This window comes from Paenibacillus sp. J22R232 (genome assembly GCF_056269165.1).
Genome location: NZ_JBWDNK010000018.1, coordinates 57672 through 111794, shown reverse-complemented (window position 1 = coordinate 111794; position 54123 = coordinate 57672). Strand labels below are relative to the sequence as shown.

The following is a 54123-nucleotide window of genomic DNA, read 5'->3' as shown; positions in this document are numbered from 1 at the left end:
TTCTGCTACCGTTGCTGTTTCAAGCACGGTGCCGCCTGTTGCTACGCCGTATACGTTCACAACGTCGCCTTCTGCTAGGCCCGTTACTTTTACCGTATCTGCCGTGCCTGTCGCATTATTCGTTACGGTAATGGTCGCTACTGCTGGTGCTGCAGTGATTTCAGCATCATACGCTTTTACCGTTCTTACGCTTTCTAGCTGACCTTCTTTTGTCACGGTCACATACACGCTGCTTGCTGTTGCGCCCAGCTGTTCAATCGTTACCGTTGCTGATGTTGCTCCTTCAGCTACTGTTGCCGTTCCGATTGCTGCTCCGCCTGTTGCCGCTTTGTACACATTCACTACATCGCCTTCAGCAAGACCTGTAACAACCACTGTATCGCTTACGCCTACTTTGTTGTTCGTTGCTGTGATCGTAGCTGCTGCCGGAGCTGCCGATACGGGCTCAGTTACATACGTTTTGGATGTACGCGTACTCTCCAGCTTGTTCGCTTTCGTTACCGTCACGTATGCTGTTCCGCCTGTTGCAGTAAGCAGATCCGTTTTGGAAACTGTTACTTCCGTTGCGCCTTCTGCTACCGTTGCTGTTTCAAGCACGGTGCCGCCTGTTGCTACGCCGTATACGTTCACGATGTCGCCTTCTGCTAGGCCCGTTACTTTTACTGTATCTGCCGTGCTTGTCGCATTATTTGTTACGGTAATGGCCGCTGCTGCTGGTGCTGCAGTGATTTCAGCATCGTACGCTTTTACCGTTCTTAGGCTCTCTAGCTGACCTTCTTTTGTCACGCTCACGTAAACGCTGCTTGCTGTTGCGCCTAGCTGTTCAATCGTTACCGTTGCTGATGTTGCTCCTTCAGCTACTGTTGCCGTTCCGATTGCTGCTCCGCCTGTTGCTGCTTTGTACACATTCACTACATCGCCTTCAGCAAGGCCTGTAACAACCACTGTATCGCTCACGCCTACTTTGTTGTTCGTTGCCGTGATTGTTGCTGCTGCCGGTGCTGCCGATACAGGCTCTGTTACGTATTTTGCAGCCGTACGTGTACTTTCCAGCTTGTTCGCTTTCGTTACCGTTACATATGCTGTTCCGCCTGTTGCCGTAAGCAAGTCGGTTTTCGAGATCGTTACTTCCGTTGCGCCTTCTGCCACCGTTGCTGTTTCAAGCACGGTGCCGCCTGTTGCTACGCCGTATACGTTCACGATGTCGCCTTCTGCTAGGCCCGTTACTTTTACCGTATCTGCCGTGCTTGTCGCATTATTCGTTACGGTAATGGTCGCTACTGCTGGTGCTGCAGTGATTTCAGCATCATACGCTTTTACCGTTCTTACGCTTTCTAGCTGACCTTCTTTTGTCACGGTCACATACACGCTGCTTGCTGTTGCGCCCAGCTGTTCAATCGTTACCGTTGCTGATGTTGCTCCTTCAGCTACTGTTGCCGTTCCGATTGCTGCTCCGCCTGTTGCCGCTTTGTACACATTCACTACATCGCCTTCAGCAAGACCTGTAACAACCACTGTATCGCTTACGCCTACTTTGTTGTTCGTTGCTGTGATCGTAGCTGCTGCCGGTGCTGCCGATACAGGCTCTGTTACGTATTTTGCAGCCGTACGTGTACTTTCCAGCTTGTTCGCTTTCGTTACCGTTACATATGCTGTTCCGCCTGTTGCCGTAAGCAAGTCGGTTTTCGAGATCGTTACTTCCGTTGCGCCTTCTGCCACCGTTGCTGTTTCAAGCACGGTGCCGCCTGTTGCTACGCCGTATACGTTCACGATGTCGCCTTCTGCTAGGCCTGTTACTTTCACTGTATCTGCCGTGCTTGTCGCATTATTCGTTACGGTAATGGTCGCTACTGCTGGTGCTGCAGTGATTTCAGCATCATACGCTTTTACCGTTCTTACGCTTTCTAGCTGACCTTCTTTTGTGACGGTCACATACACGCTGCTTGCTGTTGCGCCCAGCTGTTCAATCGTTACCGTTGCTGATGTTGCTCCTTCAGCTACTGTTGCCGTTCCGATTGCTGCTCCGCCTGTTGCCGCTTTGTACACATTCACTACATCGCCTTCAGCAAGACCTGTAACAACCACTGTATCGCTTACGCCTACTTTGTTGTTCGTTGCTGTGATCGTAGCTGCTGCCGGAGCTGCCGATACGGGCTCAGTCACATACGTTTTGGATGTACGTGTACTTTCCAGCTTGTTCGCTTTCGTTACCGTTACATACGCTGTTCCGCCTGTTGCTGTCAGCAAGTCGGTTTTCGAGATCGTTACTTCCGTTGCGCCTTCTGCTACCGTTGCTGTTTCAAGCACGGTGCCGCCTGTTGCTACGCCGTATACGTTCACGATGTCGCCTTCTGCTAGGCCCGTTACTTTTACTGTATCTGCCGTGCTTGTCGCATTATTCGTTACGGTAATGGCCGCTGCTGCTGGCGCTGCAGTAATTTCAGCATCGTACGCTTTTACCGTTCTTACGCTTTCTAGTTGATCTTCTTTTGTCACGGTCACATACACGCTGCTTGCTGTTGCGCCCAGCTGTTCAATCGTTACCGTTGCTGATGTTGCTCCTTCAGCTACTGTTGCCGTTCCGATTGCTGCTCCGCCTGTTGCCGCTTTGTACACATTCACTACATCGCCTTCAGCAAGACCTGTAACAACCACTGTATCGCTTACGCCTACTTTGTTGTTCGTTGCTGTGATCGTTGCTGCTGCCGGTGCTGCCGATACGGGCTCAGTCACATACGTTTTGGATGTACGTGTACTTTCCAGCTTGTTCGCTTTCGTTACCGTTACATAAGCTGTTCCGCCTGTTGCAGTAAGCAGATCCGTTTTGGAAACTGTTACTTCCGTTGCGCCTTCTGCTACCGTTGCAGTCTCAAGTACCGTGCCGCCTGTTGCTACGCCGTATACATTCACGATGTCGCCTTCTAATAATCCGGTTACTTTTACCGTGTCCGCACCGCCTGTTGGGCTGTTTGTTATGGTAATCGTCGCTGCTGCTGGTGCTGCAGTGATCTCAGCATCGTACGCTTTTACCGTTCTTACGCTTTCTAGCTGATCTTCTTTTGTCACGGTCACATACACGCTGCTTGCTGTTGCGCCCAGCTGTTCAATCGTTACCGTTGCTGATGTTGCTCCTTCAGCTACTGTTGCCGTTCCGATTGCTGCTCCGCCTGTTGCCGCTTTGTACACATTCACTACATCGCCTTCTGCTAGGCCTGTAACAACCACTGTATCGCTTACGCCTACTTTGTTGTTCGTTGCCGTGATCGTTGCTGCTGCCGGTGCTGCCGATACGGGCTCAGTTACATACGTTTTGGATGTACGCGTACTCTCCAGCTTGTTCGCTTTCGTTACCGTCACATATGCTGTTCCGCCTGTTGCTGTCAGCAAGTCGGTTTTCGAGATCGTTACTTCCGTTGCGCCTTCTGCCACTGTTGCTGTTTCAAGCACGGTACCGCCTGTTGCTACACCGTATACGTTCACGATGTCGCCTTCTAATAATCCGGTTACTTTTACCGTGTCCGCACCGCCTGTTGGGCTGTTTGTTATGGTAATCGTCGTTGCTGCTGGCGCTACGCTAATCTCAGCGTCATGCGCTTTTGTTGTTCTCGTGCTAACTAGCTTGTCCACGCTCTTCACACTGACATATACGCTGCTTGCTGTTGCGCCTAGCTGTTCAATCGTTACCGTTGCTGATGTTGCTCCTTCAGCTACTGTTGCCGTTCCGATTGCCGCTCCGCCTGTCGCTGCTTTATACACGCTCACAACGTCGCCTTCGATAAGGCCTGTAACGACCACTGTATCGTTCACGCCTACTTTGTTGTTCAATACGGTAATATTCGCTGCTGCTGGCGCTAGCGATACGGTTTCCGTTACGTATACTTTCGAGGTACGTGTACTTTCCAGCTTGTTCGCTTTCGTTACCGTTACATACGCTGTTCCGCCTGTTGCCGTAAGCAGGTCCGTTTTGGAAACTGTTACTTCCGTTGCGCCTTCTGCTACCGTTGCTGTTTCAAGCACGGTGCCGCCTGTTGCTACGCCGTATACGTTCACGATGTCGCCTTCTGCTAGGCCTGTTACTTTTACCGTATCTGCACCGCCTGTTGGGCTGTTTGTTATGGTAATCGTCGCTGCTGCCGGCGCTGCGCTAATTTCAGCATCATACGCTTTTGTCGTTCTCGTGCTAACTAGCTTGTCCACGCTCTTAACGCCGACATATACGCTGCTTGCAGTTGCGCCTAGCTGTTCAATCGTTACCGTTGCTGATGTTGCTCCTTCAGCTACCGTTGCCGTTCCGATTGCTGTTCCGCCTGTCGCTGCTTTATACACGCTCACAACGTCGCCTTCGATAAGGCCTGTAACGACTACTGTATCGTTCACGCCTACTTTGTTGTTCAATACGGTAATATTCGCTGCTGCTGGCGCTAGCGATACGGTTTCCGTTACGTATACTTTCGAGGTACGAGTACTCTCCAGCTTGTTCGCTTTCGTTACCGTTACGTAAGCCGTCCCGCCTGTTGCCGTGAGCAGATCCGTTTTGGAAACCGTTACTTCCGTTGCGCCTTCTGCTACTGTTCCTGTTTCTAAGACTGTCCCGCCTGTCGCTACGCCGTAAACGTTCACGATGTCGCCTTCTGCTAAGCCAGTTACTTTTACCGTATCCGCACTTCCTGTTGGACCATTCGTTACCGTTACGTTAGCCGCGACTGGTGCTACGCTGATTTCAGCATCATAAGCTTTAAGCGTTCTTGCACTCTCCAGCTTATCTACGTTTTTCACGCTCACATACACGCTGCTAGCCGTTGCGCCCAGTTGATCAATCGTTACCGTTGCTGATGTTGCTCCTTCAGCTACTGTAGCTGTTCCGATTGCCGTTCCGCCTGTTGCTGCTTTGTAGACATTAACTATATCGCCCTCTACAAGACCTGTTACTACTACTTTATCTTGAACTCCAGACTTATTATTAGCTACATTAATGGTGCTGGCAGCTATTATGGTGGATACCGGCTCACTGATATACGTTTTTGATGTACGGGTACTTTCTAGCTTATTTAGCTTTGTCACTGAAACCTGTGCTGTTCCGCCTGTAGCAGCAAGCAAATCTACTTTGGATACAGTAACTTCCGTTGCGCCCTCCGCAACAGTAGCACTTTCAATTACGCTGCCATAGACAGTTACAATATCGCCTGCAGCAAGCCCGACTACTTTGACAGTATCAGCGCTTCCTGTTTTTTCATTGTTAACCGTGATATTAGCTGCAACCGGAGCTATGGATGTCTCCGAATCATATGCTTTAAATACGCGAGTGCTTTCCGAATCCACACCGCTCGTAACTGTTACGTAAATGCTTCCGACTCCACTGCCGAGTTGATCAATCTCCACTAATGCTTCAGTCGCATCAACGGCAACGGTTGCTGTTCCCATAAGCGTGCCGGATGTTGCCGCATTGTAGACCTTGACAATATCGCCTGCTAACAGGCCTGTTACTTTTACCGTATCTTTAACTCCTGCTTTATTATTAGCAACAGAGATAGAAGCGGCTACAGGAGAAGTTGAAGCTGCTGCATACCCAATGGCTGGGCTTATTGCGGATAAAAGCAATGTTGCGCTTATTATTCCTGTTGCAAGTCTAACAGAATTAGCTTTTGCTCTAGGTTGTACTTTTGACTTTGGCTTCAATTTCATCGGCTTTGCCTCCACAATAGATCTAGTAGTATACTACTATTACTATCGGAAATAGCTTTCATATTATTTAGGTGTTTTTTCATCCTGATACCTCATTCACAAAGTAATAATATTATAATTGTAGAATGGGTATGCGGCTGTAGTTCAAATAAACCCCAGTAGTTCAAAGAAAAGAATGAATAAAAAACTACAATTTACGTATGAATAACAAACAAGCTACAATTAATATCTAACAATAATCAATATAGTCCTTAAGAACTAGTCCCTTTCTTAGTTTCCTCTAAATTCTCTTTAAACGTTCACCATAACGATCAAAAGCTATGATTATTCTCAATAAAAAACCTACTGAATTAAAAACACGCATTATGGCTGCACATCAGCAAACAGATTTGAAATCGTACATGAATTCGGCCAAAAGCCAGTACAACCTACCCATTATACCGGGACAGGCAAGATCCAGAAGCTCGAGAAGATTCTGTCATTATTTTTGAAGCTGCACTGGTTCGTTGGACTCCGCGCGTCTCATGGCCGTCAGAACGGCGTTGCCGAAATTGGGCGGTACCGCCGCCTTATCAATACGTCAGCCATGGGTGTGATTTATTTGACTCCGTTAAAGGGGACGCATGGTATACTTTCGTACCAGATCGATTCCTTGTCTTCCTTATTGACGTAGGCCTCCAAGCGCTATCTTTTACTTCATATGAGAACCTGCCTGCCGCACAGCTATGGATGGGAAGAAAATGATAAAAAGGACTGCCGAGGTGAAAAAATGTGAATGCTATGCTACAATACTACAATTGCACAGGCATACATCATAGGGAGGTTTATTGCAGCGTCATGCTTATCATTGGAATCGCCGGCGGCACCGGATCCGGCAAAACAACGGTTGCCCGATCTGTCATTGATCGTCTTGGATCAGATAAAGTAACATTCATATCGCAGGATAATTATTATAAAAACCCGACGCATCTCAGCTTCGCCGAGCGCGAGCTTATCAATTATGACCATCCGCTTGCATTCGATATCGAGCTGCTCGCAAACGACCTCATGACGCTGAGAGCAGGTCAAACGGCTTTTGCTCCCGTTTATGATTTCACCGTCCACGGACGCTCAATGGATGAGACAATAGAGCTTAAGCCAAACAAGATCGTTATTCTGGAAGGGCTTCATGTACTGGCTGAGGAGAGTATCCGCAAAGCGCTCGACATTAAGGTTTTTGTCGATACCGATCCGGACGTGCGCATATTGCGCCGGGTATTGCGGGATATCGAGGAGCGCGGAAGAACAATCAAGTCCGTACATGACCAATATCTGAATACGGTAAAACCGATGCATGAAGCGTTTATTGAGCCCTCCAAAAAGTATGCCGATATTATTATTCCTGAAGGCGGACATAACGAGGTAGGCATCCAGCTGCTGTCGATACTGACCGAGAAATATTTGACGGACAGCCCGGGCATTATAGAGTTATAGTTGCCAAGCCATCTTATGGCACAAGAAGAAACGGTTTCGCCGTCCTCTGCAAAAGTAGGGTATCCGTTTCGCGTAGAAATATAGAGAAAGTTGGCGAAATGACATACTTTCCTATATTTCAAGCGTAAGCGGCTTTACCGTCCTCTGCGGCAAAAGCTGTCGTTTCGCGAATATAGATAAGCACATTAATATGTGAAAACATATACATTCTTATATATTCAAAAAGAGCACCTTCTCGGTGCTCTTTTCTACGCTTGCCTATGGAACGCTACGGCTTAGCGAATTGAAGCACGGCTATCGCAGCACGTTCCCTTCGGTCAGCATCACTGCTCCTCATCGCCTTTCTTAATATATCCAGCGCCAACGAAATGGTCTCCTGATCGACTGCACATGTTCGTTCCGTATCCACTGCCTGTCCGAAAGGCTTGTCCAGCCAATGCTCAATCTGCTCCGGCGTTACCTTCCGTTCGAGCATCGAGATGGTCACCTTCCTGTCTACAAAAGACTTCAGCTCAGGATGCAGCTCCGACCTCAGCAAGCTCTTCAGCCAAGTCACGCCTCTCCGATGGCAGAGGCCAGCTTCCTCCTCGGACGGTCTATCAACATAGTAATAGTCGCCCAAGTCGCCCATATGAACATGATCGCCATCTGCCAGAAAGAGATAATCCCCATCCTGCATATCGTAAACGAAGGAGCCGATCTCGAGCAGCCGATCCAGCAGCACCGCCCCCTTTTGATCGCATGCCTGAACAACCTTCTCCTGTCCAGCCTCCTTGCTTAACTGCTCTAAATCCCCTATACCCGGCCATTCGAAGCCGACGTAGTGGTCTCTCAGAAATGTAGGGACATGCCGCGCGCCGTGAAATTCAGAATTGAGAAGAAAAACATTCATTCGATGTGCCTCCAATTGTATGCAAGAACCGCACGGATGCATAATTCAAAAATTTTCTTTATTATCCAGCATAGGCAGCCGGAAGTAAATATGAGGACGATCCGCAACGAAAATAAGCAGCTGCAATCTCCTTGGAGAATGAGCCGCTTACCTGAAAAGGTCAATCCCGTAGCCATATTTAACGCTTGTTCTTATTCCGCTTCCTTGACGAGCTCTACTTCCTTCTGAAAAATAACCTTTGCATTTCCCCCAGAAGCATTCAGCCAAACGGCTTGAATAACCGCTCTTCCGCTTGATTGTTTGTTCGAAAGGGTAACGGCCCCGTTAAGCTTCACATTGACCGCTTTGTCTCCAGACAGCTTAATCCACTTCACGAACGCGGACGGCAGCCCTGCCCCTAATACGTTAAGCCTGTATTGATGCTTCATGCCATTGTCGCTAATAGTCACCGTTTCCTGAACCTCGGAACGAATATATGCCATTAGCCAAGCATTCATTGCCTGCTTCTCCTTCTCCAGCGCTTGCTGAAAGCCTACGGAAACAGCTTGCCACTCTGCCGCCGTAATACCCAATCCATGAACCCATTCACTTACGGTATACCTGTCTCTTTGCTGCAATACTTCGGTTAAAGCTTGATTGATAAGGGAGCTTACCGCTTTCTTATTTGCAAATAGCGCTGCCATTTCCTTCGGTTTTTTGGCAGCCAGCATATCGCGGACGGTTCCCTCGATTCCCTTTGCCTGACTCCCATCGCCGAATAGAAAAACGACCATATCGCCGATATTCACATCCGGTCCGCCGCCGGCTTCTGTCAAGATGGCTAACGCAGCCTGATATTCGGGATTCGCCAGCATGGCCTTAAGCTCAGACGCCTGAGGGTCATACGGTAAGGCAACAGCAGCCTTGACCAATCGGAACAGGCTGGTCTTTAACGATACCGCATCAACGGAGGCGGGCAGCTTTTCGCTTATTTTATGCCAGATCGGATCTATGAGAAACTGCATTTCGTTATCGTCAAGCCCGGCTATTTCTTCCTGAACGGCATGTATGTTCTGTACCGACTGGGAGCCTCCCGCTGCAACAGCCTCGTGCAGCCTATTCATGCGCTCCAGCAGGAGCGCTGGAATTGCGGGCTCGCTTCCCATATCGGAAGCCTTCAACGTTACTTCTTTCCGGAAAAGAATGCTCTCCGATTGTCCATCCGGGCTGATCGCCTTTGCCTGGATGACAGCAGACACCGCCGGCGTATAGGGCGGGATCGTAACGACGCCATCAGGCATCACCGTCACGGCATCGCTGCCTGATGCTTTGGACCATGTCAGAAGCTCGGCAGGGACGGACTTTCCAAGCACAGACAATGAATAGGTATGCTTCAGCCCATCATCGCTAATGATCGCCGTTTCCTGTGTTTCGGAGCGAAGGTAGGCGCTCAGCATGGCACTGGCAGCTGATTCGCTATGTGCAAGCTTATCTTCAAGGCCGCTCAAGACGCTTAGGATATCCTCCGTTGTCACCCCTCTTTGCTTAAGGGCGCTGCCCAAAGTATAAAAATAGGTCGCTTGCTGCCCGTCATCCGATTCGCTAAAGACCGTATCGATTGCCGATCGAAGCAGCTGCTTGCGCTTCTCATCATTATGAAGCAGGGCGATCAAGTCCTGCGGGGATTGTCTTGCAAGAAGTCCCAGCCATTCGCCTTGCACCCCGCCTCGGGCGGCGTCATCGCCGAACAGCAGGATCAGAAGCTGCTCAGCGCCGTTGGAGTAAACCGGGATGATGTTATTAAACAGCAGCTTATAGTCAGCGTTATTGCGAATGGCATCCAACCGGGCTTCCTGCGGGTCGACATACAAGCCTGCGGTCTCTTTCAACAGCTGGAACAGGGCAAGCTTCATCCCGTCGACTTGAGCTTCCGTGAAACGGACTTTTAGCTTATTCCAAATGGGATCAAGCAGCTGCAAGTTTGAATTCACATCAAGAGCCGCCCACTCCTCCTGCAAGCTGCGTACATTGGACAGGTCAGAAGGAGGTCCTTCTGCAAGCGTACCGTACAGCTTGCCCATTCTCGCAAAGAAAGGCTCCTCCGGGAAGTCCGCAAATGAATGCGAATGCCTCATCTCTTCCTCGAGGATTACCTTGTCCGGGCCGCCGTATGGATGAAGCAGGTTGACTTGAATAAGCGCTTCTCCGCTGGCTGCAGGGTAAACTAATTGCATGCTCCCGCTAGGAAAGACCAACAGGTCAGAGCTTCCCGAACGCTTGGACCAAACCAGTTGAGCAGGCAAAACATAGGATCCGAATATACCTAGATCATAATGATAAATACGGCCGTCCGTGACGTTGCCATCGTAATGGGCTATACGGTAGCTGGTGCTTACATTCGAGCGCATATAGGCGACGGCGATTCCGACAAAAGCATCCGTATCGAGCTGCAGCCTATTCCCAAAGCTTTGCAGCATCTCCTGCACGTTCAGAGCGGTTATTCCTAGATTGCGGAAAACCCTGCTAACCTGATAGTCGTACGATAACCCAAGCACCTCCTTCAGTTCGGAGAAAAGGAGATCGTTTACCTTCTCTCTTTCCTGCGTCAGCGCCATTAGCGAAAACGGGTCCATATTACGGATTTCTTCTCTGATGGTCCCTTCAAGCCCTTTGCGGCTGTTGCCGTCGCCATATAAGAAGATCAGAAAATCCTCGAGTGTCAGGCTTGGCTGCCCCGCCGCGGCAGAGATTGCTTGCAGCGCCGCGCGGTAATCGGCATTGCCGCGGATACTCTCCAATTCGCTAGCCTGCGGATCAAACTGGCTGACGATGACCGCTTTGAAAAACCGAAAAAGATCGGCTTTCACTTTTACTTTATCGACATGGGCAGGAAGCTTCAGGCTTATCTTGTTCCATACCGAATCAATAAGCGACTGGTCATTCAAGTCATCCAGCCCAGCAAGCTCGTCACGCAGATTGGACACATGCTGGGCATCGGCCGGATCACCTGCAGCAAGCGCCTCATGAAACTCCCCCCACTTGACCATGCTGGCTTTAGGCGGCGCTTCGGCGGCGCTCGCAATCCCCAAGCTGCCTCCACCTACTGGCTGGTTCCAGCTTCCCAGAGGCAAACCCGTGAGCAGCGCGGCGAACAAGCTTGAAATGATAACGGATACAACAATTTTGCTTCTTACATTCACTTTCTTCATCCTCCGATTCGAATTAATTTGTATGCATGATAAGCATTTATCGGCTTTCTCTGAGCTGGGATGATGTGCATGGTAAGCATAATTATATACAAAGTTATTCATTTTGAATAACTAAATATATTTTTTATTCATAAAGAGACTTTTTAATGATAGCAAAAAGAGCGCCCCATATAGGCGCTCTTCTAACTTATCGCTGCATTTATTTCACCGCACCAGCCGTAATCCCGCTTGCGATCTGCCGCTGGAAAATAATATAGATGATGAGGACCGGAATAATCGTAATCAGGAGAGCCGCGAATAACGGACCCCACTCGGTACGGTACTGCATCTCTGCCTGCATAACCCCGATCTCTACCGGCAACGTGTATTGCGTAGGATCATTGATGAGAATGGTGCCTACGATATACTCATTCCATATATTTAAAATATTGACAATGCCGATTGTTATTAGACCTGGTTGGGATAACGGCAGCATGACCCTAAAGAACGTCCCATAATAAGAAGCACCATCCACGATTGCCGCTTCCTCCAGCTCCTTCGGCAGCGATTTGAAGAAGCCGACCAGCACGAAGATGCCGAACGCGAGCAAGCTTGAGGTATATACGAATATTAAGCCTAGCTTCGTATTGATCAATCCCATGGCATTCATTAAGAAAAACAAAGGAATGAGCGCAAGGACAAAGGGTACCATCATCGAGGAAATATAAAGCAGAAAGAGCGTGTTGCTGCCCCTGAATTTATATCTCGCCAGCACGTAGGCCGTCGTTGCCGAGAGCAGCAGCGCCAGCAAGGTCGACCCAAGCGTAATGACAAGCGAGTTGACAAAATACGTGCTAAAGTTATATTTGCTCCATACATAGGAGAAATTGGACCAGAGAAGCGGCATTTCCGGCAAGGACCACGGCGCATTCAAGAAAAATTGCTCATTATCTTTCAAGGAATCGAACAGGGTCCACAGCAGCGGGTACAAAACCGATATGCCCCATAAAAGCAAAATCACGTAAATAATTAGCTTTGCTATCGGATTTTTAATCTTGATGTCCATCTTATTATCCCCCTTAGCTCATCTCAACGGAATCATGGCGCATTAACCGCTGAAGCACGATGGTCGTTATTAGCGACAGGACCAAGATGACAAATCCGATCGAAGCGCCATAACCAAAATGGTACTGACGGAATGCCATTTGATACAAGTAAGAGCCCATAACCTGCGTGCTGTTGTCCGGACCTCCCTCGGTCATGATCCAGACGATTACGAAAGAGCCGTTCAGGGTGGTCATCATAATGTTCAAGATTGAAACTTTTATTTGCTCCCACGTCAGCGGTACCGTAATGCTCCAGAACTGCTTCCACTCGCCTGCGCCTTCTATGTTCGCTGCTTCGTAATACGATTCGGGGATGCTTTGAATGGCTGCGATGAGCAGAATCATATAGAATCCGATTCCCGCCCAGATAGCAGGAGGAAGCAGCATCCATATGGTATGGTCCGTGAAGCCAAGCCATGTTATCGTGACCTGCTCCTTCGTAAACAAAGACAAAAACCCATTCAAAAACCCAATTTGCGGATTATATATGAAATTCCACAATACGCCGATAACAACGACGGAAATTACGTTCGGAATGAAGAAAATCGAGCGGAAAAAGCCTGCCAAGCGGAACCCAAAGCGCGTGAGCGCTACGGCGAAAAAAGTCGCGAGCAGCATAATGCCGACTACTTTGCCAGCCACCAAAAAATAATCGTTGCCAATCGCCCGCCAAACGATAGGATCGTGGAACATCTCTACGAAATTGTCAAAGCCTACGAACGTTTTTTTGTCCGACATGCCGGACCAATCGAAGAAGCTGTAATAGAGCCCTTGCACAACCGGATAAATCGTAAATACGCCGAAGAAAAGCAGCGTAGGGATGATAAACGATGCGATAAATATATTTCTCTGCCACTTTGCCGTACCTGCGTTCATCTTTCCATCCCCCCAAGTAAACTCGCAGAGGGCGATCGAGGCAGCATGCCTCGACCACCCCGCTTTGCATGCTAGTAAAGGCTATTATTTGCTCGCTTTCTTCACGGCGTCGGTAACCCGTTTCACCCATTCCTCCGGCGTAATGGAGCTGATGGTCAATGCATCTGTTGCATCCATCATCGCTTTGTCTACATCGGCATTATAAGTAATCGTTGGAATGACAATCGTGTTCGGGTCAGTCAAATATTTGGCAGCGTCCTTCACAAAGCTTGGAGCGTTCGAAGCGCTGATATCGCCTTTAATGTTGGAAGGCGCGCCGCTTAGCTCTGCCCACTGGGATGCTTGCTCTTTGGAGAAAATAAACTGCAAGAACGCTTTTGCCGCTTCTTTGTTTTTGCCGTTCTTCGCGATCGCTACGGTTGCCGTAGACGTATTCGCGACAACCTTGCCGCCTGCTTCTTGCGTTACGGAAGGAATGAAGCCAAAATCAAAGCCCGCTGGCACGTCTTTTGCCATCTCGTTAGGCAGCCATAGGCCGTTCGGAATAAAGGCGTCTTTGTTTTGCAGGAAAAGCATTTGGGAATCGGTATGATTGATTTGAATGGACGCTTTATCAATGAATCCTTTGTCGCGCAGCTCCACGATTTTGTTCAAAGCCGCAAGCACCGCCGGGCTCTCGAACGCTTCGACCTTGTTAGCCGCCATATCTTGAAGAATCGTGTAATCGTTATTGTTTGCCGACACGATAGCCGGATAAAGAATGGAACCGTTAATATAGTACGGGTATTTGCCTGTGTGAATAAAAGGCGTTACGCCGTCTGCTTTAATTTTGCCGCTGATCTCGATAAAGGATGGAAAATCAGTCGGCTCAGCCCAGCCTTTTTCCTTGAAGAGCGCTTTGTTCCAGAATACGCCCCATGAATTAAGCACGAGCGGAATGTTATACACCTTGCCGTCGAATTGCTGCGCAGGCTGAGCAAGAATATCCGTGATCAGGTCGCCATCGACATTCTTGGCTTCTTTCAGCCATTCCGTCAGATCTTCAAGCTGGCCATCCTCGACCATTTGGCGGTCATTAAGCACGGGGCCGTCAATGTAAACGAAGTCCGGCGGATTTCCCCCGATCCAGCGAGGTCTGTTTTGATCATTTATTTTTGGTCCGGCAGATTCTTTGATTTTGAGCTCGGGGTTGGCAGCTTGGAAATCGGCAATAACCTTTTTCCACCATTTGTCTCCATAACCGCCGACAAAGTATTGAATTTCGAAATCGCCAGTCAGCTTGGTTGTCTCTGTTCCTGCATCGGGGGCTTTTGTTTCTTCTGCGGCAGGAGCCGAATTAGAAGGGGCATTCGTCGCGTTGCTGTTTCCATTGTTTGATCCGCAACCCGCTAGCGATACGGCTGCCAGTACAACGGCAATTCCGAGCGCTGCAAATTTTTTCTTCATCATCATTAAAGCAAACCCTCCCAAAAATAATGTTTTACGCTGTTCGTACGAGCATGCTGCTGCGCTCTTTGGCGTAAGTTCATCATAAATTGGGAGGGCTTTTATCTCTATTGAATATCTTCCATATATTCTTTATTATCTTCTTTTCTATGATCTAGTTCATTTGAACACGTTTGCTCTCAGCGAACTGCTGCAGCTGATCGAGTGCCGCTTTTGGCGTCATATGCTCATAAAGGACGGCATCGCCCATTTTGCGGGCGTAATCTAGCACCGCCTGCCAGGAAGGCTGTTTTATCGGATAAAATTTCGCTTTGCTGAGCGCCTCGAGGTCGCTTTTTATCGCATCGTTCTGTGCCGATAGACTCGATCCAACTGTCGTTGTGGCGGGCAGAAAGCCCTCCCGCTTGATCATTTCCTCATATTCCTTGTCATCGTACAGGAAATCCAAAAACTTCGACAGCGCTTCTTTGTTCGTGTGATCCGTCTTGAATGAAACGAGTACGTCATGCACCCCGAATGTAATCGGCGGCATTCCATCTTTAACGGGAATCGGGCCCTTCCCCCAGTTCAAATCCGGAAATTCCTTCGGCACGACGGATGAGAAATAATTGCCGGAGATCATCATGGCAAGCTGTCCGCCGCCCAGAATCCGCTGCTTCTCATCCCGCGTCGTTACGGTGGGCTCTGGATCCGTCAAGCCTTTGTCGAACAGTTCCTTCAGAAAGGCTACCCCTTCTACATTAGCCGGTGAGTTAATGCTCCACTTCCCGTCCTTTGTCCATTCGCCCCCTGCACCGTAGAAAATATACGTCAGTGAAGCCTGCGTTTCATTATCGGTAAGATCCAAGCCGAATCCTTCCGCTATGCCAAGTTCCTTCACTTTCTGCGCGACCTGCTCAAGCTCGGACCAGGTGGTTGGAGGAGCATCCACACCTGCTTTCTGCAGCAAATCTTTGTTGTAATAGAGGTTACGGGTAGTCGCTACATAGGGTACGGCGTACTGAATACCGTCCATCTGATCCATTTCCACCAAATTCGGGTATAGCTTAGCCGTAAGCTCCGGCGATAAAATATCGCCCATGTCGTTAAGCAGTCCGTCCTTGGCGTAATGCGCGTACACATTCGTATTCAGCAAATCCGGCGGTTGGTTTTTACTAATCATGGATGTGTAGATTCCGTCGAGAATATCCCAGTTCGCTACCTGCAGCTCTACATCGATTAGCGGGTTTCTCCGGCCGAATTCCTTCACCAGCTTCTCGAGCAGCGGTTTTGTCTCCGTGCTGTATTCGGCCGCAACGAACCGAATCAAGGCTCGCTCCTCCTTCGGGGGCGCAGTAGGCTGCGGCGCCGCATTCATGCAGGAAGCGAGGAGTGCCGAGAGAAGAAGCAAAGGAATAGCTGAAATCAACGGCTGCATCAAACGGTATTTTCGCAACATCTTGTCATCGTATCCTTTCATGGAAGTTCTACTTGCTATTAATAAAAGGAAACAATAACTTCTGATTCTCAGAGGTGTACATGTTCTGTTTCGTAATGACGTTTGAATCCATGTAAGTAATTGGCTCGACAGCACTGCCTTCTATCAGCCTCAGTGCTGTTTTTACGCCAAGATAGCCCATGTTAAATGGCTTCTGTACAATCGCGGCCCGTATAATGCCTGCTTCCAGCAGCTTCACTTCATCGCTGGTGCTGTCGAACCCAATCAGGCTGATACTCTTTGCTCGGTTATACTCGATGAGAGCCCTTGCAGCTCCTTGCGATGCCGATGCATTCAAGGTGATGATCGAATTAATCGGCGAATCGCTGAGAAGCAATTGCTTAGACAGTTCATAGGCACGCTCCTCGGAGCCTGCTGCATATAAAGGAGAAAGCATAGAGCCCGGATAACCATCCAATGCAAGCTTCATGCCTGCCAGACGCTCCTCGGAAGTAAGCGAATCCGCAAAATCGCTTATGACAGCTATAAGCGGCTTTCCGCTTGTTTCTTCAATAGCCGTATGACCAGCTGCCTTCCCCGCCTCTGTATGGTTGCTGGAGACTATCGCAGGAGCAGGCTTCATAGCAGGCGAATAATTGATAATAACTAGTTTTATCCCTGCCTCGCGTGCCTTGGCAAGCGCCTCCGGCATGCGCTCATTTTTAATTGCAGCAATCACGATAGCCTGGGGCTTGCGTACGATGGCTTCTTCCAAAAGCTTGATTTGCGAGGCTGCGTCCTCCTCGGATAGCGGCCCCTCCACATTCAGCTTTGCGCCAATTTCCTTGGCAGCGGCTTCGGCACCCTCATTGACGGCTTGCCAGAAATCGTGGCGAACGTTTAAGGTTTGCAAGATTAACGTTACGCTTTTCTCGTCATGTGCCGCTCCGGAAAACAGCCTAAGATTAAACAACAAATAAATCGAGACTACCGCTACTATAACGATAAGTCCTATCGTAAATCGATGCTTCCGCACAAGTCTGCACCCCTTAACCGAGCTTAGGTATGACGATGGTAATGCAAGTACCCTCCTCGATTTCACTGCGAATGTGAATGCCGTATTCATGTCCGAAATAGAGCTTAATCCGTTCGTTGACGTTGCGAATGCCTATTCCTTGATGGCGGGAATCCTCCTCTTGATTGATGAGGAGCTTTCCAAGCTGCTCTTGCGACATGCCTTGGCCATTATCCTCGACCTCAAATATGATATGCTCGCCCGATTGCCTTCCCCGTATCGTAATTAGTCCGTCTCCCATTCCATACATGCTGCGAATGCCATGATAGATGGCATTCTCGATAAACGGCTGAAGCAATATTTTTAGCGTCTTATAACCGAGAATAGATTCCTCCATATCGATGATATAATTCAGCTCATCGTTGTAACGCATTTTCTGAATCAGCAAATAGTTGGTAATATGCTCAATCTCCACGCGGATCGGCACAAGCTCTTGGTCCTTCGTAATGCTGGCACGGAACAGCTTCGCAAGCGCGGACGTCATCAGCACGACCTCCTCATGCTGCTTCTGCTCGGCCATCCAGACAATCGAATCGAGCGTATTGTACAGAAAATGCGGGTTGATCTGCGATTGAAGCAGCAGCAGCTCGCTCTTTCGCTTGTTCTCCTGATTCTGGATCGTCTCTTCCATCAGAAACTTCGTTCGACTTACCATTAAATTGAATGACCGGCCAAGCTGTCCAATCTCATTCATCTGTCCGATTTCCGTCTGAATGTCGAAATTCCCTTTTTCCACCTGCTTCATATCAGACTGAAGCACCTTGATCGGCTTCGACAGCCGGTGCGAGAGACCAATCGAAATCAGCAGGGATATAGCCAAACCGAACAGCGAATAAAAAATAATCGAATTTCGCAAGTCATCCTTGCTTGCAATAAGATCGTCCGTATAGGCGACACCGGCAATCCGCCAGCCAAAGTTAGTATCCTGGACCGAGTATATGCGTTTGCCGTCACCTTCATTAATGACAAAGGAATCGCCGCTCGATGCTTGCAGCACCTCTGGAATGCGCTCCGAGCGCAGCTTGCTGTCAATAAGCTGCTGCTGCGGGTGATACACGATATTACCTTTCTCGTCGACAATGAACAGATAGCCCTTTTTGCCGAGGTTGATCCTGTTGCAAATGTCGTTGATTACGCTTAGGTTAAGATCGACAAGGAGAACGCCCTCGGCCGTTATGCCGTCGGTGTTCTTAAGCTCGCGGCTGAGGGATACGACCCAGCGGTATTCGTTGTCGATCAAATTTTGTACATGCGGCGAGGAAACAACCGATTGCCCGCCTGCCGCCTTCGCCAACTGGTACCAGCCCTGATCCCCGAGCTTTGTGTTCGGGTTAAGCGTTGTGATCCTCCGGTCAGACACGAAACGGCCATTGTAGCCAAATACCATGATGGAGGCTATGTCATTGCGCGTATAAAGAATCGCCTGGAACAGGTCCGAAATACGTTTCTCATAGGTGCGGCGATTCTCGGAGCTAATGAAGCTGTTGTCGGATATGTAATATTTCACGTCCTTGTTTGTCAGGGCGAGCAGCGAGATATTCTCCATATTATCGACGTAAGATTGAATGTTTAAGTTAACCTGCTTTATGATTTCCTCGATGTAGCCCTTCGAATTACGCTCGACGGCTGCAACCGATATCTGGTAGCTGACTAAGCTTGTCAGCACAATGGCCGCCAGAATGAGCAAAGAAAACGCCAATGAGATGTTGGATTGAATGCTTTTGAGGGGGAATAAAGGAAAGAAACGTTCTTTGAGCATGCTAGGCTCCGCTCCCCTTTACTTGTTTGTCCCGATAATCCTTGGGTGTCATGCCCGTATGCTTCTTGAATAAAATACTGAAATAATTCGGATCCTTGTAGCCGACCTGCTCGGCAATTTCGTACAGCTTCATCGTCGTGTTATGAAGCAGCTCCTTGGCCTTGGCTACGCGTACGCCTGTCAAATATTCAATAAAGGTCTCTCCAGTATGCTGCTTGAATACAAGGCTGAAATAGCTTGAACTCATCAGGACATGACGGCAAAGATCCTGAAGTGACATTTTTTCGTTCGCATAATGGGTATCGATGTACTCCACCGCCCGATAAATTTGCTGATTGGTTAAATAATTACGGTTTTCGGACAGGGTGGCGATAACCGAGCCCACGACTTCCTTGAGCCATGCTTCCATTTCATCCAGCGTCTTGAATTTATGCACATGCATTAAATTTATCCGCTGCTCCAGAGGGGGATCAAGCTCGTGGATGGCCAGCTCCTGGACCGAGTTCATTAATGACAGCACGACCTTCTGCATTTGCAGCAAACAGGATTCTACGGGAACCAATGACCTTTTCAGCTCGGCTACCCCTGCTTCAATCAGCGTATACGCCTCTTTAGCTGCTCCCGTCTTTACCGCCGAGGCAAGCTTTCGGTCCAAGTCAAAGCTAAGCGGCAGCCCATTGGAGGGCTGGCCCTCCATATCCATAATGCTAAGCACCCTGTTCTTCCCGAACAGAAACCGGTAGTCCAGCACGGACAATGCGCTTTTATAGGAGAATGGCAGCTGCCCTGCGCTCGTGCAAGCCCTGCCGATTCCAACCGTGACCGTGAATTTCAAATATTTCTCCACCTGATAGCGGACTTCCTCCGCAAGCGAGAATACCTGCTCATACAGCAAGCTCTCGCTCTGCTCGCCAAACACGATTGCCACCATCCGCTCCTCGCGAGTCCGAAAAGTGAGCACGTGGTCTCCCGCAAGCGTCTCCCGTAAAATATCATAAGCCGCAAATCGCAAAATCTCAGCGTCATGCTCATAGGAAGTAAGCTCACGCTCGCCGAAATCATCGATATCAACGACCATGACCAACAATAAAGGAGAAAGCTGGCGCAAATTGAAATAGGCAAAGCGCTCCGCAATCTCCGCTTCACCTAAGCCGACAGCGACCAAACGTTCCAGAAAACGCTCCTTAAGCAGCGGCAGGCTCTGCTCCAGCTGACTGGTCAGCCTGCTCAGATCCTCGCGGCGCTGCTTTTCTTCATCCATCTCCGCCCGAATGCGATCGAGCAGCTTACGAATTTCCTGCGCCGTAATCGGCTTCAGGATAAAGTCGGAGATTTTTAGCCGAATCGCCTGCTGGGCATATTCGAATTCATCGAAGCCCGTTAATATGATCATTTTGATATACGGATACTGGGATGATATTAATCCCGCCAATTCAAGCCCATCCATGAAAGGCATGCTGATATCGGAGATGACCAGCTCCGGCCGATCCAGCTCCACCGCATCCCATGCCTCCCTGCCGTTGGCATAATCGCCGATCAGCTCGAAGCCATGCTCGTTCCAATTAATCGTATTTTTTAACCCAATCCGGACTACTGCTTCATCATCGACAATAATTACTTTGTACATCGAAGCCTCTCCAGTCTGTTGGCATTGCGTATCACGCCGTGCAATATACACCAATTATGCATGAGAAGGGGGCTGCTTACAATTCATTCATAAACGCAATCATAAAAAAAAAGACCCTTTAAGGTCGATATTTTAACGCTTATATGAAGTTGGCAGCCTTGAAAGCCTTTATGCAGCTTTCTGACTTCGAGGTATCCAGCACAGCAAATATGACTTCATCAAAATACGTATCATAACCCTCATCCATAAGCAGCTCTTTCCACCATCGGGCGACGTTAGCGGGTTCATTGCGGAATACGCCGCAGCCGTATGCCCCGAGAACGACGGTTTTATCTCCTTTGGCTGCTAATATAGCTAGCGCTAGACGCATGCGATCCTTCATCGTTTTTTGCGCCTGCTTGCTGTTCTCTCGCTTCAGAATGACCTGTCCGTAATTGACGGCAGGCAGCGTAAGCACCGATGCGGTAACCGGCTTCTCCAGCAAGCTAAAACGCTCATCTCGGAAAAAGACCACGTCAGGCGAGTAAATCGCGTAATCAGTGTACATCATCGAGCTGAAAGCACGGTTGGCTAGGTAATAGCCCTCATGGCATAGCTGTGTAGCATACAATCCGCTGGATGCGGCAAGGCTCTCCTCCTGTGCCATGGCTCCATTTAGGAATCCGCCGCCGGGATTTTTGGCGCTTGCAAAATTGAGTACGCCAATCTTGCTTTTCCTCGCCACATTTAGCTGTATAATGGCTTGCACCGTAGCGATGTTCGCGACGGTCTTTTTCGCTTGCGGCGCATTCTGCCTTGAATGATATTCCGCTGCTAGTTTCTTCCCTTCCTCAGGCGTAATAAGTACGCTCTTTTCCTCAGAAGCTTTTTGCTGCTCCGCGAAATCAATCCGCTTTCCTTCGCGCGTATAAAAACCCTGCTGCATGATATGAAGCGATTCTTGCGCTATCTTCTTACGATCCATCTGTCTTCTCCTCTTTCTCAAGCCGCTCATCGCGCACTTCGGTTAGGGCAAAGCCCAGCAGGTTAGTGCCGCGCCATTGCAATGGGTTGTTCGCGTGAGGGTCGTTTTTCTCCATGCCGATTCCCCAAATGCGGTCAAACGGACTAGCTTCAACCAGAATACGGTTCCCCGTCTGCTTGAGAGCGTCCCATAGCTCCGGACTCTGCTCGAATTTGGCTGCGTTGCCGCGTTTAACGATGTCATAACCTCGCTGCTCCCAGAGATGGCTATCGAAATTTTTAACAGCCCGTCCGTAGGCTTTAATCGCTTTCGGCTGATTGGTTTGCATGATTTTCGCCAGCATATGCTCATCTTGGAATAAACGGGCTTTCTCCGCCATCATATACTGTTCGGTGCTAGAGTAACGAATGCCTTCGATATGAAAAGAGCACAGCCACCAATGGCTAAAGCAGCTATGATCTATTATTCCGTAAGCAGGCGGTGTATGCCCCCAGAAGAATAGGAAGCTTATGTTTTTTCCGGTGCGGTACTCTTTTTGTAAAAGCTCCAAATGATTTTTCATTTGTTTCTCCTTTCCGATCTGAGATGATCCGTTTCAATGGTGATGACTCACAGAGTTTCATATTTCATTAAATGGGTACAGCCTCTATGCGAATCATTATTTTCGTTATGATAATATCAATATGATAATATTAAAATAAACCATTTGGTTCATTATGTCAATTACTTTTGTAGAAGCAGGGGTCTGCAAAAAGAAAAACCGCAGCCCTTATTAGCAGTTGCGGTTTTTCACGATAGAACAACTTATTCACGACTACATACAGGAGCGCCGCGCAAGCGCATTAAATAAAATAAGACACGCTCTTGACTAACTCATAATGGCGATTCACGGTATCCGCTAAATGGCGTGATCCACTATTTCCTTCCTACTGAACCGATCTTTTTGCAAACGAATCATATGAGGGGCATGACCCTCCGCTACTTCCCGTCCTATTTGATGGCCATTTATACAAAAAATATCAAGTTCCGAGGAATTATAAGCGAGTTCTTTCTTCATATTCATATACAAGCCTTCAACGGGAATGATGATCTCATCCTCAGTAAGTTCATTCGCCCCACTCCAAGGCAAAAGTTCGGCTCTTATTACTTCATAGCCATACACGTATGTTAAACGGGGGAGATAGCTCTCGTTTTCTGTTAAAGAGATGCTGCTTAAATTACCGATATGGCTTAAGATTGTTGTTACCAACGCGCCGCATGATCTGCAGCAAAATGAAGATCTATGCATATCAACGCTTCTCCACGACTGATCATAGAATGCAGAGCTTTCCTCATATATGCTCAATAATTGCTTAATGATTGCTTCGGAAAGCCGCTTCACCTTCTTCATATAAGGAAATACGCCTCTGGCCACATAATATTCCATTTTGTTTTTCATTATTATTGGTTTAATTTCAATATTGAAGTTATCCAGAATCGTGAATAAATCGTTTACTCGATTCGCACGAACGAATTGATCCACGTAATTCAGCTCATCCATTATCGAATGATTAAGCGTCGCTATAAAAGCTTTATACTCGGCTGCGCTTTGCTTAAACGCACAAGATTGCGCCAGGTATAGGCTGCTGCTTATTGTTTCCATCATGGCACAGAATTCACTGATAACTATATGTACAGTATCATCGTTCACGCTTTGCAGCGCTTGACAGGCCTGTTCATATTGGTATTGCGAGCTTTGCATTTTAAAGCGTATTAATTTTACAAAATTGTTTATGAGAACTCTCCTCCTAGATGATAAAGTCGCTTTCGAATGCTTTGAGTATGGAAAAATGAAGGCGTGTACCATTTCCCATTTGCTTAATTTTTTCAATTGATTCCTCTTTTACATACAAACGCGGCTTTACGCCATTAGTTGCAAACTGTCCGTTTTCGGCTTTAGCCCGGCATGTATTCGAATTCCGAAAAATGTGCGTAGGCAGCGTCATGATCACAAATTATACAGGTGCTTTCTCAAACGTCATTTTGGGCAATTTCAGTTCCCGCTTGATGCATAGCGTAAAGTTGCAAAAGAACCTTCAACTCCGCTTCTATAGCGGTGTTAAAGGTTCTTCCTTTTTAATATCAGCCGGTCAGCTATCCAGTAATCCAACCAACATACGCGCTACTTTTACCTCGCCATTGCCGCCCGACAGCCTGATCGTATTGCGGTCGCCCGGTTCCAAAGGAACCGTAATCCTTGCTTCACCGCTAAATTCGGACAAGCTCCCGGTTGAGAGCGCATTAAGCAAGGAATAATCGCTTCCGTTTACCGTCAAATGTAGCTTGGCTAAGCGATCCTCCGTTGCATATTGGATAAGAAGCGCCGCTCGGCCTCCCTGTTCTCCAGCTACATGTTCGAATTCGCAATACGAGCCTGCAGCTTGCAAGCCGCTGACGTAATGATTGCCCTGTCCATCCGCTTCAAGGCTCGCGCCTCCACCGGTACTGCAGGCGGCTGCCTCATAGTTTTGAAACTCCAGCGTTTCACCCATAGTATCGCCTACTGGCAGCACGCCCTCTTTTGTCTGGACAACGGTCTGAATCGTACCGTCCTCATTAAAATGGAGATAATCGATGCACACGCTTCTTAAGTTTCCTTCGCCCGAAATTTCTTGATTATGGTAGAACAAATACCATTGGCCTTTAAATTCGGCTACGGAGCCATGGGTAGTGGAGCAGCCGGTTGGCTCAAGGAAAATACCGCGGTACGTCCAAGGACCGAGCGGCTTGTCGCTGGTCGCGTATCTCATCCGGTTGTTTCCTTCTAGGTTATCCGCGTAAGTGAGGTAGTACAGCCCCTCGCGTTTGAACACCCAAGCCGCTTCGTGAAAGTCCTCCAGCCCTTCCATTTCCAGCATGCCACCCTTAATTGACAGCATATCGTCGTTCAATTCGCCGCCCTCGCATCTGCTGCCGCCGCCATAATACATGTACGCCCGATTATCCTCATCAACCAGCACGCAAGGATCAATTAATGCAAATCCGCCTAGCCCAGGAACATAGCCTTGATCAACAAAACCGCTTGCCGGTTTTTTGCTCGTCGCAACACCGATTTTCCATGTATCGTTCCATGCCGAGCCGCTTGGATGCGGATAATAGAAATAATAGGTCCCATTCTTATACGCACAATCCGGCGCCCACATAAAGCCGCCCTCCGGCCGGCCCCAAGATACGTCCTCCGAGCGCAGAATCTCCCCTTCATCCTGCCAGTTCACCATGTCAGCCGATGAGTATACATGATACCTATCCATGAGATCGCAGCCTCTTGCCGGGTCCATATCATGGGAAGCGTAGATATATACGCGGCCATCCTCCCACACATGCGCGGACGGATCAGCCGTATATATCGTGTTAATAATCGGATTGCGCGAAGAAAGCTTGCCTGCTTGCCTGTCTTCCCTATTCATAATGGTTATCCTCCCATATATCATGCGAATGAAATGAAGCTTTCATCAGCATAACCCGCACTGCCTCCTTGCTGCCATGAGGCAATCGTAAACAATACAGGGAGTTTATAAATACAAAAAGCCTGCCCCGTTATATCCACAACGGAGCAGGCTCTCGACTGCTTATTCATTCAGGCACATATTCGAATTTAACAGCGTCAGCTGCGACGAAACCGTTTGTTCCAGTCGTGCTGATCGTTATGCTTCCGGCGCTGCCCGCTCCAAAGGCGTAGGTGCCTATCAGATTCCAAACACCGCCCCCTGTCGTCTGATCGACTGTCGTTGATGACGAACCGCCTGTATGGACAATTTCAATCGGAATATTGGTCGCGCGATTGAAATGCTCCGGCCACATCATATATACCTTGTAAGTACCTGATAATGGCAGGGTAGGCGTAAACGTCACGCTTTTGGTCCCTTTATCCGCATTGTTGTCATGCAGGTAGTTGATGCCGTATCGGTCCGTGCCAACCGTTCCCGTCTTCCAGCTGCCAACCTTTGCAACCTTCGCCGAATCCGTATTGTCCACGATAACGTCCTCGGGAGCAGGCGGTGCATTCAGCGCAAAAGATGCCTTAAATGTCCTGCCTTTTGCTTTGTTCACGTTAACGGTGTATTTGATCGTCGGCGTAAGCTGCGTCACCGTGATGCCGGCATCTGCCGTATACGCGCTTGCCTCACGGTTAAGCTCCACCTCGATCATGCCTGTATTCGCCTGAGTCGGATCGCTGACCGATACATCCAAGCTTGTATTCGTTACTTCCTTCGTCATAATCGACGCTTTTTTGTTGACCGTAATCAAGTCGACCGTTGCTGCCGCATCCTCCCAGAAATTAGCACCGATAATGCCAAGCCCCGTTTCCTTCACGGCTTGCACGGCAGCCGAATTCACGAGTACCCGTATGTTTGGATTAGCCGCATACTGCGCGACTCCCGTACTTGTTTTGCCGGGAAGCAGCACATATTGATAATCGCCATTTACCGGGTTGGCGCCATGATCAAGCCATAGCTTTACGTAATTGCGCGTATAAGGCGTGGACGGCGTGACCGGACGAGGATTGATTTGCTTCCAGTTGCCGGTTCTTGCTTCCCTAACCGCCTTAACGGCTGCAGGCTGCGGGAAATAGTAACCAATATCCGCGCCAGCCGTGCTTCCAGCAAGATGTGCCCACTGCGTGCCCGTTAAAGTCTCTGTCCATCCAAGCGACGTTGATTTAGCCATGCCGTCCACGGTGAGCGCATTGCTGCCTGAAGCATTGATTTTGCGGTTCTCCACGATCGTTTCCACAGCAAGGTTATCCGTGCTTGTTAAGCCCGCACCGAGCGCAACGATTTCATCGTCGAACATGAAATACGATTTTTTGCCCGAAAGCGTGTTCGTCGCATAGTACAGATCCATGCCGGACACGCCGTATAAATGATGCATATCCGTACCGCCCGCCCAGTTTTTTGCGCTTTGATAGGCAGTCGTCGTTGCCCCAGCCAATACCGTCGTTCCCGGAATGCGGTAAGCGTCCACCGTCGGCCAGTAGTTGTCGCTGTACTGGTCAAGATCGCTATTATATATGCTCGTCGCTCCAGCGGCCGTGTACCATGCTTTGCCGTTTTCGCTGTTAATCGCCTCAAAATTGGCGATGCGGGTTGAGAACATCGCGAGCCCGAAGCCGTACCCGGGACGGAGCTGGACGGCTCTGTCCATAGCCGCAAACTGCTGATACAGCAGCAGCTCTTCAGCCGGAATAATGGACGGATCGGCCGCAATGGCTTTGGCCAGCGGCAATATCGCGAGCGGAGCGCTTTCAAAGAAGTTCAAGAAATCATCCGCTTCGATCCATCCCTTGACCATGCGCTTGAAATCCGCTGCTTGAGGCGATGGGGCAATTTCGGATAGGCGGATAATGCTTTGTATCGCAATATGGCCTGAGACATGGTCTTGGCTGTATACCCGCGATATTTCCCTTCCGCGAACCATATCCATAATGGCTCCTTTATAAATGAGAGGCTGGTATGCCTTATAAACCCATTGCCACACATTTGCGGAATCGGGATCGGTTACCTGCCAGGTGGACCCATGCAGCAGCAGCATTAAGTCGGCTACGGCAGAGAGCAGGCTAAGGCCGTAACCTCCCGTATACGGGATGACGCTATGCTGGATGAATGATCCGTCCGGATAGAAGCCGTCGCCGCTCGCAGCGTAATCAAAAATCATCGATAACCCGTTTCGAGCCTCGCCAATCTTTGCCCCGTCTTTTACGAGTACCGCGCGGACAGCTACGACGATGGCTTTCCACGAGCGATTGGCGCCCGTCAACGTTACGGATGGCGTAAAGCGGTTTACGGCCGTCATGTAATTGGTTATCTGAGCAGCATTAAGCGAATCGTACATTAAAACGACCGTATCATTCAGCGCCATCGGCGTTCCGATCTGCCAGTGCCACCAATTGCTCGTACCGCTTGCGGTCGGGGTTAGTCCTTCATGGTATCTCGTGGCGTACATGTAATCAAGCGCGCTTATGATATCGGATTCAAGCGCAGCATTTCCATGCAATGCAGAGCCCGAAGCGGAAAATGCCAGCGCCATGACCTTCAACCGCTCGTACATAATCATAATCTGCTCGGAATTTCCGAGCGCGGGATAAGCGCTCCACAGGTATGTACGGGTCGGCGACACATTCATCGTCGTCCAATACAGGTTTGCCTCGTCCGTAATCGCCGCTATCTTTGCCGCAATATTCGTATCCGACGCATTCAGCGATGGACCGCCTGTCATCATCGTTTTCCATTTGATTCGCATCGTGTCGAATTCATCCGAAGCATATGTTTTCTCGGGCATGATGCCACCTACCGTCGTTAAAGCTAGAAGCAAGATTAAACTAAGCATGGCTGAGCGAATAGCGGATCGTTTCATCAATATCCTCCTTTTCATCCTTTGAATTGGACAGCTCCATGCCGCGGGACGCGGCGGTTACCAATATAACCGCCACTCCGTCATTACCCTGGCCAGCGCCTCCACGTAAAAATAATCACCCCAGATGGTGCATTCATCCACTCCCATTCCTCTTGGCTTGTTGTAAACGGCGTGCTTTAATATCCCGTTGGATGCCGAATCGTCTTTTGTCGTGTAGTTTTCAGACAGCGAGCTCAGCATAGTTAAGGCCGCATGCTCATATCGCTGTCTATCCGGATCATTTTTTGGCAAATGCTTCACCAGCTCCAGCAGCCCGCATACGGCGATGGCCGCTGCCGAGCTGTCCTTCTCCTGCTCTTTCTCTTCGGTAAAGAACAAATCCCAATATACAATTCCATCCGCCGGCAGCCTGGTTAAAAAATAATTGGCAAGCGACTTCGACAGCCGAAGCAGCTCTTCATCCCTTGTATAGGCATAACTCAGCATAAAACCGTAAATGCCCCATGCCTGCCCTCTCGCCCAACAGGAATCATCGGCATAACCCTGATGGGTATTGCCGTATTTCGGCTCCCCCGTCTCCACGTCCATGTAATAGGTATGGTAAGTCGTGAAATCCGGCCGCACGAGATAAGCAGCAGACTGCTTCACATGGGAGCGTGCCATTGCCGCATATTGGCCATCTCCTGTCTCTTCCGAAGCCCAGTACAGCAACGGCAGGTTCATTAGACAATCGATAATCATTCTGCCGCATTGCTCCGGATCATTCAGATCGCCCCAAGCCTGAATGATGCCCGCCTTCGCGAAATATCGCTCCGCCAGCAGGTCGGCAGCCAGAAGCGCCGCTGCCCTAGCCTCCTCATTGCCGGTAATTCGGTATTCCGCAACAGCGGATAAGCTGTAGAGAAACCCGAGGTCATGCGTATCAACCGCAATGCGCTCTCCTGCCCGCTTCTTAAAGCTCGGCAGCTGGCGCTCTGCCGCGTTACGGTATCGCTCTTCTCCCGTGAGCTCATAGGCCAGCCAGAGCTGGCCTGTCCAGAAGCTTGCGGTCCAGTCTTCGTTCACGATGCCGGCATATATTAAGCTCTCGCTGGCCGGGGCTGGAAAAAGCTCCGTAAACGTTAAAAGATTATGATGGATACGTTCAAGAGCAAACTGGAATGCTTGCCCATAACCGCCGTCATTCGCCATCGCATTTGTCCGCATCCCTTACACTCCCTCCGCCCGCTTCGCAAGCGTCAGCTCGATTCTTACAGGCTTGCTCGGCAATTGGAACCTAAGAAAGGCCAATCTTTCTTTAATAAGCTGCACCTGAACCCCATCCGAGCATGATTGAAGCTCATAGCCGCTCAAGTCGTCCCAGTAGGTCAATCCGAACGGCATCGGACTCCAATAGCCAATATCGAAGGCCATATGGATGAGATCCGCTGTTTTCTCATATCCGTTCACGAATACCTGAGGAAGCGGCTCATTAAATTCCTCATTCATGTTGCCTTTACCGATGTAATTCCGCAGCCGATGGGGTCTGCATTCACCTTGTACGAACGCCAATTGGCATTCATGGTCGTAATAGAGGAAGGTCGTTGGCCAAGGCCCCGCTCCCGTTCCGCCCAGCGTAATCGTATACTCATTAACCTCGGGACGAATAAGCGTATCCCGGGTGAGCATGGATACCGGCGCCGTTATTTTATTCTGATTATGGTAGTGCTCTATCGCTTTAGGCAGTGTCGTCAATGTAATAGGGAATTCCGTGATGTAAGCAAAGAAGAGATCCAGCATCCCTTCGCATGCTTCCACATGGGATGCAGGGAATACGGCAAAGCGCTCGGTGAACTCCATTTCATGCGCTTCCTGCTGCTGCAGGAAATACACCTGCTCGTTATGATCGGTATTGTCCAAATAATCGTCAAACAGGTTTTTCCAATAGGTAATGTCCTCACCTGTGCAAAGCCCCGCGCGAAGCACGTCATTCGGATCTGTCGAGTAGACGCATGGGCTTCCCGAATGATAGGTCAAATTCAAATCGCGCGCCGTCCATTCGCATGCGACGATCTTTCCTTTGCCGGAATGCGGAACCTTATATCTGCTGCTGTCCACGTACCAGGAGCCCCAAGGAATACCCTTGTGCGTAATGCCGTCCCACCAAACCTGCTCCCAGCAGTAGCCCCACATGCCTTTGAAGTCAAGCTCCTCCAACACTTCAATAAGTTCGTTATAAATTTTCCCGCGAGCAGCAACCTTCGTTTTTGCCCATGGGAAAGCTTCTTCCACGATACGCCAGTCGCTTGCAAGCTTGCTCTTCAGCTTCTCCTTGGACATTCCCATGTCCTCGATAAAAAACGGGCATTGAAGAATGACATCATCGCCGTATTGGTCATGCCACTCCTGAATACGGTCCTTCAGTACGGGAACCGAACCTCCGTTCACAATCCACGTTACGGGTATCCCGTATTTGTGGGCAAGTTCAGCCGTTCGGTCAACGCCCTCTACGGCTGTCCCTTGCCCCCATGGGGTATCATAATGCGATGCGTAGCTGACAAACGTATAAATTAACTTCTCCGGTCTCAAGGAAGCGCCCCCTAATTGTATGCTTATCATTTTTGGTAAAGCAGGGATAGCAAAGAGCCCCCAACCGGAGACTCTTTGGCTATCTCACCGCATTTGTTCTATTTCTTGTTCTCGGCCCACCAAACGTCGATTTGCGATTGGAGCTCGGCTTGAACCTTCTCAAGTCCAGCCGTTTTCAGCTTTTTGTTTCTCTCCTCCAGCAGCTTGGATGGATCTTTCACCGCTCCCGTGAAGATGGATTTGTACTCCGTCACGACAGCCGTAATTTGCGTTATCTCGTTTTTCACTTTCGCGTCATCGAATACGAAGCCCATAAGCGGGAAGCGAGTCGCTTCATTGTTGAACTTCTCCCAATTGATATAAAGGTCGTCCGGCTGGCCCGGCTTCAAATAGTTAATCATTTGATTGCCGACTACCCAGAATAGCGCCGTTTTGCCGTATCCCGAATCCGCAATGGGTTCGATGCGGTTATCGCCGACTTTCTTATAATGCTTGCCTTCGATGCCATTAACGAACAAGTTGACCACGTAAGGATCGGTATGCAAATAGTTCAATACCATCATTGCGCGATCCGGATCCTTGGACGTTCTGGAGATCGCGAACATCGAGCCCGCTGCCAGATCCGTCGTTACGATCGGCTCTTCCACGACATGGGACACATATTCGTACTGGTTGTTGTCGGCGATCTGCGCTTCGATATCCGCGCCTGGCTTCCAAGTCGCCGATTGCATCCAAATCTTGCCTTGCTTTCTCAGCTCGCCAATATCCGTTGTGCTCGTGCCCGCGTCAGAGTTGATATAACCTTTTTCATAAAATGAACGGAACATTTCGATTTCGTTTTTGTTAAGCTCTACAACTTCAGGGTCAAGCACGGACTTCACCTTCATATTCAATGCTTTGTAATCGATCAGGAACATCGGTGTCTTAGCCGGAGTAGGTCCGATTGGACGGAGATTCGAATTCGTTTCATACATCATGAAGCCGCCGCCGAAGTTGCCGGATCCGCCAGCAACATATTGGCTAATCATTTCCGGCTCTTCTTTTTTCAACTTTTCATACCAAGGCTCCAAATCTTCTACCCTATTAATAGAATCGATTGGAATGCTATATTTGTCGACGATATCCTTCCGGTACGTAAATGCCTTTCCTTGCGTAATTTCCTTATTCGTAGGAACCGCATACAGCTTGCCTTTCAGGCGCGGTGCTTCCAAGTAAAGCGGATTAATCCGTTCCTTAATGCCTTGGCCATGCTTCTCCAGCAGCTCGTCAAGCTCTAGATAAGCGCCTTTGGAGGCGTTGCCGAAGAAATTGAGCCATGAAGCCGAGAACACGAGGTCCATCTTCTCGCCCGTATTCATCATCAGCTCCGTACGGTTTTTATAATCGCTTGAAGCGATAGGCTGAAGAGATACCGTTGCATTGATTTTCTCTTTGAAAAATTCGTTCAGCTTCTCCTCGATCAAAGCATCGTCCTCTTGCGGCGTTCCGAAGTACACAATGGATACCTCGTAGGGCTCAAGCTTTGGCTCTTCTGCCGGCGCATTCGTCGCTTTATCCGGCTCTGGCGTCTTCTCCCCGTTTGTTTCGGCAGCCGCATTGGTCGGTTTATCATTGTTTCCTCCGCTTGAACACGCTTGCAAGAACACGGATAGTACCATTACCAAGGCAAGCAGCATGATGAATGTCTTTTTCTGTTTCATTTCATTTAACCCTCCCAGAGCTGATTTATAATAGCTGGCCCTTGGCGTGATAGCCTCAGGCCGTTACTACCGAATGCTTTAGCCTTTAACGGCGCCTACCGTCAAGCCTTTAACAAAATATTTTTGAAAGAACGGATACACGAGCAGGATTGGGCCCATGCCGACGACAGCCATTGCCATCTGCAGCGACTCATTGGGCAAATCCTTCATTAGCTGCGGATTTTGCGCTGCCAGCTGGACGTTCGACCGCATAAACTGGACATCGTTGAGTACGCGCATCATCAAATATTGCAGCGGGTATTTCTCTTCCGTCCGGATAAACAAGAGAGCATTAAACCAATCATTCCAATACACAATCGTGCTGAGCAGAGCCATCGTTGCCATAACCGGAAGAGAGAGCGGAAGAACGATGCGTATAAAAATTAAAAGCTCTCCGCCGCCGTCAATTCTGGCCGACTCGATCAACGCAGGATGGATCGTCGTCTGGAAGAAAGTCCGCATGATGATGACGTTGAACGGAATAATGAGCAGCGGCAATATTAAGGCGGCATAGGAATCCAATAGCCCGATCGTTTGCGTGAATACGATGTATTTGCTTACTATGCCCCCGTTGAACAGCATCGTGAAAAAAAGAAAGAAGGTAAATATTCCGCGAAACGGATAGTCCGCTCTGGAGATCGGATACGCGTAAAGAGCCATGAATATGACGCTAAGAATCGTCCCTACGACCGTAACGCCGATGCTGACGCCGTATGCGCCAAAGATCGTGGAGTAGTCCTTAAACAAGCTTTCGTATGCAATCCATGACAATTTCTCCGGCAAGAAGCTGTAGCCTCTATTCAGCAAGGAATCATTATGGGTAACGGATACGATTATGACCAGAATGACGGGTAGTACGCACGCCAAGGATAAAAGAATGAAGCCGATGTTCAATATGATATTGGTCAGCGGCGAAATTTTATTTTCCCTGCGGCTTGTTTGCGAGCTCATCGTTATCACCTCTGCTTCTGCCTTAGAAAAGCGCCTGATCTTTATTGATTTTGCGTACCGCCGAGTTAGTCAATATGACCATAATGAAACCTAGAACAGATTGCACCAACGCCGCAGCCGAAGACATCCCAATGTCGTTAAGCTCCATTAATACGCGATACACATACGTGTCAACGGTATCGGTTACCGGGTACAGCGCCCCCGAATCCATCGGCACTTGGAAGAACAAGCCGAAGTCCGAGTTAAAAACATGCCCCATAGACAGGATTGTCATAATAATGATAATAGGCTGAATGGATGGCAGCGTAATGTGAAAAATTTGGCGCCATTTCGAAGCCCCGTCGATAACCGCCGCTTCATAATATTCCGGATCGATTCCGGCAATGGCTGCAATGTAGATAACGGCTCCAATGCCAACGCCCTTCCAAGCATTAACCAAGGTTAAGATGTACGGCCAAAAGGTTTGCTCCGAATACCAGAATACGGGGTCTTTGCCGAACCATTCAAGAATGGAAGTATTCAGGAATCCCTTATCCGGATTCAAAAATGCATAGGCCAGATAGCTAATGACGACCATCGATAGGAAGTAAGGCATGATGAGGAAGGTTTGATAGCCCTTCGCCAGCAGCTTGCCGCGAAGCTCATTAATGGCAACGGCAATGGCTACCGACAAGCCTAAGTTGATTACCATGAATACCAGGCTGTACAGCACGGTGTTTCTCGCAATTCGCCACAATGATCCGGACGAGAACAAAAATGTGAAATTATCAAAGCCTACCCACGGGCTTCTCCATATGCCATCGATGTAATTGATATTTTTGAATGCAATGAACACCCCGAACATAGGCAGATAGTTATTCAGAATAAGCACGATGAGAGTAGGCAGCATCATCATCGTTAAATACCGGTACTTCCATAGCAAGTGGAAAAACAAGGCCATGCCCGTCTTCGAATGGCTCTTCAAGCCCGTGCTTTGAACTGCTGTTTTTGCTCTCAATATGTCAACCTCCCTTCTGTTGACTTTAGTATAGAATGGCCGCCCCCTAATGACGATGATGTATTCCTATTAGAATGTGATGTAAACTTAGCTCGCTTATCCGGAGCAAGAGAGTGAGCCTCAATCCATACGGAAAGAGCTCCGGCAATATGCCGGAGCTCCTTAGCTACACGCTTTGTTCCTGAAGCGGAAGGTTAATGATCGCCCTAATACCGCCGCCTTCCCGCCGCTCGTAGCGCAGGCTGTACGCTTCGCCGAAATGGAGCTGGATGCGTTGGTTGACATTACGGATGCCGTAGCCCTTGTCGGTCGCAACGCCGTTTACGATCTGCTCCAAGCGGTCCATATCAACGGGCAGGAAGCCGTTATCCTCGACCGACATGCGAATTTCATTGTCCGCGCGGTGAACCCTTATCCAAATCTCGCCTTCGCCGTCCATGCTGCTGACGCTATGGAAGATGGCGTTCTCCACCAGCGGCTGCAAGATAACCTTAGGCGTCATGTACGTCTTCAAAGATTCGTCAATATCCCAATAGACCTCGAATGTGTCCGGGTAGCGCTTCATTTGAAGCCGGCTGTACGCCTGAACATGCTCCATTTCCTCGGCGATCGTAATGATTGATTTTCCTTTGCTAAGCCCGATTCGGAGCAGCTTCGATAAATCCTTGACCATGTCCCCGACGCCGGTATTCCCGCTATCCAGCGCATACCAGTAGATCGAGTCAAGCGTATTGTACAGCAGATGCGGAGTAATCTGAGAATGGAGCGTCGCCAGCTCATTCTCCTTCTGCTTAATCTTCATGACATAGTTTTCATCGATCGAGTTGTCCAATCGGGTGGTCATTTTGAGAAACGCGCCATACAAAATGCCGAACTCGTCCGATCGCAGCAGCTTTCCGTCCATATCCAGTTTTTTTCCCGGCTCGTAAATTTTCGTAATAGACACTAACCGAACTAGCGGCTTCACGATAATCCGCAGCAAATAGAGGACAAATACGAGTACGAATGCCAAGTAAATAGCAGATATGCCCATAATCATCCATTGGAATACCGTTTGGTTTCCTGTAATGGATTCGACCGGAATTTTATAGATCAGCCGGGTTTTAAACGCAGAACGCTGGGAATACGCGTATAACCATTTCTTGCCTCCCTCGCTGGCAAAATAATAGCCGTCCACCTGGTTTTGCGCCTCTTTAGGCATGGAAGCCAACTGCAAATTTTGCGGTCCCGCCTTCATAAGCAGCTCATCCTGATCGTTGAACAAATAAATGCCCGCATGGTCCGGCAGCTGCACCGAAACGATATCCCGGTTCAGCAGCACCTCCAGCTTCGATACGACGAGAAAGCCAATCGATTCGTCATACTTCTCCGGATTCAAGATGCTCCGCATAAAGCTGACCGTAGCCGCTCCGCCTTCCGCTTGCAGCAAATGCAGCGTTCCGCCGCCGCCTTCCCGCAGCGAGCGCTCTGCCCATTCAGGCTGCTCTGCGATCTCCTTGTTAAAGTATTTGAATCCTTTAGTCTTGTAAGTGAGATCGAAAGGCGTGCTTTTCCCTGCCGTATTCATCATATATAACGTATATTCGGTCCCATCCGACGACCATCGCTCCAGAATGGCGTCCGCTTCCCTAATTTGCCCCAGCGTCTCAATGTTCGTCCAGAAGCCGTACTGCTTCGAGTCGCTAAAAAAATAGTTGTCGAGCAGCGTCACTGTTCGGTTGTTAACCGCCGACAGCGTCTTCTCGATGGTGACATGGTTCTGTTTCACCAGCTGCAGCGTCGTCCTGCCCACCTCATCCCGCATGGAATCAGAGGCTTTGTAAGCAGAAAACCAGGCGACGACTAAGCATGGGCCCACGATCAACAAGGCAAACGCAAGCGTAACCTTATATTTGAGCTTCAGCCTAATCCCCCCTGGCCTTCTTTTCTATACTCAGCGGGGCTGACGCCAGCATATCGCTTGAACATGCGGCCGAAATGCTCCGGGGATTCGTAGCCCACCTCATAAGCAACCTCGTACCGTTTCTTATCCGTTGTGGCAAGCAAATGCTTCGCCTCTTCAATGCGCAGCTCGGTTACGTAATCCCAGAGATTTTTTTTCATCTCCTGCTTGAACAGATAGCTTAAATAAGCCGTGCTGAAATGCACTTCATTCGCAATATCCTGGATTTTGAGCGCGGGATTCCGGAAGTTTAGGCGGATATAGCCTGTTATTCTCGCGAGTATGGATTGGTCCCGCTCCTTGACGAGCAGCCGGACCAGCTTCGCGGTTTCCTGAATATATTCTCGCAGGCGTTCCATTCTAGCCTCTCCGGCCGTTTGCCGGAAATAAACGTCCGGGTCGAACCGCTGAAGCGATATGCCATTCGCCGTGCCGTATTCCAGCATTAAACCATACAAGCGGTAGACCAGCATGCCGAAATAGCTGTTAAACAGCTCAGCCGATTGGCCAAGCTCCTTCAGCGGCTTGATAATCGTTTCCGTATTGACCGGCAGCGGTTTGTCGAGGCCCGTTTTCAGTCCTTGCACGTACTCGTCAACCTTTGCCATCCATTCCACGATGCTGAGGTTTTCCTGCGCTAGAACGTCCTCGTAATAGAAGACGTGGTTGCTTGGGTGGAGGGTTTTCCACTCGGCCGCCGTATTGGCTTCTTCCATAAGCTTAGGCAGCATGAAAATGTCCGAATGAAGCGTGCTCATCCCGATCGTTGTCTCCACATTCAAATATTGCTTTAAGTTCATATGGATCATCTGTCCGATCAAATGCATTTGCGACTTGACATGAAAGCGCTGGCCGGACATCTCTTGCTCGTTTAGTTGAATAATGCCGATCAATTCATTGCCGAACCCGTTAAAGGTTAGGCCATGCCATTCGGACAGGCTTTCCTCCATAATATTAATGGAAGCGTATTTAAGAAGCTTGCGGTCCTGAAGCGTAATTTCGCGGTTGCTGAAGCCGCCGTGATTCAAGCCCAGCCGAATGGATACCACCCCTAGATAATGCCCTTTAATTTGCTCCCCAAGTTCGGCGATCAGTTCCTTATAGTCCCGCTTCGTCAGGTTGCGCTCCGTGACGAGCTCCATCAGCAGCTCATTGCGGCTTAGCGCCTCCGTTTTTTCCTTTTCCCGCTGCCACTTCGATAGTTCCAGCGACTTCTTCCCGATCTCTTCCTTTTCGTTCAATACTTTGCGCACGACGCGCAGCAGGTCCTCCTGCTCCACTGGCTTAACGAGGTAATCACGTGCTCCGAGTCGCATCGATTTTTTGGCAAAATCGAATTTCTCATGAGCGGAAATAACAATGATGGGCAGATTCGGCTGCTCCATATAAATCGTCTCCATAAGCTCTATGCCGCTCATTCTGCCCATCTGGATATCGGTAAGCACCAAGTCGAATGTATCCATCCTCAAATAATCGATCGCTTCGAAGCCGTTCAGTGCCGTCTCTACGTACGTAATATTCAAATCCGAGCTGAGCAAAAAGTTTTTGATGCCCATGCTCACGCGCGGCTCGTCGTCTACAACCAATATTTTGTTCATGAATGTGAGCCTCCAATTTGAGCAGAATAGCCAACCTATCGGGACGATATAGATCCGGGTGTCCAATCTTCTACTAACAGTCTAATGAAGCTGCCCCGGCTTAGCCATGATCTTTCCTTCTCGAATTGTGATGTATATGAGGTACTTTTACGTATGGTCGGTGAATCTGGAAGGAGGCTGCTGATGAAAGCGTTTAAATATTTTGGAAAACGTATAAGGATCGGAAAAGCCAAGCTGATAGGCGATCTGCTTGACCGTCAGCTTGCGGCCCATGAGCAGCTCCCGAGCGCGGTTCATTTTCATTTTGGTAATGTAATGCTGTGGCGTCAGCCCTATATTCGCCTTGAAAAAGGCATAAAAGTATTTAGGGGACATGCTGATCATCTCGGCTAAATGTTCGGCTGAGATATGTTTTTCGATATGGTCGTCGATATATTGAAGCACTGGCTTCAGCTTGTCGTAGTTCCCTCTTTGAGGGGCGGAGGACATCTTGCCTAAGGGGTTACGCGAAGCCGCAGCAAGCAGCTTGGCAAGAAGGACAAGGAAGTATCCTTTCAGCACAAGCGCTGACATCGGCTCCTTATTCTTGTAGGCGTCGAAGCTCGCTCGAAACCGCGGTCCTTCCTCTTGAAAATAACGCTGCGGAATTAACCCCATTAGCCCAAACTCGTCCAGAAAGTTAATCCTCTTGCCTATGGGGAAATCGAAATGGATAAACATATGGGCACAAGCCGCAGCATGGCAGTCCGCGGAATAAGGCACGCCTGGATTAAAAAACACAATATCGCCTTCTCGGGCGATAGCTCTGCCTCCATTGCATTCAATCGTAATCTCGCCGCTTGTCACATACCACAAGTCATAGTCCGGATGCTTCTTCTTCTCCGACCAGCCAATCTCATGCGCAGCATAACCGCTGTTGTTGAATCTCAGCTCGACGTCCTCGATTAAGGCATTCATCCTGTTTCTATCTAGCACCGGCTATCATTCCTTATCCTGACATACTCACAGCCATCAAACCGTACTTGTAACCATTTTATGTGATTGCTCCCCTTTGTACAATGAAATCAACGTTTAAATATCCCGTATAGGAGTGCTGAAAAATGAACCGAATAGGCTGGTGCATGGGCATTGAGCAAGCGGCTCTTCTGGCAAGAAAAGGCTTCGATTATATCGAATGCCCTTTAACCTCGCTTCCCCTTGAGGATGAGCCCGCTTTGGCGGAGCGGCTGCCGCTGTTTCTTGACTCCCCGCTTCAGGTGGGAGCCATGAACCTGTTCCTTCCGCAAGGCATGCTTGCGGTTGGGCCCGAAGTTGACCGGGAGCGGCTCCGCCGATATGTGAGCAAAGCCGGTGAAACGGTAAGCGCAATCGGAGCCCGGGTTGTCGTGCTTGGAAGCGGCCGGCAGCGCATGATTCCCGAAGGCTGGTCGAAGCAGCAGGCGGAGGAACAGCTTCTTGAGCTGCTGCAGTGGATTTCGGAGGAATGGACAGGCAACGGTGCCGTACTCGCGCTTGAACCGCTGAACCGAAAGGAATCGAACCTGATTAACCGTGTCGAGGAAGCCGTACGGCTTGTCAGGCAGCTGGATCATGCGAATATACGTGTGCTTGCCGATTTCTATCATATGGATGAAGAGGATGAGCCACTCGATACGCTGCTTGCCCACAAGGAATGGATTGCCCATATTCATGTTGCGGATACGGGAAGAATGGCTCCGGGAACGGGCTCCTATCCCTACGAACGGTTTTCCCGGATGCTGCGGGAGATGAACTATACCGGCATGATTTCAGCCGAATGCACGTTGACGGCGGCAGATACGGAGCTGGCGGATAGCTTGGCGTTTATGAAGCGAATGTCGGCGAATGGGGCCTAGCATGCGGGGTAGAACTGCGGCAAATAGGTGATAGAGCATGAAAGAGCTGCCCGTCTATCGAGGCAGCTCTTTCTGTATTTTTTAAGTTAACACAGCTTTTTCGTGAAAATAATTTCTAATGGCTGGCTATCGAGCAATAGGCTCCCCGCGTCTTTGTAACCTAATTTTCGATAAAAGTGCTGCGCGCCTTCGTCAGCTTGAGTCGAAGTCATGACCATCGAAAAGCCTTGTTGCTTCATTTCATGTTCCCAAAACCCGACCATATGCTTGCCAAGGCCTGTACCGCGGTACTGCTCTTCGATCCAAAGCATATTCATAAACGGAGTATTATCCCAAAAGTAACCGAAGCGCATCCACCCCGCTATGGCTTCGCTTTCATCCCGCAATAAGAAGATTTCCCTCTCCCTTATTTTCGGTACGATTAACTTCTCCGCGATATGATGGTCTCGGCTTCTGATCCATTCCAAATCCTTTTCCGTCGCAGCTGAAACCTTCATGTATGGAGGCTCCTCATGTCAACACCTTACGTGCTTCCGTTTGAATCCGATTTGGCCTTTATCTATTGCCTTTTGAATATTGTCGGAAGCGCATATAAACTTGCTTTTTGCTTTGTCCTTGTTGACCTCTACCGGGCCTACCGCCTTCGCCGTCTCGAATGCTTGATCATGGAGAGGCACATAGGATACCCCTACTGTATAAAGAAAATTATTCATCGCGTATTTGGTTCTTTCGGGAGCATCCTGAATCGTTTTTTGTACGATTTCAAGCATATTGGCAAGCTTGCTTTCGGAGAATTCACGGTCCGGTCGACTGCCGAGCAGCCAGCAATAACAGCTCCAGCCAGCTGACATCTTCAGCTCTTCGCCGCTTGCGATCCATTTATCGGCAACCTCTTGCGCAATATCGGTTTCGGACAAGGTTACCGCCACTATAAAATCAGAAATCATGTAAAAATAAGCCGCGTCTATCCAACGCTCAAAATCAGCTTCTGTCATTGCTTTTGGATCTGCAATTACGCCCGCAAAGTACATCGCGTCATAATTGCCCGTGGAATACAGCTCCTCTGCCAGAGGCTGATCCTTTTTGATTTTCTTAGCGATGGGCTTCATTTCGCCTGTAGTCACACCGAATAGCGGTTCCTGTGCGCCATTGGATACGTACATTTTTTTCATTCGTTCCTTGCTGAGGCCTTCCAGCTCCTGCATGACCGTTTCTACATTCATCGTTAACACTTCCTTATAGGTGAAGGATATCATCCATTCTATCACATCCGCGCGCCGGCCTGCGATCATGCGGCACATGGGTTGAATGGAGACCCTTCACGGACAAGATCCGTTTAAAAAATAGTCGGTACCATTCCCCCATCCATACGAATCGGAGAACCTTTAAACGCGGATGCATAAGGACTGCATACAAAAGCCGCTAGTCTGCCGATTTCAATTGGCCTGATAAATCGCTGTATTTCAGATTGAGGCAGGTTTGTGGTCATGAACTGTTTTTCTTTTTCCGAAAAAGCCCTATCATCATTAGCGTATATTCCCTCAATAATGTGCTGCACATTTTCCGAAAGCGTTGGGCCTGGCAGGATCGTATTGACGGTAACTTCCGTTCCTATTGTTAGTTTGGACAAGCTTTTGGACAACGATAGCAACATGGATTTGGTCATCGCATATTGGGGCATTTGTCCCGATGGCATAATGGCTTCTTCACTCGCAATAAAGATTATGCGGCCATAATCGTTTTTCAACATGTGGGGCAAATAAAATTTAGACAATCCGTTCGCAGCCAGAACATTCGTCCGGAAGTATTTTTCCCATACTTCATCGTCAACGTCCTCGTATCTCATTATTTCATAAATGCCTGTGTTGTTAACCAGAATATCGACGCGGGGAAATTTTTCAAATAAAGCTTCTCTTTGGGCAATATCCGCAATATCGGCTGCAGCATTCTGAGGAGAGGTAGCCGGGAATCGCAGCTTCATTTCGTTTACCGTTTGTTCTACCTCATCATCATTCCGTCCGTTAATCAGTACATGAACGCCTTCTTTGGCGAGTTCAATGGCGATTGCCTTACCTATCCCTCTCGTTGATCCTGTAACTAAAGCCGTTTTATTCGTTAATCCCATATCCATTGTTTATTTCTCCTTTGTGTTTCGGATAGGGATTATGTTACCTTGTACGCTTCGATCAGTAACTAGCCTATTGCGCCAAAGTTCTTGTTTCACACGCCAAATGAAATCGGAGCAACTCCTAAATCGCTGTAGCAATAGTTAGCTTGGAAATTCTATGCATGAATCGTTGGGTGCCCTAGCTACCCTTCGAGAATCGCGTTTGCCCCTATACGTTCCGTACGCCAATTCGAAGGCGTATCGCCTTCCCATAGACGGAAGGCGCGGTAGAAGGAGTTCTGGTCCTCATATCCTATCAGGAAAGCTACCTCTTTAATATCGAGTGAGGGATCTGCCAAGTATTCCAATGCCTGTTCATGCCTAGCTTGCGTCAACACTTGCTTGAAGCCCGTGTTTTCATCCGCAAGCCGGCGCTGCAAGGTACGTTCGCTCATCCCGAGCTCCTTCGCGACAGTCTGAATATCGGGGCGCCCTCCCGTGAGGCTGCGTTTCGCAATCCATTTGACCGTCTCGGTAAATGAGCGGCTGCGCTGCTGTTCATCCAGTGATTGGTCCAGAACAGGGGTCAGAACCTCCAGCAATTCTTCGTTATAAGAAACAAACGGGCGGTCCAGATCACTTCGGTGCAGCGTTAAACGATTATATGCTGCACCAATGGTTACAGGACAGCCGAAGTACGCTTCAAGAACCTTTATGTCTCCCATTGCCTGCGAAAACTCGACGAGACGGGCCGTTAAATGTTGGCCCGTGCCTCGTCGCCCAAGCTCCAGAAGGCATGCCAATGTGATGCCAACCAGCATCGGCGGCCCGGATTGCTCGTTATGCAGCCATTCCAATTCGATTGAGCATTGCTCGCCTTTCTCAACAATACGCAAGTTTTCGGGCGGGCACAGCTGTTTGTACCTAGCCATTCGATTTAAAGCGTCGCGGTAGTCACGGGCGTGGTAAGTGGCCAAGACGGTCGGCGGGTACTTCACTGTTTCAAAGGCGGTCGCAAGCAAGGTGATTCCTCTCGCCGTGTCGCCAATAAGATCGGAATAAGCCTGCCAAATCGCGAAATATTGGGCGGTATTAACGATAGGTTCAGCCACAATGGAGAGCGGCAGACCAGCTTTTCGAGCTACGTCTTGGGGGTTGATTCCCAATTCCTGTAATCCTGCCCAGAATCCCAACGGAATTTTAATGCGCTCGGAAGGATATGGCTTCATAAGATATAGACTCCCTTATTTGCTTGCATATTCATACATGTTCATCATGTTGGCTGTAACCCGGTAGTTCTGCATAAAACCGCCTTGAAAGGTTCTATTATAGTCGTTAATATATGCGTTTCGTTAATCATCCATCATTATTGACCTTCTTGCAAACAAGCCTCGATGAATTCGAATAAACTTTTACCTTCTACGGAACGGTTTCCCCAATCATGCCAGAAGTATAGCACTTGACCCACGACTCCCGCTTCTGCTGGGTCCGTATCTATGCAGAGGTAATCCCCGCCTCCGTTCCCGGCAATGGGAATCCACTTGGCATTCCATAGAAATGGCTTAATTTCACTGTCTATACTCATCTCCAAATCATCGGGATCGAATTCCTCTTGGAGGAAAGTCCAGTTGTCTATGATTTCCGAAATCGGGGAAAGAGTCAGGTTCCTAACAAAAGAACGAACCCCCACTCCGCCATTTTGTCCGTTATGTACACTATAGAAGCTTTTAAATGATTCAGGTAGGGTAATTGCCAGTGTACGCTCGATGAGCTGGAAATCCTCATCCCTTGCGCCTGGTTGCAGATGCAATGATTCTTTAACATTCGCTTCCGTATCCGAACTTCTATCCACTATACGCTCCCATAACCTATCCGCTTGGTTAAGCATGCCGTTAGCCTCTCTTTCTTTAAACGTTTCTTTTCAAATAGTTATCTATATAAGATGAACGAAACATGAGTATGCCGTTATCGCTGCGTGACCAAAGTCATTCTTCCGATCCCTATTTTAAAAGCAGTCTGCTCCTACAAACCGCATATACGATTGATCACGTTCGGCAGATCCATCAAGTTATCACAAATCGCGTCAGGCTCTGTATGCGATTCATCCTTGCTTTTGAGAATGGCAAACATCCCGAGCTCCTTAGCGGGAATAATATCAGCCCTGAGATTATCCCCTATAAATACGGAACGCTCGCACGAGGAATCTAAATCATTTAAGGCGATTTTGAATATGGCGTGGTCCGGTTTTTTAATATGAATTGCTCCGGATGTAACAATAACGCCGAAATAATCGGATATCCCTAATGCGGAAATCTTATTGCGCTGATAAAAATCCCTGCCGTTGGTGACTATGCCAAGTTTATACCCTTGCTGCTTCAATGTATCAAGCATCTCATGCAGACCCGGGAAGCCCGCGCTATGCAAATGAAAATTAGTGTTCAAATCATGAAGCAGGCCATCGTATAGGCTCTTCTCTATATTGAAGATATCTATCAGCCTCGCGTAAACTTCCTCTTTCGGCATTACGGCATTGTTTAATTCGGCGAACTTTTCCATAAACTCTCTTTTAACCGGAATAAATCGATTTAAACCAAACTGTTCATACTGGTAGTTCGCAAAGCTTGAAAGTGATTGTTCTTTATCAAATAATGTCTGGTCCAGGTCAAAAATGACGGTATCTATTTTGTTCAAAGCTGTAATCCCCCTGATTCATACCTATCCATAGCTATTATGATATAGTGCTTCTGATGATTAGCCCAATCCGTAATCCGTGGTCCTCATCCATCATCCATGAAAACTCTGTTGCAATCGCGATAGCGATGCATGCCGGCTATTCTTAGCCGCTGCTTTCTCTTCTAAATTGCTTTTGCATCAATGGTTTAATCCATTTATTCGTCACGAACCCACCCTAAACCTCTCAGCGCTGCTCTACTCCCACTCTTCTCGTACAATCAGATAGAACATGGCAGCAATAAGCTAGAATTGATCACAACATGAAGAGATTACATCATCGTTGGCAGCAGCTTGTTCTTCTATACTTTATAATGTAAGCGATTACATATTTAAAGGAGGCGGATTGATGAGGATGCGCTTTGAGGCGCTCACTGGAATGGCAACGCGTACGGCGTTATGCTTAACGATTCAAAAAAATGGAGGAATGAAAAATGATGGCTGCGCCCCCGAGAGCTAATCGGGCAAGAAGAGTTTTTTATTATTGCTTGGGTCTTATTGTATTCCTGAATACGCTATTGCTAGCCCCTGCCCCCTCTTCCGCTGCTGTAACCCCTTTCCCCGGTCCCAACAATCCGCTCATCTATGATGATTTCAACGGTGGCGGCGTGTTTAAACAGAACTGGATGAACTGGTTTAATCAAGCGGGCGGTACCGGAACCTTCACGAAAACGACGGTAGATACGCGCTCCGTTGGCAAGTTTGCGCAAACGCCGGCAACGAACGCCTCATGGGCCAAATTCCAACCATGGAATGAAGTCGTGAATTTAACCGGCTACCGCTACCTGAATTTTACGATGAAAAACCCCGGGTATGCCGATTCCCTCATTCGTATCGTAATTAACGACGGTTCGAGAAACTATACCCTTACCAACAACTGGGTAACCGTGTCCAGCGATTGGAGCGCAAGCCAGTTCGATCTCGATGCGCTCGTTCCGGCCATTAACAAAGAAAAGGTTAAATTCGAAATTTGGCTTAGACAAGCCGGCGGCGCTTACGGTGAAATTTTAATTGACGAAATATCCGCTACAACCGCTTCCAGCGGCACCGCCCCAACGCTAACCGCTACAAGCATGACCTCCAACTCAGATACAGCGAGCAATCAGAACACGCTGTTCACCTTTCAAGCGACTTATACGGATGCGGATAATCAAAAGCCTTATGCCATGCAGGTTGTAGTGGATGATAAAGCCTACGACATGCGGGAAACAGACAGTGGCGATACGACCTATTCGGATGGCAAAAGCTATGTCTATATGACTAAGCTGCCGGTTGGCAGCCATGCCCATTACTTCCGCACAACGGACCTTACCTCGAATGAGGTCAAAACCGCTGTTCAAGCTTCACCCGTCGTGGCCTTCTCTGAGCAGGTCATTGACGTTGTCGTCAGCCAAGTCGGCTACAACACCAACGATTTCAAAAACGCCAAGGTCGCATCCTCAGCGAAACTGACGGATACCTCCTACGTGGTTAAGGATGGCGGAAGCGTCGTAGCGTCTGGCAGCATGGAATATGAAGGCGTTGTGTGGAACAAGCATGTTTATTCCATCGATTTCTCCTCTGTGACAGCAAACGGCAACGCATACACGCTTAAAAGCAACGGCGTTTCTTCTTTTATCTTCCCGATCCAGTCCAACATTTGGGATGGATTCAAAGACGAAATGACAGCCTTCTATCGTCTCCTGCGAGCGAGCGTAGCCACTTCGGATGCCTATCCGGCCGGCTATAGCAGCGTAGCGCCTTCGACCAAAATGTTTCATCCGGCGGGGCATCTCGATGATGGGGCGTCCGCCGACGGCAGCACGCATTATGATCTGACCGGCAGCTGGTACGATGCCGGCGACTACGGCAAATACGGCGGCAACCAGTGGGTTGGCGCGCAGATTGCCCTCGCCTATGTCCGCTATGCTGATTCAAGCAGCGTTAAATACGATAATGACACCAACGGTATCCCCGACCTTGTCGATGAGGCGATCTTTGGAAGCGAATACTTAGTCAAGTATGCGGACCAGCTTGGCGGGGCCATGTATGATCTTAAAAATAATGCCTCGTTCGTCCACCCGCATAAATCGACGGACAACATTGTCGGAACGGCTGATGATCGCAAAATTTCCGGCTATGGCGTTGGAGGCTCCGCCAAAGCCGCAGGAACCCTTGCCGCTACGGCGCGCGCCATTCGTATTGCAATTGCAGAAGGTGACATAGCCCCTGCCAAAGTCACGGCACTCACTGCTTTTGCCGAAGCATGCGAAGAGGCTGCCGTTACTTTTTACGATTATGTCGTAGCCCATCCCAATGACCCGCATGGCTCCTACAGTACGAACGGCGGTATTGCTAACGCAAAGCTGCTGGCGGATGTAGAGCTTTATCTGTTGACCGATGACGTTAAGTATAAGGATGCCGCGACTGCCAATATTAATACGCTGACCTTCGGCGACCTATATGCGACTAACTACTGGGATATGCGCCCGATGTCGCTTGCTGAGTTTTACCCGGCTGCCGATTCCGCGACGCAGACCCACATCCACGGCTTGCTGAAGCAGCAGGTAAACTACTTCCTCTCCAATACAGACGATACGCCTTATGGCGTTTTCAATCAGTTCAAAAACTTTGGCGTCAATGAGCCGCATGCCTCTTACCTGGGCGACCTGCTTCGGTATTACGAGCTATTCGAAGATCCTGCCGCTCTGCGCGCCGTATTAAAGGGCATGTACTGGATTTTCGGGGAAAATCCTTGGAATATTAGCTGGGTTTCCGGCCTTGGCTCCGACTTTGTTGACTTCCCGCATACAAGGTACGACGAGGAATCCAATACGGCCGGAGGTACAGGCGTCGTATTCCCAGGCGCCATGGTCAGCGGACCGAATATGAAAAATACGAAGGACAAAAAAAGCGTAAGCCCTTGGTATGAAGATCGTTCGCTTTTCTTGGACGATACGAACCAATGGCGGTACAACGAATTCAGCATTAGCATTCAGTCCGGGCTGCTCTATACGATTATGGGTTTAAGCGCGACCGACACCTCCAATACTTCGGGAGGAACCTATCCGGTAGAGGTTCCCATTCTATCGCCTATCATTGGCGATTACGTCCGCGGCAACGTAACGGTATTCGCGGATCCAGAACCTGGCTTAACCGCAATGGAGTATAGGGCCGGCGGCGCATACAGCGCAATGACGGTTTCCGGTTCCGTTTATTCTGCCATTATTAATGAGAGTGCTTCAGCTCCTTATAGCAACAAGCGCGTTGATATTAGAGGCACTGACACGCTCGGCAACCATACGTTCAGCTCCACCCACTATACCGTTGCAGCACCGCTGCCTGATCCATCGACACCGCTGCTTTATGATGATTTCGGCGGCGGAGGCCTTTGGGGATCTACGGGCGGCAATAGCCAATGGGTAAATTGGTACAGCCAGAACGGCGGAACGACAACGTTTGCCAAAACGACAGCAGACAGCCGTACGGTTGGCAAGTTTACGCAAACCCCTGCTTCCTCTACCTCCTATGCCAAGTTTCAGCCATGGCATGACGAGGTTGATTTGTCCGGCTACCGATACTTGAACTTTGGATTAAAAAATCCTGGATCTGCTGATCTACGCGTCAAAATAGAGCTTTCAGACGGTACCCGCACGCATAACCTGACAGGCGGCTGGGCTACTGTACCTGCTTCGTGGACGAACCTGCAGGTTAATCTGGACGGACTCGCCAACACCGTTAACAAGAAAAATGCAAAGCTTGCCATCTGGCTCAGTTCCACCTCCGGCAGCTATAATGAGCTGCTGGTCGATGACATTTCTGCGACGAATATAGCTAGCGGAAGCGCGCCTACGCTAACGGCAGGCAGTGTGAACCTCGCTGCAGGAGACGCGGCAACCGACTTTACGTTTAACGTGACGTATACGGATGCAGATAATGAAGCGCCTTTCGCAATGGAGCTTATCCTTGACGGCGTCGTTCGCAGTATGATCCCCGTGAACACGGGCGACACCACGTATTCGGATGGCAAAGCCTATACGTACACGGCGAGGCTGCCGCTCGGCGTCCATTCCTACTACTTCCACACGACGGACACGACTTCTAACGCAGTCAGTACAGCCGTGCAGTCTGGTCCTGAGGTCAGCGAGGCGCTATTCTCCGATGATTTTAGCGACGGGAACGCCGATGGATGGTCACCCGTCAGCGGAACATGGACCGTACAATCCGGGCAATATAACGGCCAAGCAGCTGGCGGCAACAGCCACTCCGTAACCGGCAGCGTCTATTGGACGGATTACACGCTGGAGGCCAAAGTAAGCGTCACCAACAACTCAAGCGGCAATAAGGATGCAGGCCTCGTATTCCGTTACACGGACGAGAGCAACTATTACGTGCTTTATCTCAAAAACAACGATAAATCAGGCCGCAAAATGGAGATCGTCAAAATCGTTGGAGGGGTTAAAACCTCGCTCGGCTTCGCTAACCCAAGCATAGCCGCGGATACTCTGTATGCTTATAAGGTAGTTGTCGATGGAAGCTCCATTACCGCCTACAAGGATGGCATAGCCGAGATCAGCGTAACCGACAGCTCCTTCAGCAGCGGCAAAATTGGAGCACGAGTATATGCGCACACCAAAGCCGTTTTTGATGATGTAATTGTAACGAGATAGAAAAGTTTCACAAAAAATAGAGCTGTCAACAAGGTCACTTTAGACTTTGTAGACAGCTCTATTTCTGCTATAAAGGTATGTACGTTTTAAAAACGCTTCACTGCACGCTCTTCCCGCCCGTCGCTTCTTCCAGCTCATAGTACCCTTTCCTCCCCCAGACGATAAATACCGTGGCGGCTGCGCCAATCAGAGCGCATATTAGATACATAAATGAATAAGAGGTCAGGTCAGCAACCGGTCCCATGAGTATGCCTCCTAGGGATACGCCAAGGTCCGCTGTCGCGATAAACAATCCGATTAATACGCCTCGTTCCGCCTTAGGTAGAACAAAGCTCAAGTATGTCGTCAACGTTGGATAGAGCAAGGCCTGCGCGATGCCGAGCAATAACGCGCCTGCGTAGAACAAAGCAGCCCCCGCGCTCGCGGAGAAACTGACGGCAAGCGAAGCCGAGATAAGAAGCAACATCATTCCTCCGACAAAAGAGGAACGCCACTTGCCATCGGACGGTATCCATTTTCGGAGCAAAAATCTAGCAGCTACCACGACCGCGGCCTGAATCATGAGGTAAACCGCCGCGCTGCCTCCACCTATTTGCGGGGCATACAGCGGTACAAACGTGGTTATTGCACCAAACACCAACGAGGCGCTTAGCATCAAAACGCCGCATCTGAATAGGTGTGGATTCCTTATAAACTGGCTCATGGCGCTCAGCATTGACCTTACAAGGCTCCGCTGCTCGCTCGCGTCTCCAGCCGCTGGCTTTTGTCCCATGCGTGCCGTAAAGCCCACAACGCCAGTCAATATCGCGATTATAGCCATTGTTATGGCGAATACGCTCAGCTCTCCCGTTTCCCATATGCCAATAGCCAGCAGCGGTCCGAATATTCCCGGCAAATAGGAGCATAGAGAATACATGGAGATACCTTGCGAGCGGTCCTTGCCGGGTAGCGCGTCGATAATGCCAAGCTGCAGTGCCATGGAGAAGAAGGCGGTGCACGCACCTTGCAGCATGCGAGCCAAGAAGTATCCCTCAAGACCAGTGAACGTGTATAACAGAAGCGCAAGAGCATTGACGGCAAGCAGGACGCGCAGCACCCGGATTGGCCCGTAACGCTGGATCAGACCGCCGGCCCAGGGCCGGAAGACCATCGTCGTCAGCAAGTAAGCTCCCATAATGATGCCGATGGTCGTATTTGTTGCTCCCAGCGCTTCTCCCTTCAATGGAATGATGACATTCAGAATCGAGTTGGCGCTGAAATAGAGCAGCGTAAGCAAATACAGCCGAAGAAATGACCAGGATAACGCACCTTTCACTGCTTTTTCTCCTTTCCTAATTCCCTCGGGTACAGCTCTCGTGCATCGTTAAGATATGACCTTGCTTAGCAGTTCTTTTGCATACGGAGATTGGACATGCTTCAGCTCCTTGGTCTCTACGAGCTCCACCATTTCCCCGCCGCAAATAATCATGATTCTGTCACATAGATAAGCCGCCGCTTGGATATCATGGGAAATAAAAATATAACCCATGCCATATGAAGTCCTCAGCTGTTTCAGCAATTCCAGCACTTGCATTTGAACCGAACCGTCGAGCGAGCTTATCGCTTCATCCAGAAGGATGCATTGGGGCTCCGCGGATACCGCCCTCGCGATGCATACCCGTTGCGCCTCGCCGCCGGACAGCTCGTGCGGATATTTCGTAAGATAAGATTCGTCTAGCCCCACTTGCTGCAGCAGCTTGCCTATGTCGAACGATCTGCTCGCTATCCCCGCAAGCCTTAGAGGCTCAAGAATCGCCTGGCGTACCGTAAAAAACGGATGGATGGACGACGTATAATCCTGAAAGACTGCGCTGATAGCTCCCCGTCGCACACTTCGGTCCGAGATGGGTTTACCGCCGAATGTGATGATGCCGTTATCCGGTCTCTCGATGCCGAGAAGCAACCGGCCCAGCGTCGATTTGCCGCTGCCGCTTTCGCCAATTATGCCTAAAGTCTCGCCCTGCCTCCATTCGAACCCGATATTGCGAAGCACTTGGTTACGGGCTTTACGGAACCAGTCCGTCTGTCGATATGATTTATTGACGCTTTCAACCTTCAGCAACGTCTGCAACTCCCATCAATTGTTCAAAATGGCGGCTCAATGCTTGCTTGGAGGAAACCAGCTGACGGGTATACGGATGGTGCGCGCCAGCGAATATGTGCTTGGTCGTACCTTGTTCGACGACTTCCCCGTCTTTCATGACGAGCACATTGTCCGCGATGCGTCTGACTGCGCCTAGATCATGTGACACAAAAATCATCGCGCTTCCCAGCCGCTCACGCAACTGCACGAATTGCTCCACTACCTCAAATGCAGTAACGGCATCGAGTGCAGTCGTCGGTTCGTCGGCGATAATAACATCCGGCTCCAACACAATGGCAAGCGAGATCATGACCCGCTGCAACATGCCGCCAGACAGCTCATGGGGGTAGCTGCGCATTACCACAGCTGGCTCCTTCAAGCCTACGCTGAACATCGTCGCGCTGATCCTAGTCTCCATTTCGACGCGGCTCCAATTGAAATGGACGCCCAGCGTCTCTAACAGATGGGCGCCGATAGGTCGCGAAGGATCGAACGCGCCCATACCGTTTTGCATGATCATGCAAAATCGCCGCCCTCTGAACTTTCGCATCTCCTTGTCAGACAGCTTTGACAAATCTTCTCCGTTCAGAGCCACGAAGCCCGACTGCATAACGCCCGCACGATTTAGCCGCGTAAGAGATTTGCATGTCAACGACTTGCCGCTTCCGCTCTCTCCCACGATGGCCAAGCATTCCCCCCGTGCGAGTCGGAAAGAGCTGTCATGCACCAAAACGCGACCGGAGCGCTCCTCCCAAATGGTTAAATGTTCGACCTCGAGTACATGCATTCCGTTCAAGCTACCTCCTTCCCGCGCAGCGCCGGCGGAATAGCGCCTGTGCCTGCCTTGGTACGCTTTTCCGAGAGCATCATCTTGGGGTCAAGTGCCTTCTGCAGACCATCCGACAGGAAGTTAACCGCCGACACCAACATGATAATCGCCAGGCCCGGAGCCAGCATTAGCTCGGGACGAGTGAACATGACGGCTCTCGCCTCGTTCATCATCATCCCCCACTCTGCGTGTGGAGCCTGAATGCCGAGACCGAGAAAGGACAAGCCGGATATTTGAAGAATCATCGATCCGAAGGCGCTGCTGGAAATGACCGCAATTTCCGGCAGCGCCACCGGTGCGATATGACGCTTCATAATGCCAATGTGACTGATGCCCAGCACTTTGGCAAACTTTACGTAGTCAGCATCCGCGTATTGCATGACCGCTGTACGAAAGACGCGGGCAAACCAAGCCCACTTCATCATAACGAACGCGATTAAAATATGGGTCAGCCCCGCTCCCATTATGCCGACAATCGCCAGTGTCATGACGTAGCCCGGGAATGAAAGCATGACATCGCAAATTCGCATCAATACCGCATCCGTCTTTCCACGTAAATAACCTGCGGCAAAACCGAGCACGGCACCGATCGAGACGGTTGCTCCAAGAGCTGCAAGCACCCATAGCACGCTTGGGCGGATGCCGTAAATCAGGCGTGACAGGATGCATCGTCCCAAATGGTCGTTGCCTAGCCAATAGCCCCAAGAAGCCCCCGAGAACCGCAGCCCCATATTCACTTCGTTCGGAGGGTGTGGGGCAATTAACGGGGCGCATAAGCCGATCAATAGCGTTGCTAGGACGACGCATAGGGATGCCGCCGCCAGTTTATCCTTTATTAATCGTTGAAGCAGCTTCATTAGAGTTCCTTCCTTAGCTTCGGATTTACCACCGTGTTTAACAAATCGGACGCCGTATTGAAGAGAACGAACGCGACCGCCAGCACCAGTACGTATGCTTGTATCATAGGGAAATCCCGGTTCAAAATGGAATTGACGGTAAGCGTCCCTAGGCCCGGCCATGCGAATATATTTTCTACGACAACCGTGCTTCCCAAGATAACGGGTATGGCAAGACCGAACACCGATACGGCGACTTGCAACGAATTGCGCAGCACCTGTATGGTCAAGCTTCTTTCCGACAATCCGCAAGCTCGGCCATACAAGACATAGTCTTCGTTTAGATTGCTCAGCATGGAGCTTCGAATGATTCGGAAATACAAACCTGCGTAACCGATTACGATGACGGCAACCGGGAGCACGTAACTGAGAGGCGAATCCATGCCGCTTGTCGGCAGCAAATCAAGCTTGACCGAGAAGTACCATACCATGAGCGCGGCCAGCCAATAGGAAGGCATCGAGGTGAGCAGGAAGGAGAAGCTCCTTACCGTAAGATCCAGCCACTTGCCTTCCCTCAGGGCACATACGATGCCAAGCGCAATTGACAGAACGATAATGAACAGCGAGGACACCAAGGTTAGATTCAGCGTGTTCATTAATGCAGGGCCAAGCAGCGACCAAACCGGCTTGCCGCTCACATAGGAGCTTCCGAAATCAAGCTGTAGGCAAGAGAGCAACCAATCCCAGTACCGTGCCAACAGCGGACGGTCCATGCCAAGCTCATTCCTTGTCGCCGCAATCAATTCATCCGTTATGGCCGGCACCCCTTGCGCATGCAGAACGACCTCGGCCGGGTCCATTGGCGACAGAGCGTTCAATATGAAGGTCAGGAAGGAAATGACAACAAGCAGCGGAAAGACAACGCCAATCCGTTTCAACGCGTAACCGAGCATAGCTCTATCCTCCACACCTCGTTTTGTCTCTGGACAAGTAGTCCGGCGTTACTCAAAGTGCATTTGCTCGAATGGAAGCTCATATTGCGTTTGTTTGAAAGAAATGCCTTGCAGATTAGAGGGAGCGACTACCGTAACGCTGCCGTTCGTAATCGGAATAAAAACGGCTTCGTCATGAACAATTGTAAGAATATCCTTATAAAGCTCTTTTCTCGCCTCTTCATCCGTTGAGACCATGACGGCATCGATTTTACGGTATAGCTCCTCCGCCTGCGGAATGCCGCTTGTCGTGAAGCGATACGCGGATTCGGTTGCAAATGCGGTAATTGTGCTTTGCGGATCGTACGCCAG

At 49.4% G+C, this 54123-nt stretch carries 38 protein-coding genes (1 of these 38 cut by a window edge); 3 read left to right on the top strand and 35 right to left on the bottom strand.

Translation table 11 applies throughout. From position 1 onward, the window contains the following. Nucleotides 1-5682 (bottom strand): beta strand repeat-containing protein (locus AC0YN3_RS29345; protein ID WP_475778452.1); only part of this gene is annotated, 5682 nt, incomplete at its 3' end. 837 nt (nt 5683-6519) lie between these two features. On the opposite strand from AC0YN3_RS29345, the gene udk reads away from it, so the two are divergent. After that, a complete protein-coding gene (udk, locus tag AC0YN3_RS29340) occupies nt 6520-7155 on the top strand; it encodes a uridine kinase (protein ID WP_475778451.1) in 636 nt (211 codons plus the stop codon). A gap of 268 nt (nt 7156-7423) precedes the next feature. Here the strand turns inward: udk and AC0YN3_RS29335 are convergent, their stop codons facing one another. The 22 genes from AC0YN3_RS29335 to AC0YN3_RS29230 all read right to left on the bottom strand — a co-directional run bounded on the left by AC0YN3_RS29335 (nt 7424) and on the right by AC0YN3_RS29230 (nt 38647). Then, nucleotides 7424-8047 carry a hypothetical protein gene (locus AC0YN3_RS29335; RefSeq protein ID WP_475778450.1) on the bottom strand — a complete coding sequence of 208 codons (624 nt, stop codon included), beginning with the start codon at nt 8045-8047 and terminating at the stop codon, nt 7424-7426. 191 nt (nt 8048-8238) lie between these two features. Continuing rightward, a complete protein-coding gene (locus AC0YN3_RS29330) occupies nt 8239-11226 on the bottom strand; it encodes a hypothetical protein (protein WP_475778449.1) in 2988 nt (995 codons plus the stop codon). Nucleotides 11227-11434: 208 nt separating this feature from the next. Next, nucleotides 11435-12280, bottom strand: a complete 846-nt coding sequence (locus AC0YN3_RS29325; protein ID WP_475778448.1) for a carbohydrate ABC transporter permease — start codon at nt 12278-12280, stop codon at nt 11435-11437. A 13-nt stretch (nt 12281-12293) separates the two neighbouring features. Continuing rightward, nucleotides 12294-13196, bottom strand: coding sequence for a carbohydrate ABC transporter permease (locus AC0YN3_RS29320; protein WP_441944503.1), 903 nt, complete (start codon nt 13194-13196; stop codon nt 12294-12296). 84 nt (nt 13197-13280) lie between these two features. Continuing rightward, a complete protein-coding gene (locus tag AC0YN3_RS29315; RefSeq protein WP_475778447.1) occupies nt 13281-14648 on the bottom strand; it encodes an ABC transporter substrate-binding protein in 1368 nt (455 codons plus the stop codon). Nucleotides 14649-14796: 148 nt separating this feature from the next. Further along, a complete protein-coding gene (locus AC0YN3_RS29310) occupies nt 14797-15951 on the bottom strand; it encodes an extracellular solute-binding protein (protein ID WP_475778446.1) in 1155 nt (384 codons plus the stop codon). 157 nt (nt 15952-16108) lie between these two features. Continuing rightward, a complete protein-coding gene (locus tag AC0YN3_RS29305) occupies nt 16109-17095 on the bottom strand; it encodes a substrate-binding domain-containing protein (protein ID WP_475778445.1) in 987 nt (328 codons plus the stop codon). 13 nt (nt 17096-17108) lie between these two features. Beyond that, nucleotides 17109-18893: a cache domain-containing sensor histidine kinase gene (locus AC0YN3_RS29300; RefSeq protein WP_475778444.1), complete on the bottom strand. Its 1785-nt coding sequence runs from the start codon at nt 18891-18893 to the stop codon at nt 17109-17111. A gap of 1 nt (nt 18894) precedes the next feature. Further along, the gene (locus AC0YN3_RS29295) at nt 18895-20520 is read right to left on the bottom strand and encodes a response regulator (RefSeq protein WP_475778443.1); all 1626 of its coding nucleotides are present in this window, start codon (nt 20518-20520) and stop codon (nt 18895-18897) included. A gap of 139 nt (nt 20521-20659) precedes the next feature. Further along, on the bottom strand, nt 20660-21484 hold the full coding sequence (locus AC0YN3_RS29290) for a TIGR02452 family protein (RefSeq protein ID WP_475778442.1): 825 nt from the start codon (nt 21482-21484) through the stop codon (nt 20660-20662). Continuing rightward, complete coding sequence (locus AC0YN3_RS29285) at nt 21474-22046, bottom strand: NADAR family protein (protein WP_475778441.1); 573 nt, start codon at nt 22044-22046, stop codon at nt 21474-21476. The genes AC0YN3_RS29290 and AC0YN3_RS29285 overlap by 11 nt, the downstream gene beginning before the upstream one ends. Before the next feature lie 336 nt (nt 22047-22382). Beyond that, the gene (locus tag AC0YN3_RS29280; RefSeq protein WP_475778440.1) at nt 22383-23354 is read right to left on the bottom strand and encodes a hypothetical protein; all 972 of its coding nucleotides are present in this window, start codon (nt 23352-23354) and stop codon (nt 22383-22385) included. A gap of 259 nt (nt 23355-23613) precedes the next feature. After that, the gene (locus AC0YN3_RS29275; RefSeq protein ID WP_475778439.1) at nt 23614-24930 is read right to left on the bottom strand and encodes a family 43 glycosylhydrolase; all 1317 of its coding nucleotides are present in this window, start codon (nt 24928-24930) and stop codon (nt 23614-23616) included. Between the two features lie 166 nt (nt 24931-25096). Next, the gene (locus AC0YN3_RS29270) at nt 25097-27877 is read right to left on the bottom strand and encodes a polysaccharide lyase family 8 super-sandwich domain-containing protein (protein WP_475778438.1); all 2781 of its coding nucleotides are present in this window, start codon (nt 27875-27877) and stop codon (nt 25097-25099) included. 57 nt (nt 27878-27934) lie between these two features. Next, nucleotides 27935-29083 carry a glycoside hydrolase family 88 protein gene (locus AC0YN3_RS29265; RefSeq protein WP_475778437.1) on the bottom strand — a complete coding sequence of 383 codons (1149 nt, stop codon included), beginning with the start codon at nt 29081-29083 and terminating at the stop codon, nt 27935-27937. A gap of 3 nt (nt 29084-29086) precedes the next feature. Continuing rightward, a complete protein-coding gene (locus AC0YN3_RS29260; RefSeq protein WP_475778436.1) occupies nt 29087-30445 on the bottom strand; it encodes a hypothetical protein in 1359 nt (452 codons plus the stop codon). A 98-nt stretch (nt 30446-30543) separates the two neighbouring features. Beyond that, entirely contained in the window at nt 30544-32145 is a 1602-nt protein-coding gene (locus tag AC0YN3_RS29255; RefSeq protein WP_475778435.1) for an ABC transporter substrate-binding protein, read from the bottom strand. Between the two features lie 78 nt (nt 32146-32223). Then, nucleotides 32224-33135: a carbohydrate ABC transporter permease gene (locus AC0YN3_RS29250; RefSeq protein WP_475778434.1), complete on the bottom strand. Its 912-nt coding sequence runs from the start codon at nt 33133-33135 to the stop codon at nt 32224-32226. Nucleotides 33136-33157: 22 nt separating this feature from the next. After that, nucleotides 33158-34132 (bottom strand): ABC transporter permease, encoded by a 975-nt coding sequence (locus tag AC0YN3_RS29245; RefSeq protein WP_475778433.1) that lies wholly within the window; start codon nt 34130-34132, stop codon nt 33158-33160. Nucleotides 34133-34298: 166 nt separating this feature from the next. Further along, nucleotides 34299-35924 (bottom strand): sensor histidine kinase, encoded by a 1626-nt coding sequence (locus tag AC0YN3_RS29240; RefSeq protein WP_475778432.1) that lies wholly within the window; start codon nt 35922-35924, stop codon nt 34299-34301. Between the two features lie 107 nt (nt 35925-36031). Beyond that, the gene (locus AC0YN3_RS29235) at nt 36032-37672 is read right to left on the bottom strand and encodes a response regulator transcription factor (RefSeq protein WP_475778431.1); all 1641 of its coding nucleotides are present in this window, start codon (nt 37670-37672) and stop codon (nt 36032-36034) included. A 147-nt stretch (nt 37673-37819) separates the two neighbouring features. Beyond that, nucleotides 37820-38647: a helix-turn-helix domain-containing protein gene (locus AC0YN3_RS29230; RefSeq protein WP_475778430.1), complete on the bottom strand. Its 828-nt coding sequence runs from the start codon at nt 38645-38647 to the stop codon at nt 37820-37822. A 125-nt stretch (nt 38648-38772) separates the two neighbouring features. Between AC0YN3_RS29230 and AC0YN3_RS29225 the strand changes: the two genes are divergently transcribed. Continuing rightward, nucleotides 38773-39546, top strand: a complete 774-nt coding sequence (locus tag AC0YN3_RS29225; protein ID WP_475778429.1) for a sugar phosphate isomerase/epimerase family protein — start codon at nt 38773-38775, stop codon at nt 39544-39546. Nucleotides 39547-39632: 86 nt separating this feature from the next. On the opposite strand, the gene AC0YN3_RS29220 is transcribed toward AC0YN3_RS29225, so the two are convergent. The 6 genes from AC0YN3_RS29220 to AC0YN3_RS29195 all read right to left on the bottom strand — a co-directional run bounded on the left by AC0YN3_RS29220 (nt 39633) and on the right by AC0YN3_RS29195 (nt 44344). After that, complete coding sequence (locus tag AC0YN3_RS29220; RefSeq protein ID WP_475778428.1) at nt 39633-40043, bottom strand: GNAT family N-acetyltransferase; 411 nt, start codon at nt 40041-40043, stop codon at nt 39633-39635. Between the two features lie 18 nt (nt 40044-40061). After that, nucleotides 40062-40769: a DNA alkylation repair protein gene (locus AC0YN3_RS29215; protein ID WP_475778427.1), complete on the bottom strand. Its 708-nt coding sequence runs from the start codon at nt 40767-40769 to the stop codon at nt 40062-40064. Between the two features lie 113 nt (nt 40770-40882). Then, nucleotides 40883-41677 (bottom strand): SDR family NAD(P)-dependent oxidoreductase, encoded by a 795-nt coding sequence (locus tag AC0YN3_RS29210; RefSeq protein WP_475778426.1) that lies wholly within the window; start codon nt 41675-41677, stop codon nt 40883-40885. 179 nt (nt 41678-41856) lie between these two features. Beyond that, nucleotides 41857-42882 (bottom strand): AraC family transcriptional regulator, encoded by a 1026-nt coding sequence (locus AC0YN3_RS29205; protein ID WP_475778425.1) that lies wholly within the window; start codon nt 42880-42882, stop codon nt 41857-41859. 137 nt (nt 42883-43019) lie between these two features. Further along, nucleotides 43020-43541 carry an SMI1/KNR4 family protein gene (locus tag AC0YN3_RS29200; RefSeq protein ID WP_475778424.1) on the bottom strand — a complete coding sequence of 174 codons (522 nt, stop codon included), beginning with the start codon at nt 43539-43541 and terminating at the stop codon, nt 43020-43022. 134 nt (nt 43542-43675) lie between these two features. Next, nucleotides 43676-44344: an HAD family hydrolase gene (locus tag AC0YN3_RS29195; protein ID WP_475778423.1), complete on the bottom strand. Its 669-nt coding sequence runs from the start codon at nt 44342-44344 to the stop codon at nt 43676-43678. Between the two features lie 473 nt (nt 44345-44817). Here AC0YN3_RS29195 and AC0YN3_RS29190 point away from each other — a divergent pair, with 473 nt between their 5' ends. Beyond that, on the top strand, nt 44818-49032 hold the full coding sequence (locus AC0YN3_RS29190; protein ID WP_475778422.1) for a glycoside hydrolase family 9 protein: 4215 nt from the start codon (nt 44818-44820) through the stop codon (nt 49030-49032). A gap of 97 nt (nt 49033-49129) precedes the next feature. Here the strand turns inward: AC0YN3_RS29190 and cntE are convergent, their stop codons facing one another. The 6 genes in view from cntE to cntA are tightly spaced (at most 48 nt apart) and all read right to left on the bottom strand, a layout consistent with a single transcriptional unit that may run on beyond the window. Next, the gene (cntE, locus tag AC0YN3_RS29185) at nt 49130-50347 is read right to left on the bottom strand and encodes a staphylopine family metallophore export MFS transporter CntE (protein WP_475778421.1); all 1218 of its coding nucleotides are present in this window, start codon (nt 50345-50347) and stop codon (nt 49130-49132) included. Nucleotides 50348-50395: 48 nt separating this feature from the next. Next, nucleotides 50396-51133: an ABC transporter ATP-binding protein gene (locus AC0YN3_RS29180; RefSeq protein WP_475778420.1), complete on the bottom strand. Its 738-nt coding sequence runs from the start codon at nt 51131-51133 to the stop codon at nt 50396-50398. Further along, complete coding sequence (gene cntD / locus AC0YN3_RS29175) at nt 51120-51941, bottom strand: staphylopine uptake ABC transporter ATP-binding protein CntD (RefSeq protein WP_475778456.1); 822 nt, start codon at nt 51939-51941, stop codon at nt 51120-51122. Before cntD ends, AC0YN3_RS29180 begins: the two co-directional genes overlap by 14 nt. Before the next feature lie 5 nt (nt 51942-51946). Then, nucleotides 51947-52840 carry a staphylopine uptake ABC transporter permease subunit CntC gene (gene cntC, locus AC0YN3_RS29170; protein WP_475778419.1) on the bottom strand — a complete coding sequence of 298 codons (894 nt, stop codon included), beginning with the start codon at nt 52838-52840 and terminating at the stop codon, nt 51947-51949. Beyond that, nucleotides 52840-53772, bottom strand: a complete 933-nt coding sequence (gene opp1B, locus AC0YN3_RS29165; protein ID WP_475778418.1) for a nickel/cobalt ABC transporter permease — start codon at nt 53770-53772, stop codon at nt 52840-52842. The genes cntC and opp1B overlap by 1 nt, the downstream gene beginning before the upstream one ends. Nucleotides 53773-53820: 48 nt before the next feature. Further along, on the bottom strand, nt 53821-54123 hold the end of the coding sequence (cntA, locus tag AC0YN3_RS29160; protein WP_475778417.1) for a staphylopine-dependent metal ABC transporter substrate-binding lipoprotein. The gene runs 1305 nt beyond the window's last position; 303 of the gene's 1608 nt are visible here — the last part of the coding sequence; its start codon lies beyond the right edge, outside the window; its stop codon occupies nt 53821-53823.

Excerpts from the sequence above, each read along its gene's own strand:
- udk (WP_475778451.1), top strand. The coding sequence starts at position 6,520 with ATGCTTATCATTGGAATCGCCGGCGGCACCGGATCCGGCAAAACAACG.
- AC0YN3_RS29335 (WP_475778450.1), bottom strand. The coding sequence starts at position 8,047 with ATGAATGTTTTTCTTCTCAATTCTGAATTTCACGGCGCGCGGCATGTC.
- AC0YN3_RS29325 (WP_475778448.1), bottom strand. The coding sequence starts at position 12,280 with ATGGACATCAAGATTAAAAATCCGATAGCAAAGCTAATTATTTACGTG.
- AC0YN3_RS29320 (WP_441944503.1), bottom strand. The coding sequence starts at position 13,196 with ATGAACGCAGGTACGGCAAAGTGGCAGAGAAATATATTTATCGCATCG.
- AC0YN3_RS29315 (WP_475778447.1), bottom strand. The coding sequence starts at position 14,648 with ATGATGATGAAGAAAAAATTTGCAGCGCTCGGAATTGCCGTTGTACTG.
- AC0YN3_RS29300 (WP_475778444.1), bottom strand. The coding sequence starts at position 18,893 with ATGCTCAAAGAACGTTTCTTTCCTTTATTCCCCCTCAAAAGCATTCAA.
- AC0YN3_RS29295 (WP_475778443.1), bottom strand. The coding sequence starts at position 20,520 with ATGTACAAAGTAATTATTGTCGATGATGAAGCAGTAGTCCGGATTGGG.
- AC0YN3_RS29290 (WP_475778442.1), bottom strand. The coding sequence starts at position 21,484 with ATGGATCGTAAGAAGATAGCGCAAGAATCGCTTCATATCATGCAGCAG.
- AC0YN3_RS29285 (WP_475778441.1), bottom strand. The coding sequence starts at position 22,046 with ATGAAAAATCATTTGGAGCTTTTACAAAAAGAGTACCGCACCGGAAAA.
- AC0YN3_RS29275 (WP_475778439.1), bottom strand. The coding sequence starts at position 24,930 with ATGAATAGGGAAGACAGGCAAGCAGGCAAGCTTTCTTCGCGCAATCCG.
- AC0YN3_RS29270 (WP_475778438.1), bottom strand. The coding sequence starts at position 27,877 with ATGAAACGATCCGCTATTCGCTCAGCCATGCTTAGTTTAATCTTGCTT.
- AC0YN3_RS29265 (WP_475778437.1), bottom strand. The coding sequence starts at position 29,083 with ATGCGGACAAATGCGATGGCGAATGACGGCGGTTATGGGCAAGCATTC.
- AC0YN3_RS29255 (WP_475778435.1), bottom strand. The coding sequence starts at position 32,145 with ATGAAACAGAAAAAGACATTCATCATGCTGCTTGCCTTGGTAATGGTA.
- AC0YN3_RS29250 (WP_475778434.1), bottom strand. The coding sequence starts at position 33,135 with ATGAGCTCGCAAACAAGCCGCAGGGAAAATAAAATTTCGCCGCTGACC.
- AC0YN3_RS29235 (WP_475778431.1), bottom strand. The coding sequence starts at position 37,672 with ATGAACAAAATATTGGTTGTAGACGACGAGCCGCGCGTGAGCATGGGC.
- AC0YN3_RS29225 (WP_475778429.1), top strand. The coding sequence starts at position 38,773 with ATGAACCGAATAGGCTGGTGCATGGGCATTGAGCAAGCGGCTCTTCTG.
- AC0YN3_RS29220 (WP_475778428.1), bottom strand. The coding sequence starts at position 40,043 with ATGAAGGTTTCAGCTGCGACGGAAAAGGATTTGGAATGGATCAGAAGC.
- AC0YN3_RS29215 (WP_475778427.1), bottom strand. The coding sequence starts at position 40,769 with ATGAATGTAGAAACGGTCATGCAGGAGCTGGAAGGCCTCAGCAAGGAA.
- AC0YN3_RS29210 (WP_475778426.1), bottom strand. The coding sequence starts at position 41,677 with ATGGATATGGGATTAACGAATAAAACGGCTTTAGTTACAGGATCAACG.
- AC0YN3_RS29205 (WP_475778425.1), bottom strand. The coding sequence starts at position 42,882 with ATGAAGCCATATCCTTCCGAGCGCATTAAAATTCCGTTGGGATTCTGG.
- AC0YN3_RS29200 (WP_475778424.1), bottom strand. The coding sequence starts at position 43,541 with ATGCTTAACCAAGCGGATAGGTTATGGGAGCGTATAGTGGATAGAAGT.
- AC0YN3_RS29190 (WP_475778422.1), top strand. The coding sequence starts at position 44,818 with ATGATGGCTGCGCCCCCGAGAGCTAATCGGGCAAGAAGAGTTTTTTAT.
- cntD (WP_475778456.1), bottom strand. The coding sequence starts at position 51,941 with ATGCATGTACTCGAGGTCGAACATTTAACCATTTGGGAGGAGCGCTCC.
- cntC (WP_475778419.1), bottom strand. The coding sequence starts at position 52,840 with ATGAAGCTGCTTCAACGATTAATAAAGGATAAACTGGCGGCGGCATCC.
- opp1B (WP_475778418.1), bottom strand. The coding sequence starts at position 53,772 with ATGCTCGGTTACGCGTTGAAACGGATTGGCGTTGTCTTTCCGCTGCTT.